The 55,030-nt window shown below is 65.2% G+C and carries 55 protein-coding genes (2 of these 55 cut by a window edge); 28 read left to right on the forward strand and 27 right to left on the reverse strand.

The window, feature by feature from the left end:
- The 3 genes in view from MnOB_RS15640 to MnOB_RS15650 are tightly spaced (at most 2 nt apart) and all read right to left on the reverse strand, a layout consistent with a single transcriptional unit that may run on beyond the window.
- On the reverse strand, positions 1-337 hold the 5' portion of the coding sequence (locus MnOB_RS15640) for a cytochrome c (protein ID WP_077525136.1). Its footprint begins 884 nt before the window's first position; the window shows 337 of its 1,221 coding nt (coding positions 1-337); the start codon lies at positions 335-337; its stop codon lies off the left edge, out of view.
- A 2-nt stretch (positions 338-339) separates the two neighbouring features.
- Positions 340-879, reverse strand: coding sequence for a (2Fe-2S)-binding protein (locus MnOB_RS15645; protein WP_077525137.1), 540 nt, complete (start codon positions 877-879; stop codon positions 340-342).
- Positions 872-3,700: a xanthine dehydrogenase family protein molybdopterin-binding subunit gene (locus tag MnOB_RS15650; protein WP_077525138.1), complete on the reverse strand. Its 2,829-nt coding sequence runs from the start codon at positions 3,698-3,700 to the stop codon at positions 872-874. Before MnOB_RS15650 ends, MnOB_RS15645 begins: the two co-directional genes overlap by 8 nt.
- A gap of 433 nt (positions 3,701-4,133) precedes the next feature.
- On the opposite strand from MnOB_RS15650, the gene MnOB_RS15655 reads away from it, so the two are divergent.
- Positions 4,134-5,342 carry an MFS transporter gene (locus MnOB_RS15655; RefSeq protein ID WP_077525139.1) on the forward strand — a complete coding sequence of 403 codons (1,209 nt, stop codon included), beginning with the start codon at positions 4,134-4,136 and terminating at the stop codon, positions 5,340-5,342.
- 260 nt (positions 5,343-5,602) lie between these two features.
- Here MnOB_RS15655 and MnOB_RS15660 read toward each other — a convergent pair whose 3' ends face one another.
- Positions 5,603-6,169 (reverse strand): DJ-1 family glyoxalase III, encoded by a 567-nt coding sequence (locus MnOB_RS15660; protein WP_077525140.1) that lies wholly within the window; start codon positions 6,167-6,169, stop codon positions 5,603-5,605.
- Positions 6,170-6,364: 195 nt separating this feature from the next.
- Between MnOB_RS15660 and MnOB_RS15665 the strand changes: the two genes are divergently transcribed.
- Both MnOB_RS15665 and trmA read left to right on the forward strand, forming a co-directional pair.
- Positions 6,365-7,657, forward strand: a complete 1,293-nt coding sequence (locus tag MnOB_RS15665; protein ID WP_077525141.1) for an NCS2 family permease — start codon at positions 6,365-6,367, stop codon at positions 7,655-7,657.
- Positions 7,657-8,754, forward strand: a complete 1,098-nt coding sequence (trmA, locus tag MnOB_RS15670; protein ID WP_077525142.1) for a tRNA (uridine(54)-C5)-methyltransferase TrmA — start codon at positions 7,657-7,659, stop codon at positions 8,752-8,754. The genes MnOB_RS15665 and trmA overlap by 1 nt, the downstream gene beginning before the upstream one ends.
- Positions 8,755-8,971: 217 nt before the next feature.
- On the opposite strand, the gene MnOB_RS15675 is transcribed toward trmA, so the two are convergent.
- From MnOB_RS15675 to MnOB_RS15685, 3 genes are all read right to left on the reverse strand, one after another.
- A complete protein-coding gene (locus MnOB_RS15675; protein WP_077525143.1) occupies positions 8,972-10,690 on the reverse strand; it encodes an aryl-sulfate sulfotransferase in 1,719 nt (572 codons plus the stop codon).
- 72 nt (positions 10,691-10,762) lie between these two features.
- Positions 10,763-12,097, reverse strand: a complete 1,335-nt coding sequence (locus MnOB_RS15680; protein ID WP_199824540.1) for an aryl-sulfate sulfotransferase — start codon at positions 12,095-12,097, stop codon at positions 10,763-10,765.
- A gap of 16 nt (positions 12,098-12,113) precedes the next feature.
- Positions 12,114-14,471, reverse strand: coding sequence for a TonB-dependent receptor (locus MnOB_RS15685; RefSeq protein ID WP_077525145.1), 2,358 nt, complete (start codon positions 14,469-14,471; stop codon positions 12,114-12,116).
- Between the two features lie 195 nt (positions 14,472-14,666).
- On the opposite strand from MnOB_RS15685, the gene MnOB_RS15690 reads away from it, so the two are divergent.
- Positions 14,667-15,599, forward strand: coding sequence for a LysR family transcriptional regulator (locus MnOB_RS15690; protein ID WP_077525146.1), 933 nt, complete (start codon positions 14,667-14,669; stop codon positions 15,597-15,599).
- A gap of 16 nt (positions 15,600-15,615) precedes the next feature.
- Here MnOB_RS15690 and MnOB_RS15695 read toward each other — a convergent pair whose 3' ends face one another.
- The gene (locus MnOB_RS15695) at positions 15,616-16,002 is read right to left on the reverse strand and encodes a DUF4345 domain-containing protein (protein ID WP_077525147.1); all 387 of its coding nucleotides are present in this window, start codon (positions 16,000-16,002) and stop codon (positions 15,616-15,618) included.
- Between the two features lie 140 nt (positions 16,003-16,142).
- Here MnOB_RS15695 and MnOB_RS15700 point away from each other — a divergent pair, with 140 nt between their 5' ends.
- The 3 genes from MnOB_RS15700 to ypfJ all read left to right on the forward strand — a co-directional run bounded on the left by MnOB_RS15700 (position 16,143) and on the right by ypfJ (position 18,432).
- Complete coding sequence (locus MnOB_RS15700) at positions 16,143-16,577, forward strand: DUF411 domain-containing protein (protein WP_077525148.1); 435 nt, start codon at positions 16,143-16,145, stop codon at positions 16,575-16,577.
- 59 nt (positions 16,578-16,636) lie between these two features.
- Complete coding sequence (locus MnOB_RS15705; protein ID WP_077525149.1) at positions 16,637-17,491, forward strand: PhzF family phenazine biosynthesis protein; 855 nt, start codon at positions 16,637-16,639, stop codon at positions 17,489-17,491.
- A 68-nt stretch (positions 17,492-17,559) separates the two neighbouring features.
- Positions 17,560-18,432, forward strand: a complete 873-nt coding sequence (gene ypfJ, locus MnOB_RS15710; RefSeq protein WP_077525150.1) for a KPN_02809 family neutral zinc metallopeptidase — start codon at positions 17,560-17,562, stop codon at positions 18,430-18,432.
- 137 nt (positions 18,433-18,569) lie between these two features.
- Here the strand turns inward: ypfJ and MnOB_RS15715 are convergent, their stop codons facing one another.
- From MnOB_RS15715 to MnOB_RS15735, 5 genes are read right to left on the reverse strand one after another with little or no spacing between them, the layout of a single operon-like run.
- The gene (locus tag MnOB_RS15715) at positions 18,570-18,926 is read right to left on the reverse strand and encodes an endonuclease domain-containing protein (RefSeq protein ID WP_077525151.1); all 357 of its coding nucleotides are present in this window, start codon (positions 18,924-18,926) and stop codon (positions 18,570-18,572) included.
- Positions 18,927-18,959: 33 nt separating this feature from the next.
- Positions 18,960-19,568: an HAD family hydrolase gene (locus tag MnOB_RS15720; RefSeq protein ID WP_265093689.1), complete on the reverse strand. Its 609-nt coding sequence runs from the start codon at positions 19,566-19,568 to the stop codon at positions 18,960-18,962.
- Entirely contained in the window at positions 19,565-20,434 is an 870-nt protein-coding gene (gene tesB / locus MnOB_RS15725) for an acyl-CoA thioesterase II (protein ID WP_077525152.1), read from the reverse strand. Before tesB ends, MnOB_RS15720 begins: the two co-directional genes overlap by 4 nt.
- A 31-nt stretch (positions 20,435-20,465) precedes the next feature.
- Entirely contained in the window at positions 20,466-22,070 is a 1,605-nt protein-coding gene (locus tag MnOB_RS15730) for a nitroreductase family protein (RefSeq protein ID WP_077525153.1), read from the reverse strand.
- Positions 22,067-22,627: a GNAT family N-acetyltransferase gene (locus tag MnOB_RS15735; RefSeq protein WP_077525154.1), complete on the reverse strand. Its 561-nt coding sequence runs from the start codon at positions 22,625-22,627 to the stop codon at positions 22,067-22,069. The genes MnOB_RS15730 and MnOB_RS15735 overlap by 4 nt, the downstream gene beginning before the upstream one ends.
- A 70-nt stretch (positions 22,628-22,697) precedes the next feature.
- Here MnOB_RS15735 and MnOB_RS15740 point away from each other — a divergent pair, with 70 nt between their 5' ends.
- From MnOB_RS15740 to MnOB_RS15760, 5 genes are all read left to right on the forward strand, one after another.
- On the forward strand, positions 22,698-23,621 hold the full coding sequence (locus tag MnOB_RS15740; protein WP_077525155.1) for a histone deacetylase family protein: 924 nt from the start codon (positions 22,698-22,700) through the stop codon (positions 23,619-23,621).
- Between the two features lie 299 nt (positions 23,622-23,920).
- Entirely contained in the window at positions 23,921-25,159 is a 1,239-nt protein-coding gene (locus MnOB_RS15745) for a TIGR03862 family flavoprotein (protein WP_077525156.1), read from the forward strand.
- A 78-nt stretch (positions 25,160-25,237) separates the two neighbouring features.
- A complete protein-coding gene (locus MnOB_RS15750) occupies positions 25,238-25,603 on the forward strand; it encodes a VOC family protein (RefSeq protein ID WP_077525157.1) in 366 nt (121 codons plus the stop codon).
- 88 nt (positions 25,604-25,691) lie between these two features.
- Entirely contained in the window at positions 25,692-26,699 is a 1,008-nt protein-coding gene (locus MnOB_RS15755) for a response regulator (protein WP_077525158.1), read from the forward strand.
- Between the two features lie 3 nt (positions 26,700-26,702).
- Positions 26,703-27,164: a PAS domain-containing protein gene (locus MnOB_RS15760; RefSeq protein WP_077525159.1), complete on the forward strand. Its 462-nt coding sequence runs from the start codon at positions 26,703-26,705 to the stop codon at positions 27,162-27,164.
- 123 nt (positions 27,165-27,287) lie between these two features.
- On the opposite strand, the gene MnOB_RS15765 is transcribed toward MnOB_RS15760, so the two are convergent.
- The 8 genes from MnOB_RS15765 to yedA all read right to left on the reverse strand — a co-directional run bounded on the left by MnOB_RS15765 (position 27,288) and on the right by yedA (position 36,728).
- Positions 27,288-28,757 (reverse strand): aldehyde dehydrogenase family protein, encoded by a 1,470-nt coding sequence (locus MnOB_RS15765; RefSeq protein WP_077525160.1) that lies wholly within the window; start codon positions 28,755-28,757, stop codon positions 27,288-27,290.
- A 19-nt stretch (positions 28,758-28,776) separates the two neighbouring features.
- On the reverse strand, positions 28,777-29,589 hold the full coding sequence (locus tag MnOB_RS15770) for an ABC transporter permease (protein ID WP_077525161.1): 813 nt from the start codon (positions 29,587-29,589) through the stop codon (positions 28,777-28,779).
- Entirely contained in the window at positions 29,589-30,500 is a 912-nt protein-coding gene (locus tag MnOB_RS15775; RefSeq protein WP_077525162.1) for an ABC transporter permease, read from the reverse strand. The genes MnOB_RS15770 and MnOB_RS15775 overlap by 1 nt, the downstream gene beginning before the upstream one ends.
- Before the next feature lie 96 nt (positions 30,501-30,596).
- Positions 30,597-31,742 (reverse strand): ABC transporter substrate-binding protein, encoded by a 1,146-nt coding sequence (locus MnOB_RS15780; RefSeq protein ID WP_077525163.1) that lies wholly within the window; start codon positions 31,740-31,742, stop codon positions 30,597-30,599.
- Positions 31,743-31,797: 55 nt separating this feature from the next.
- Positions 31,798-32,916 carry an ABC transporter ATP-binding protein gene (locus MnOB_RS15785; protein ID WP_077525251.1) on the reverse strand — a complete coding sequence of 373 codons (1,119 nt, stop codon included), beginning with the start codon at positions 32,914-32,916 and terminating at the stop codon, positions 31,798-31,800.
- Positions 32,917-33,378: 462 nt separating this feature from the next.
- Entirely contained in the window at positions 33,379-34,203 is an 825-nt protein-coding gene (locus MnOB_RS15790; RefSeq protein ID WP_077525164.1) for a response regulator transcription factor, read from the reverse strand.
- Positions 34,204-34,411: 208 nt separating this feature from the next.
- Positions 34,412-35,740, reverse strand: coding sequence for an RNA helicase RhlE1 (locus MnOB_RS15795; RefSeq protein ID WP_077525165.1), 1,329 nt, complete (start codon positions 35,738-35,740; stop codon positions 34,412-34,414).
- Positions 35,741-35,801: 61 nt separating this feature from the next.
- Complete coding sequence (yedA, locus tag MnOB_RS15800; RefSeq protein WP_077525166.1) at positions 35,802-36,728, reverse strand: drug/metabolite exporter YedA; 927 nt, start codon at positions 36,726-36,728, stop codon at positions 35,802-35,804.
- Positions 36,729-36,890: 162 nt separating this feature from the next.
- On the opposite strand from yedA, the gene MnOB_RS15805 reads away from it, so the two are divergent.
- Positions 36,891-37,367 (forward strand): Lrp/AsnC family transcriptional regulator, encoded by a 477-nt coding sequence (locus MnOB_RS15805; RefSeq protein ID WP_077525167.1) that lies wholly within the window; start codon positions 36,891-36,893, stop codon positions 37,365-37,367.
- Positions 37,368-37,468: 101 nt separating this feature from the next.
- Here the strand turns inward: MnOB_RS15805 and MnOB_RS15810 are convergent, their stop codons facing one another.
- Entirely contained in the window at positions 37,469-38,080 is a 612-nt protein-coding gene (locus MnOB_RS15810; RefSeq protein WP_077525168.1) for a 3'-5' exonuclease, read from the reverse strand.
- Positions 38,081-38,104: 24 nt separating this feature from the next.
- On the reverse strand, positions 38,105-38,584 hold the full coding sequence (locus MnOB_RS15815) for an NYN domain-containing protein (protein ID WP_077525169.1): 480 nt from the start codon (positions 38,582-38,584) through the stop codon (positions 38,105-38,107).
- Between the two features lie 78 nt (positions 38,585-38,662).
- On the opposite strand from MnOB_RS15815, the gene MnOB_RS15820 reads away from it, so the two are divergent.
- The 5 genes from MnOB_RS15820 to MnOB_RS15840 all read left to right on the forward strand — a co-directional run bounded on the left by MnOB_RS15820 (position 38,663) and on the right by MnOB_RS15840 (position 41,926).
- A complete protein-coding gene (locus MnOB_RS15820; RefSeq protein WP_234358271.1) occupies positions 38,663-39,235 on the forward strand; it encodes a cysteine hydrolase family protein in 573 nt (190 codons plus the stop codon).
- A 101-nt stretch (positions 39,236-39,336) separates the two neighbouring features.
- Positions 39,337-40,125, forward strand: coding sequence for a substrate-binding periplasmic protein (locus MnOB_RS15825; protein ID WP_234358272.1), 789 nt, complete (start codon positions 39,337-39,339; stop codon positions 40,123-40,125).
- A 43-nt stretch (positions 40,126-40,168) separates the two neighbouring features.
- Entirely contained in the window at positions 40,169-40,648 is a 480-nt protein-coding gene (locus MnOB_RS15830; RefSeq protein ID WP_077525171.1) for a YbaK/EbsC family protein, read from the forward strand.
- Between the two features lie 75 nt (positions 40,649-40,723).
- Complete coding sequence (locus tag MnOB_RS15835; protein WP_077525172.1) at positions 40,724-41,386, forward strand: YciC family protein; 663 nt, start codon at positions 40,724-40,726, stop codon at positions 41,384-41,386.
- A gap of 102 nt (positions 41,387-41,488) precedes the next feature.
- Positions 41,489-41,926: a VOC family protein gene (locus tag MnOB_RS15840; RefSeq protein WP_077525173.1), complete on the forward strand. Its 438-nt coding sequence runs from the start codon at positions 41,489-41,491 to the stop codon at positions 41,924-41,926.
- On the opposite strand, the gene MnOB_RS15845 is transcribed toward MnOB_RS15840, so the two are convergent.
- Positions 41,920-42,720, reverse strand: coding sequence for a substrate-binding periplasmic protein (locus MnOB_RS15845; protein WP_077525174.1), 801 nt, complete (start codon positions 42,718-42,720; stop codon positions 41,920-41,922). The two genes, MnOB_RS15840 and MnOB_RS15845, sit on opposite strands and share 7 nt — an antisense overlap.
- A gap of 13 nt (positions 42,721-42,733) precedes the next feature.
- Positions 42,734-42,982: a CDGSH iron-sulfur domain-containing protein gene (locus MnOB_RS15850; protein ID WP_077525175.1), complete on the reverse strand. Its 249-nt coding sequence runs from the start codon at positions 42,980-42,982 to the stop codon at positions 42,734-42,736.
- An 89-nt stretch (positions 42,983-43,071) separates the two neighbouring features.
- Between MnOB_RS15850 and MnOB_RS15855 the strand changes: the two genes are divergently transcribed.
- Positions 43,072-44,157: an endonuclease/exonuclease/phosphatase family protein gene (locus tag MnOB_RS15855; RefSeq protein WP_371579711.1), complete on the forward strand. Its 1,086-nt coding sequence runs from the start codon at positions 43,072-43,074 to the stop codon at positions 44,155-44,157.
- Here MnOB_RS15855 and MnOB_RS15860 read toward each other — a convergent pair.
- On the reverse strand, positions 44,123-45,040 hold the full coding sequence (locus MnOB_RS15860) for a LysR substrate-binding domain-containing protein (RefSeq protein WP_077525253.1): 918 nt from the start codon (positions 45,038-45,040) through the stop codon (positions 44,123-44,125). The genes MnOB_RS15855 and MnOB_RS15860 overlap by 35 nt on opposite strands.
- A gap of 134 nt (positions 45,041-45,174) precedes the next feature.
- Here MnOB_RS15860 and MnOB_RS15865 point away from each other — a divergent pair, with 134 nt between their 5' ends.
- The 4 genes from MnOB_RS15865 to MnOB_RS15880 are packed head-to-tail and all read left to right on the forward strand — an operon-like array spanning position 45,175 to position 49,423.
- Positions 45,175-46,224, forward strand: coding sequence for an agmatine deiminase family protein (locus tag MnOB_RS15865; protein WP_077525177.1), 1,050 nt, complete (start codon positions 45,175-45,177; stop codon positions 46,222-46,224).
- A 4-nt stretch (positions 46,225-46,228) separates the two neighbouring features.
- A complete protein-coding gene (aguB, locus tag MnOB_RS15870; RefSeq protein ID WP_077525178.1) occupies positions 46,229-47,137 on the forward strand; it encodes an N-carbamoylputrescine amidase in 909 nt (302 codons plus the stop codon).
- A 2-nt stretch (positions 47,138-47,139) separates the two neighbouring features.
- Positions 47,140-48,243 carry an extracellular solute-binding protein gene (locus MnOB_RS15875; protein WP_077525179.1) on the forward strand — a complete coding sequence of 368 codons (1,104 nt, stop codon included), beginning with the start codon at positions 47,140-47,142 and terminating at the stop codon, positions 48,241-48,243.
- 55 nt (positions 48,244-48,298) lie between these two features.
- Positions 48,299-49,423 carry an agmatine deiminase family protein gene (locus tag MnOB_RS15880; RefSeq protein ID WP_077525180.1) on the forward strand — a complete coding sequence of 375 codons (1,125 nt, stop codon included), beginning with the start codon at positions 48,299-48,301 and terminating at the stop codon, positions 49,421-49,423.
- 51 nt (positions 49,424-49,474) lie between these two features.
- On the opposite strand, the gene hrpB is transcribed toward MnOB_RS15880, so the two are convergent.
- Positions 49,475-52,000, reverse strand: a complete 2,526-nt coding sequence (gene hrpB, locus MnOB_RS15885; protein ID WP_077525181.1) for an ATP-dependent helicase HrpB — start codon at positions 51,998-52,000, stop codon at positions 49,475-49,477.
- Between the two features lie 126 nt (positions 52,001-52,126).
- Here hrpB and MnOB_RS15890 point away from each other — a divergent pair, with 126 nt between their 5' ends.
- The 5 genes from MnOB_RS15890 to MnOB_RS15910 all read left to right on the forward strand — a co-directional run.
- Positions 52,127-52,546 carry a polyribonucleotide nucleotidyltransferase gene (locus tag MnOB_RS15890; RefSeq protein ID WP_077525182.1) on the forward strand — a complete coding sequence of 140 codons (420 nt, stop codon included), beginning with the start codon at positions 52,127-52,129 and terminating at the stop codon, positions 52,544-52,546.
- 128 nt (positions 52,547-52,674) lie between these two features.
- The gene (locus MnOB_RS15895) at positions 52,675-53,562 is read left to right on the forward strand and encodes a cation diffusion facilitator family transporter (RefSeq protein WP_077525183.1); all 888 of its coding nucleotides are present in this window, start codon (positions 52,675-52,677) and stop codon (positions 53,560-53,562) included.
- Between the two features lie 59 nt (positions 53,563-53,621).
- On the forward strand, positions 53,622-54,041 hold the full coding sequence (locus MnOB_RS15900; protein ID WP_077525184.1) for an MAPEG family protein: 420 nt from the start codon (positions 53,622-53,624) through the stop codon (positions 54,039-54,041).
- 333 nt (positions 54,042-54,374) lie between these two features.
- Positions 54,375-54,854 carry an Lrp/AsnC family transcriptional regulator gene (locus MnOB_RS15905; RefSeq protein ID WP_016490763.1) on the forward strand — a complete coding sequence of 160 codons (480 nt, stop codon included), beginning with the start codon at positions 54,375-54,377 and terminating at the stop codon, positions 54,852-54,854.
- Between the two features lie 175 nt (positions 54,855-55,029).
- Position 55,030 carries a 1-nt sliver of a DUF2788 domain-containing protein gene (locus MnOB_RS15910; RefSeq protein ID WP_077525185.1) on the forward strand. 203 nt of this gene lie beyond the right edge of the window, so a 1-nt sliver of its 204-nt coding sequence is all that appears in the window; only part of the start codon is in view: it crosses the right edge, with 1 base visible at position 55,030; its stop codon lies off the right edge, out of view.

Genomic DNA, 55,030 nt, shown 5'->3' on the forward strand with positions numbered 1-55,030 from the left:
TGAGCAGGTGGTAGGAGGTGTACGGCATGGCGGGATAGAGCTTGCCGCCGTCCTTGCGCTCACCCTGGGTCACCGCCAGGAAGAACTCGTCGGCCGTGTAGTTGCCGATACCGTGTTCCTTGTCCGGGGTGATGTTGGTGCCATAGATGGTGCCGAACGGCGATACCAGCGGCAGGCCGCCGGCGTACTCGGCGCCGCCTTCGATGCTGTGGCAGGCCACGCAGTCAGCGGCGCGAGCCAGGTACTTGCCGCGCTCGATCAGGGCCTTGTCCGCCGATTGTTCAGCCGCCTGGGCGGTCAGTGGCAACAGCAGTGCTGCGAGAAGGAAAGAACGCATCCTCAGCCCTCCTTGACCAGGCCGAGGCCTTCTACGACTTCGCGCGCGGCGTTGTAGTAGCGGACATAGCCGGTGCAGCGGCAGATGTGGTTGCCCAGGGCGTGCTCGATCTCCCCTTCCAGTTCGCTGCGCTTGACCGGCTGGCGCTGGAGCTTTTCCACCAGCACGGTGGCGGCGTTGACGTAGCCGGGGGTGCAGTAGCTGCACTGGAAGGCGAACTGGTCGATGAACTTCTGCTGGATCGGGTTCAGCTCGGTGACTTCGCCCTTGGCGTCGCGCTTGGCGTGGCCTTCGATGGTGCGCACCTTCTTGCCGTCGAAGAAGTGCGCGCCGGTGATGCAGGTGCGGATTTCCTCGCTGGTGCCGTCCGGCTTGTCGAGGATCGCCACGCAGGCGTGGCAGATGCCCTGGCCGCAGCCCAGACGCGAGCCGGTGAGGTTCAGGTGTTCGTGGAGGAACTCGATCATCATCAGGTCGTCGTCCACGGTGAAGGGACCGACGGCCTGGCCGTTGAGGGTCATGCTGAGTGCGCGCTTAGCCATGGAGGGCCTCCTTGATGCGGGCCGGGGTCAGGGGAAGGTCGCGCAGACGCTTGCCGGTGGCGTGGGCCACGGCGTTCACGATGGCGCCGACCACGGGGATCATCACCACTTCGGCAATGCCCTTGGCCGGGTCGCTGGGCGACAGCGGCGGGAGGATTTCGGCGGTCTGTTTCCAGACCGCGCAGTCCTTGGCGCGCGGCAGTTGGTAGCGGTTGAAGTTCCAGGTGCCCTCACCGGGCCCGCCCTCGTACAGCGGCATTTCTTCCAGCAGTGCGTGGCCGATGCCCATGGCGATGCCGCCTTCGAGCTGGCCGCGCACCAGTTCCGGCACGATGACGCGACCGCACTCCAGCCAGGAGTGGTGATTGATCACCCGTGCCTCGCCGCTGCCCTTGTTCACCTTCACCTCGACCAGGGTGGCGACCGGGCTGTAGTAGGTGACCATCGCATTGTTCAACTGGGTCGGCGGATAGGTGATGGCGGTGCGATCCAGCAGGTGGAAACCGTGGCTGGTCATCTTCGCCTTCTTCTCCTTCGCGGCGCCGTCGCCGTACTTCACGGCCACGGCGTCCAGCGGGAAGGTGTCGCGCTTGCCATCGATCTCGAACTCGCCCTCGGCCCAGGCCCAGCGGTTGAAACCGTGGACGCTGACGCCGGTGACCAGGCCCAGCTCATGGGCCTTGTGCGCCAGCAGCTCGAAGGGAATCGGCGGCAGGCCGTTGGCCGTCAGCTTGCCTTCCACCCAGTTGGCGTCTTCACGACGCACCACGTAAGGGTTGGCCATGCCGCCGAATTCGCCGCGGCCCCAGATGGCCAGCGCCGCCGGCCACAGGCCGTGGTTGAAGAGGATGCGCGCCGCCTCGCGGGTGCCGTGGCCGGAGTAGTAGGCCGAGTTGGTCGCCGAGGACGGCGATGCAAACTTGCCGACCCAGCGCGGGTTCTTCAGCGCGGCATCCTGCTCGGACTGGCTGATCAGGTAGGGGTTGCCGCTGGTGGTCAGATCCAGCTCGGCCCATTCAGTGACGCCGGTGCGGATTTCATGCGCCGGGCGACCGAGATAGTCAGCAACCAGCAGGGCCTGGGAGGTGGCCATGCCGGTGCCCATGTCGATGGCAATCTGGCGCAATGTCACGCGGCCATCGGCGGTGAACTCGACGCTCGCCATCGGCGCCTCGGAGCCGGTGCCGAAGTCCTTCTGGCAGATAGCGAAGCCGACGCCGTAGTAGTTGTCCGGGTCCTTCGCCTCTTCTTCGCGCTTGCGCGCGTCGCGGTTCTTCCAGACGTCGTGCTGGGCGGCCTTGTCGAGGATTTCCTCCAGGCGCAGGGCGCCGGCGGGAATCGCGCCCTGGGTGTTCTTCATGCCGGACTTGAAGACGTTCTTGCGGCGCAGCTCGATGGGGTCGACGCCCAGGCGCTGGGCCACTTCATCCACCATCATTTCGGTGGCGGCCATGGTCTGCAGGGTACCGTAACCGCGCATGGAGCCGGCTTCGACGCCACGGGAGTGGTAGGCAGTCGCGGCCAAGTCGCTCTGCGGCAGGTAGTAGATGGACTGCGCAGCGGTGGCGCCCACGGCGGCTACCGAGGGGCTGTAGTTGATGCGGCCGCCGCCGTCGACGTCCATGTGAGCGCGGAAGATCTGGAACGACAGGTCGTCCTTCTTCACCGCCAACTGGTAGTGCATGTCGAAGGGGTGGCGCTTGATGCCGCTCTGGAACTGCTCGTAGCGGTCATTGGCCAGGCGCACCGGCACGCCGTCGCCGTAGATGGCGGCCAGGGCGGCGTAGAACACGAAGATGTTGTTGTCCTTGGAGCCGTAGCCCACGGTGTAGCCGGGGTGCATGTTCAGCTTCGTGACCTTGAAGCGGGACGGCGCGAGCATGTGCGCGGTCTGCTCGGCCACTTCGAAGGGGCACTGGGTGGCCACGACGAAATGCAGGGTGCCGGTGGCCGGGTCGTACCAGCCATTGCCGTTGTCCGCTTCCAGGGCCGCGGGCTCGATGGACTGGGTCTTGAAGCGCTCATCGAACACCATCCAGCCTTCCGGCGGATTGGCCAGCTTCGATTGCATCTGCTCGGCGTGGTAGATGCCCTGGGCGGTCAGGTCGCCCGCCGGGTTGCCGGCGCCCCAGGTGGGTTTGCGCTCGCGGATCAGCGGGAACAGCATGCTGTCCTTCAGGCTGGAGAAGGTATCCGGCTCGAACGCCGAGGCACCGCCCACGCGCACGAAGCGGAAACTGCCGTAGGGGTCGCGCTGGTACAGCGGAGCCTGGGCGCCGTAGCGCACCACCTTCTCGTTGAACTTGAGGATGTTCTTCGCCCGGCGGTAGCGGTCGAAATCCTTCCAGATCAACAGCGCGACCGGGTGACCGATGAACATCGGCACCTGGCCTTCCGGCAGGAATGGATCGGGACTGTGGCCTTCGGGGAAAGCGATGCCATCACGCGCCAGGTCGGCGGCGGTCACCACGCGATCCGGTTTCAGCTCATCGCCCAGCATCGACAAGTCGAAGCCCTGGTAGAGGTGGTCGGCACGGGTGGCCTTGAGCAGCAGCGCGTGACCTTGCTGCTGCGGCCAGCCAGGCATGTCCTTGGCGCGGATATCACGGGCGAACACCTTGCCGCCGCAGACCTTGCTGACGCCGTCGATCCGTCCACGGGCCTGGCCGCCGGCGGTGTACCAGGGCTCAGGAGTACGGGTGACCTGCTCTTCGAACAGCGCGGCGAAGGCCTTGCTGCCCAGTGGAGCGAGGGTGATGCCGATACCGGCGACGACGCTGCCTTGCAGGAAGGCGCGGCGGGATAACTCAGGAGTGGACATGCCCGTTCCTCATCGACCGGCGTTGGCCGGCGCTTTTCTTTGTGCAAAACACGGTTGTCGGCCCTTCAAGAGAGAAGGGTCGTCGATATGAGAGTAGTCGGAGGGATGAACCTGACTTGAAAGTCAAATTCTAGCGAAATCACTGACAGAGACAAAGGGGGAATCTGTCTCTTTGGTCAGAATTTTCCAAGGCGACGCGCTGATCGAACGCTTTGGTCGGTAAATGCAACCGCATGTTTCGGGCGCCGTGCTAGGCTGCGACACCGATAGCAACCTAACGGTTGTTGAAAAACGTAGGCGAGGCAGCCGAAACAAGGCAAAAACGGCTGAAGAGGCGGAGTTTACGAGTTGTAAATGAGCACTCTGAGGCCGTTTTTAACGCCGTATCGGCAACGCAGGTAGTTTTTCAACAGCCGGAGAAGCATTTTCCGACATGTCTCAGACCCTCCTCCTACGTCATCACCGCCCCTTCCTGGCCTTCTGGTTCGCGCGCGTCTGTACGGCAAGCGGCTTCCAGATGATCACCGTCGCCATTGGGTGGCACATCTACGAGCTCACCGGCAACGTGCTCGACCTCGGCCTGGTTGGGCTGGTGGAGTTTCTGCCGCGCGTCCTGTTCATGCTGCACACCGGGCATGTGGCCGACCGCTTCGACCGTCGCCGCGTCGCCGCCATCTGCCAGGTTCTCCAGGCCCTGGTGGCCGGCGTGCTGGTCTTCGCCAGCGCCACCGACAGCGCCAGCCGCGAGCTGATCTTCCTGATGGCCTTCGTCCTCGGCGCCGCTCGCGCCTTCGAGATGCCGGCCACCCAGGCGCTGCTGCCCAACGTGGTACCCAAGGAACTGTTCCCCCGCGCGGTGGCCGCCTCGGCTTCGGCCATGCAGGCAGCGACCATCGTCGCGCCGGCGCTCGGTGGCCTGCTCTACGCCTTCGGCAGCCTCTGGGTCTACGGACTGACGACAGCCCTCTATATAGCCGCCTGCTTCCTGATGCTGGGCCTCTCCAGTAGCCAGCAACAGGCCAACAAGGCCCCGGCCAACCTGGAGAACCTGCTGGCGGGCATCCGCTTCATCCGCAGCCGCCCGGACATCCTCGGTGCCATCTCCCTGGACCTCTTCGCCGTGCTGCTGGGTGGCGCCACCGCCCTGCTCCCGGTGTTCGCCAAGGACATCCTGCTCACCGGTCCCTGGGGCCTTGGCCTGCTGCGCTCGGCCCCGGCGGTCGGTGCATTGCTGATGTCCTTCTGGCTGGCGCGCTTCCCCATCGAGCGCAATGTCGGCCGGATCATGTTCACCTCGGTGGGCATATTTGGCGTGGCCACCATCGCCTTCGGTCTGTCTACGTCCTTCTGGTTCTCCCTGGCGGTGCTGGCGGTGCTCGGCGCGGCAGACATGATCAGCATGGTGATCCGCGGCGCCTTCGTGCAGCTGCACACGCCGGACGAGATGCGCGGCCGGGTCAGCGCGGTGAACGGGCTGTTCATCGGCGCTTCCAACCAGTTGGGTGAGTTCGAGTCCGGCGTCACCGCCGCCTGGTTCGGCACGGTTCCGGCAGTGGTCATGGGCGGCGTGGGTACGCTGATCGTGACCGGGCTGTGGATAAAGCTGTTCCCGAGCCTGGCCAAGCGGGACAAGCTGCACTGACGGGCAGGTGATCGTTGGGCTTCGCTGCGCTCTGACGGAACGCCGCCCGCACCAACCTACGGGGCAGCTGCGCTTCCCTTGGTGGATGGAAGAGCGCCATCCACCCTACAAAGCTGACAGGCAGATACCTTGTGGGGGCGAATTCATTCGCTGTAGGGGCGATTTCAATCGCCAAGCAGGCCGAAGGTCTGCCCTGTGAGGTGAAAGGGGCAGCTGCGCTGCCCTTGGCGAATGAATTCGCCCCTACAGATGAGCGCCCCTCAAGACACCAACATCGCCTTGGCGATTTCATTGCGCTTGGCCTTGCCGCACAGCTGCTCAACCAGGGTCAGGGCGAAGGCCAGGGCGGTGCCGGGGCCCTGGCTGGTGATGCAGTTGCCGTCCACCACCACCGGCTGGTCGACGAAGGTGCAGCCGGACAGGCGGTCGCTGAAGCTTGGGTAGCAGGTCATGCGCCGCTGGCGCAGCACGCCGAACGGCTGCAGCGCCATGGCTGGGGAGGCGCAGATCGCGGCGAAGAACCGGCCCGCCTTCGCCTGCTCACGGACCTTTTCGCCCAGCGGCTCATGTTCGCCCAGGCGCTGCGCGCCCGGCATGCCACCGGGGAGCACGATCAGGTCGAAATCCTGGGCCAGCACATCGAGAAGCATGGTGTCGGCGGTCAGGCGGGTGCCACGGGCCAGGGTGATCATGCGGCGGGTTTCGATACTGGCCACCACCGTCTTGATTTCGGCGCGCCGCAGCACGTCGATGAGCGTCACGGTCTCCAGGTCTTCCACGCCTTCGGCAACGGCGATCAGGGCCTGGAGTTGGGGTTGGGTATGCATGGCATTCTCCTGTTCCTGGAAACCGAAGCTGTCCGTCCGGTCATAAATTCACCGCTTCCGGGTGAGCTGGTATGATGCGCGCCTTTTTTCAGACTGGCAGAGAAAAGTCCATGGCGCCCGCGTGTGCCGTGCATTTGTGCTTTGCTGTTCGCCAGCTGAATGACAACGACGCAATGCGTCACGGGGAGCCCACACATGCTGGAAAAGCTATTCCAACTCAAGGCGCACGACACCAATGTGCGCACTGAGATCCTGGCCGGTCTGACGACCTTCCTGACGATGGCCTACATCCTCTTCGTCAACCCGGCCATCCTCGGCGAGACGGGCATGGACAAGGGCGCGGTGTTCGTCGCCACCTGCCTGGCCGCGGCCATCGGCTCGACCGTCATGGGGCTGATCGCCAACTACCCCATCGCCCTGGCTCCCGGCATGGGCCTGAACGCCTTCTTCACCTACACCGTGGTACTGCAGATGGGGCACACCTGGCAGGTGGCCCTGGGCGCGGTTTTCCTCTCCGCCTGCATGTTCTTCCTGTTGTCGATCTTCAAGATCCGCGAATGGATCATCAACAGCATCCCGCTGGAGCTGCGCTCGGCCATCGCCGCCGGCATCGGCCTGTTCCTCGGACTGATCGCCCTGCAAAAAGCCGGCATCGTCTCCGCTCACCCGGTGACCATGGTGACAGTCGGTGACCTGACCAAGCCCGAGCCGATCCTCGCCGTGCTCGGCTTCTTCCTGATCGTCGCCCTCGAAGCCCGCAAGGTCACCGGCGCCGTGCTGATCGGCATCCTCACCGTGACCATCGCCGGCATCGCTCTGGGCGTTTCCCAGTTCGGCGGGATCTTCTCCATGCCGCCGTCGCTGGCGCCCACCTTCCTCCAGCTGGACATCGCGGGCGCGCTGGAAATCGGGCTGATAAGCGTGATCTTCGCTTTCCTCTTCGTCGACCTGTTCGACAACTCCGGCACCCTCATCGCCGTGGCCAAGAAGGCCGGCCTGATGCGCGCCGACGGCTACATGCCGAAGATGGGCCGCGCGCTGATCGCCGACTCCACCGCGGCCATGGGCGGCTCCCTGCTGGGTACCTCCACCACCACCAGCTACATCGAATCCGCGGCGGGCGTGAGCGCCGGTGGTCGTACTGGCCTCACCGCCCTGACGGTAGCGGTACTCTTCCTGCTGGCACTGTTCCTCTCGCCCCTGGCCGGCAGCGTGCCGGCCTTCGCCACCGCGCCGGCGCTGTTCTTCGTCGCCGTGCTGATGGCTTCGGGCCTGGCCGAAATCGACTGGGATGACCTGACCACCGCCGCACCGGTGCTGATCACCACTCTGGCGATGCCGTTCACCTACTCCATCGCCGACGGCATCGCCTTCGGCTTCATTGCCTGGGCCGCGATCAAGACCCTGGCCGGCCGCTACAAGGAACTCAGCCCGGCGCTGGTGATCCTGGCCGTGCTCTTCGTTATCAAGATGGGTTTCTTCCACTGATGAGTCGTCCCCAGTTCGACCCGGCGGCCTACGCCGCCCAGCTCACCGAGAAGACGCAGCGCCTGAAGGCGTTGTTGGCGCCCTTCGACGCCCCGGAACCGGAAGTCTTCGAGTCCCCCCGCGAACACTACCGCCTGCGCGCCGAGTTCCGCCTGTGGCGCGAAACCGGCAACGAGACTCGCCACTACGCGATGTTCGAAGCCGGCGACAAGTTCACTCCAGTGCTGATCGAGGACTTCCCCATTGCCAGCCGCCGCATCAACGAGTTGATGCCGCGCCTCAAGGCGGGTTGGCAGGCGAGCCAGGTGCTGTCCTTCAAGCTGTTCCAGGTGGAGTTCCTCACCACGCTGGCCGGTGATGCACTGATCACCCTCTGCTACCACCGTCCGCTGGACGACGCCTGGAAAGTCGAAGCCGAAAAGCTCGCCGCAGACCTTGGCGTGAGCCTGGTGGGCCGTTCCAAGGGCAAGCGCATCGTCATCGGCCGCGATTATGTCGAGGAAGAACTGACCGTCGCTGACCGCGTGTTCCGCTATCGCCAGCCGGAAGGCGCCTTCACCCAGCCCAACGGCGAGGTGAACCAGAAGATGCTCGGCTGGGCCTTCGACGTGCTGGGCGAGCGCCAGGATGATCTGCTGGAGCTGTATTGCGGCAACGGCAACTTCACCCTGCCGCTGGCCACCCGCGTGCGCAAGGTGCTGGCCACCGAGATCAGCAAGACCTCGGTGAACGCCGCCCTGGCCAACCTGGCCGACAACGCTGTGGATAACGTCACCCTGGTGCGCCTGTCCGCCGAAGAACTGACCGAGGCACTGAACGAGGTCCGCCCGTTCCGCCGCCTGGCCGGCATCGACCTCAAGGGCTACGAGTTCGGCAACGTCTTCGTCGATCCGCCCCGCGCCGGCATGGACCCGGACACCTGCGAACTGACCCGTCGCTTCGATCGCATCCTCTACATCTCCTGCAATCCGGAGACCCTGGCAGCGAATATCCAGCAGCTCAGCGACACCCACAAAGTCGTGCGCTGCGCCCTGTTCGACCAGTTCCCCTATACGCACCATATGGAGTCGGGTGTGCTGTTGGAGCGGCGCTCGTAGGTTGATGTCCGACCAGGACCAACCACCCTCACCCCAACCCTCTCCCAGAGGGAGAGGGGGCGGTCCGCGCTGGGACTGACCGGCGTGAGTCACCCCTCGCCCTTCGGGAGAGGGGCCGGGGCGGGCCGCGTTCGGATGACGGTAGCCAAGCCTAGCTCGGTGTTCCCCGCATCGTTGGGCTTCGCTGCGCTCTGCACCAACCTACAAGAGCTTTTACCTACGAGAAGGCACGCGCCAGATCAATCACCAGCGCCCTATAGCCCACGCTGCCCGGCTGGCGGCTGCTCACTTTGAGCTCCACCTGCACCTCCTGGGTGCCGTACTTCACTTCATTGAGCACGGTGGTCGTGAGTTTCTCGGGAGTGAGGAAGCCCACCGAGGCCGAGTAGATGAACTGGGTGTCCTTGTCCGCGCGGTATTCGACTACCGAAGTCACCGGGCTGTACCACTCGTCCCCGCGCTCCTTGCCGTATTCCCAGACCTGCTCGACGGTGCCCTTCGCCTCGTCGATACGGTACTCCACCGCGCGGCTGTAGTTGCCGGTGAGCTTCGTCGGCGCAAAGTTGCGGCCCCAGCCGTTGTCGAGCACGGTCAGGGTGCCTTTTCCGGTGAGCCAGGCGGTGTGCTGGGTCCAGGACCAGTCGAAGCCTTCGGCGTAGATGCCGCCCTCCTCCGCCAACACGTCGCCCTTTGCGTTCACCGGGGTCAGCACCTTGGCCTTGAGGCGTTCCGGCCAGCCCTGGGGCGAGGCGAGAATCCAATTCACCTCTTTGTTGCGACCGATCTTCACCACGCCCTGGTGGCGGGCGGAAATGATGATGCTGTCATCGCTGGCGTCGTAGTCGATGGCGTTGACGTGGGCCCAGTTGCGGCCGGTGCCGACGCCGGGGGTGTCGCCGAACGGCAGGTCACCTTCGAGCAGTTCGTTGGCGGCAGTGCTCTCCTGTTTCTGCACGCTGTCGGGGAGCTGGATTGCGGCCTTGCCCAGGGTTTCCAGTAGCTCGCCGCGATAGGGATCGAGGATCTGGTTCAGGTCCCAGAAGTCCAGCACGTCGCCGGCTTCGTTGACCTCGATGATGTGGTCGCGGATGGAGCGCACGCGTTTGCCGTCCGGGCGGCGGTAGTCACTGGTGCCTACCCGCAGCAGGTAGGTGCCGTTGGGTGTCTCGCGGATTTCGTGGGAGAAGTCGGCGAACTTGTCCGGCAGGTTGCGCTGCCACACGCGGCGCCCCAGCAGGTCGTACTTGGAATAGGTCTGGCCCTGGCCCCAGATCAGCTTGCCGTCGCGGGTCTGCTGGAAGCCCATGGTGCCGCCCAGGCCGTCCCGGCGACCGGAATCGTGGATCTGCTCGATATCCAGGTACCAACGCACGTCGCCGTTGCTGTCGGCAATCCAGTTGTTGCCCACCTGATCCCACTCCGCGGCACCGCCCAGGGCGTTCCATTTGAAGGCGCGGCCGCCGGGAATCTCGCCGAGCAGGTGGTTGAACAGGTACAGGCGGTGCTCGAAGCCGGGCGCCACCTTGATCGGTTCCACCAGCGGCAACGCGGCCGTCTGATTGGCCACCACCGGCAGGCGCACGGCCGGCGCGTAGACCTGATAGCGCTCACGGATGCGCTCGCCATCCAGCTTGTAGCTCACTTCCACCTGGTTGACGTAGTCCGGGTAGAGGCCGAACACCGGGATGCCGCCATAGGTCCAGAGGGAGCGCTCGGAAACCTCGTAGGCGATGTCCACGCCGCGCTCACCCTTGCCCAGCACGCGGACGTGGGCGGCGCTGATGGCCTGGCCACCGTCGCGGATGATGGCGGTCAGCGGTGCCAGCTTGTAGGGATTCACCACCACATCGCCAAGCAGCGCGGTGCCGCGCTCGGGGACCTTGGCGGTGATGCAGGCGCCTTCGGGGAGATCAGGGGTTTCGGTTTTGGCGTTCATCTTGTGTGTCCTTCATTGAGGTCCTGCGGGGCGATTCGCGAATGAATTCGCTCCCACAGGAAGCAGTGACAATCAGGGGTTGGTGGAAACGCGGAACTGGTCGAGGGCGGGCGGCGTGACGGCCTGCTCGGAGCGCGGCGTGCCTTCGGGCACCCAGTCGTAGGGGACCGGCAGCGCGCGGTAGATCCAGTTGCTGCGGGCGTTACCCACGGGGGCCTCGCCGAAGTACGGGCTGACGTACTCCCAGACGATCTCGCCCGCCGGGGTCACCTGGAACACCCGGCCGAACTTGCCTTCGTCGATCAGGGTGTTGCCGTTGGGCAGCCGCCGGGCGCTGCTGATGAAGGCGCTGAAGAAGGCCCAGCCCGGCTGACCGCTGTCGGCGGCGCTGTACTGCCAGACGATCTCGCCTTTCACCGGATCGATCTCCAGTACCCGCGAGCCGCCCAGCAGGCTCAGCGGCACACGCGGGTAACCGGCCTCGCCCTGGTTGTCGAACACCAGCAGGTTGCCGGCACCCGGCAGGCCTTCGGGGATGATGTGGGCGTCGTGCTGGCCGGAGAACTGGTCAACCGGGCGCGGCACGCTGGCCGGTGCGTAGGCATTGAGCTTGGGCAGGTTCGGGCCGAGGTGCCAGACGACCTTGCCGGAGGCCTTGTCGATGATCGCGATGAAGTTGCCTTCGCGGGAATCGATCAGCAGGTTGTCCGGATGGAAGCGCTTGTCGCCGGCGTCGAACCACTTGTTCGGCCCGACCACGCTGAGGTTGTTGACGTGCAGCACATCGGGGTTCTTGCTGGCGCGCACCAGCTTGAGCTGCTCGGCGGTGAAGCCGAACTCCTCCAGGTGCTGCGAGGCCGTCCAGCTCCAGGCCACTTTGCCTGCGGGCGTGACCTCGTAGATCACGTCATCGATCACCTGGGGCACAGTGAATCCCTTCACGACATGCAGCTGGTTGGCCAGCACCAGGGTGTTGCCGTTGGCCAGCCGGCGCTGGTCGTGGTGCTGCTGGGCCGCCCCACCGGGCGCCTTGTCGCCCCACTGCCAGACCACCTGGCCGCTCCAGTCCAGTTCGCCCACCGTCTTGTTGCGCAGGCCGTTGCCGGCGGAGGCCAGCTTGCTCGGCTCCTTCACCTCTTCAAGCTGCACGAAGAGGTGGCCGCGCTTGCCGCCATTGTTCTTCGGGTCGATCAGCGCGGCAGGAAAGCCGGCGTTGTTCCAGTGCCGCACCTCGTTGCCGTTCATGTCGATGAGGCGCGTCTGCTTGTCCGGCGAGCTGAAGATCACATAGCCGTTCCAGGCCTTGGCCGGGTTATAGAGCGTCACTCCGGTGGGGTAGACGCTGGGGGCGCCGACGGCATGGCCGGCGACCAGGGCGGCCGCGAGGCCGAGGGTTCTCAGTTTCATTGCAGGTTCCTTGTGCTCAGAAGTCATAGCGGGCAGTGGCGCCGACGGTGCGCGGGGTTCCCAAAACTCCCGCATAGCCACCGTTGGCGGAGTTCCACAGGCTGGTGAAGTAGGTCTTGTCGCCGGCGTTCTTCACCCAGAGGGACAGGTCGAGGACGCCATCGCCCTGGTCCAGGCGCACGCCGCCGGAGAGGTTGACCACGGCGTAGCTGGGGAGCTGGCCGAAGTCAGAGTCGTCGATGGTGCCCACGGCCTTGGAGCGGAAGGCGTAGCTGGCGGTGACGTACGGCTCGACGCGGTCAGCCAGTTGCCACTTGTATTCGCCGTTGAGGTTGGCGATGTACTTGGAGGCGCCCACCACTTGGTGGCCGGTGAGGTCGCAGGTGGCGGCCGGGTTGGCGAAGCTCACCTCCGGCGGGCACGGGGCGTCCTTGTATTCGGTGTAGCGGACGTCGTTCCAGGAACCGTTGATGTTCAGGGTCAGGCCACGGATCGGCAATGCGGTGGCCTCGAACTCCAGGCCACGGGAACGCACGGAGCCGGCGTTGGCGAGAAATTGCACGCGGTTGATCTGGTCGTAGACGTTGGCCTGGTAGCCATGCACATCCGCCCAGAACAGGTTGGCGTTGAGCAGCAGCCGTTGGTCCAGCAGGGTGCTCTTGACGCCCAGCTCGGCATTGTTGACCCGCTCGGTGCCTACCAGCAGGGAGTCGGTACCCAGACGCGGTGCGGCGCCCACAGTCAGGTTGATGCCGCCGGACTTCTCGCCATGGGACAGCGAGGCGTAACCCAGCACGTTGGGGTTGAACTGGTAGCTCAGTGACAACAGGCCCGACGGGCTGAAGCTGTACTGGCTGAGGTCACCGGACTCGAAAGCACCGACCCTGCCCTGCCGTGCAGTCGCGGCGGCACCGGTGACGGCGGCCCCGCCAACCGGCGCGTCGCGGTCGACCCAGGCGCTCTTTTCTTCGTAGGTGCCGCGAATGCCGGCGGTGAAATCCAGGCGCTCGGTCAGGTGCCAGGTGCCTTGTGCGAAGAGCGCATAGCTGTCGGTGTCGATATGGCCATCGCCTTCACTGGTGACGTTGGCCAGGGCGCCGGCGGGCGTGGAGTTCCAGATGTCCGCCTGGGGCCCGTAGAAGTTGAAGGAGTGGTTATCCAGGTCCTGCTTGAAGTAGTACGCGCCCAGTACGTAGTCGAAGGCACCGCCGGTGGGCGAGGCCAGGCGGAATTCCTGGGAGTACTGCTTGTCGCGCACCGAGACGCCGGCGTTGATAGAGGCGGAAACGTTGAGGCCGTCGTCGTTGCGCGGGGTGAAGTCCCACCAGCGGTAGGCGGTGATGGAGGTCAGGGTGAAGTCGTTGGGCAGGGTCCAGTTGGCCTCCACCGAGGTGCCGCCCTGGAACACCGTCACCTGCTGGTCGGAGTCGAAGTTGACCTTGCGGTCCTTGCCGGACACCAGCGTGGCACCGGCCTGCGCGGCCAGGCGCTCGTAGCGGTTGACGCCGTTGATGGTCGGGCCAGTGCTGTAGAGGGTGAGGATGCCGTTGTTGGAGTCCTCCTCGTTGTATTCGCCAATCCAGCGCAGGTTGAAGGTTTCGCTCGGCTCGAACAGCAATTGGCTGCGGAAGCCCTGGCGCTTGCCGCCGTTAAGGTCCTCGCCGTTGAAGACGTTCTTCACATAGCCGTCGTCTTCGGTCTGGTAGGCGGTCAGGCGGCCGGCGAGGGTTTCGGTGAGGCCGCCGGAGACGCTGCCCAGGGTCTGCCAGTAACCGTCCTCGCCCACCGAGGCCTGGAGGCTGCGTTCAGTGGTGAAGGTGGGCTTGCGGGTGCTGATGTTGATCACCCCGGCCGTGGTGTTCTTGCCGAACAGGGTGCCTTGGGGGCCACGCAGGACTTCGAGCTGCTCCACATCGAGCAGGTCGAACACCGCCATGCCGGGGCGGCCGAGGTAGACGTTGTCCAGATAGACGCCAACGCTGCCTTCCAGGCCGTCGCTGGCCGGGTTGTTGCCCAGGCCACGGATGGAAATGCTCGACTGGCGGGCATGCACGTAGGAGACGTTGGTGCTGGGGACCAGTTGCTGCAGGTCCTGCACGCGGTACACGCGCTGGTGCTCCAGGGTTTCGCCACCGAGCACGCTGATGGGCGTGGGCACGCTCTGGGCGGTTTCCTCACGGCGACGGGCATTGACGGTGACGGTGCCGAGCTGGGTGTACTGCTCGGCCTTGGCCTTGGCCTTGGCCTGGGCGCTGGTGCTCTCTTCGGCCTGGGCAGTCAGGGCGAGCCCGGCACCCGCCAGCAGCACGGCCAGGGCGAGGGGTTTCAGATGAGGGGCCGACGGTCGCGTCGGGGAGTGGATAAGTCGGGACATGCAGTGCTCCTAAGGTCGATGGCCTTGGCGAGCACTTCCGTTGGCGGAACCGAATCGCGATCGGGCGGCAAATCACATATATCTAAAAAGAATTTAAATAGTTTTATTTCTTAGTTTTAGAAATAAGTAATTGCCTTTATAAGGATCGACACCCCAAGCAGCAATTGCATTTCACCGAATCTTTTCATGTAGAAAATGCATATCGACCTTCGCCAACTCCGCCACTTCATCGCGCTTGCCGAGCACCGCAGCTTCATCGCTGCGGCCGCTGCGGTGAACCTGTCGCAATCGGCCTTCAGCCGCAGCATCCAGACCCTGGAACACAACGTCGGCTGCCGCCTCGTGGACCGCGCCAGCAAGGACCTAGACCCGACCCGGCAGGGCTTGCTAGTGCTGGAGCACGCCCGCCGCCTGGTGCACGGCGCGCACAACCTGGTCAACGAGATCAGCCAGTTCAACGGCCTGGCCGCCGGATTGGTGCGCTTCGGCTGCGGGCCGGCGCCGGCCGCCCAATTGATCCCCCGGGCGGTGGGGCGCTTCGTCAACGACTACCCCGGTGTACGGGTGAAATTCCAGGTGGACAGCTGGCAGGAGCTGAACCGTCGCCTGGTCAGCGAAGAAATCGAATTTTTCGTTGCCGATACCCGCCATTTCGAGGCTGATCCCGATTACCGGGTGCACAAGCTAAAACCCCAGCGCTGGCACTTCTGCTGCCGCGCCGGACACCCGCTGACCGAGCGCGATCAGGTGCGCGTGGCGGACATCTTCCAGTACCCACTGGCCACCACCTTCCGCCCGCCGAACATCCGCAAGGTGCTGGTGGACTACAGCGGCCGCCAGGATTTCGCGCCCAATGTGGAATGCGAACACGGCTATGCCCTGCTTAACGTGGTGCTGAACTCCAACGCCATCGGCATCGCCGGCCAGGGCAACCTGGCCCCCTACCTGGACGCCGCGGCATTGGTGCGGCTGGACGTTGTCGACCTGCCCGAGGACCTGGAGGAATGCCACACGCGCTATGGCATCGTCAGCCGCGTCGGCTACGACCTGTCGGCCCATGCGCGGGCACTGGTGGAGCGGGTGATCGAATGCGATGAGATCCCAGGCACAGTGCAGGATCTTGTGTAAATACGACAGCAGGACCCTAAGCGCCATCCAGCTTGCGCAGCGCGGCAAAGGCGAGTCCCGCCGACACCACCTCGAACAGCAATGCGTAGAGGTTGAAGGTCTGCCCCAGGCTGCCATCCAGCCAGAGGCCGCTGACCCTCCCCAGAGCCAGGGCGACATAGACCAGCACCAGCAGGTCCAGCGCGGCTCGCGTCAGTTGCAGGCGCAGCTGCGACAGCAGGAGGAACGCGGCGATGCCCAGCGGCAGGCAACCGTACCAGGCACGCACATCGGTGACCGCCGAAGGGTCCATCAGCAACATGCCGCTGAGGCTCGCCATTTCTTCCGGTCGAATGAAGTAGGCCAGTCCGAAGACGACAAGGATCAGGGCCTGCAGGCCCAACAGGACGCGGGTGAAGAGCATCGCCAGGTCTCGCAAACGCGGTCAGGATTGAGCATAGGCGCTTGGGAATAGTCTGATACAGACCTGTGCTTGGGCCGGAAAAGGTGCGGCGCTATGCTGCCTTTCTTTGTCTCCGGCCCTCCTGGCCGCAAGGAGTCCACATGCGTTCCCTCCTCCTGCTCACCACCCTCTTCGCCGGCATCGCCCAGGCCGCCGAGCCCATCACCATGGACGTCTACCGCGACCCCAATTGCGGCTGCTGCAAGGCCTGGATCAGCCACCTGCGGGATAACGGCATCCAGGTCCGTGATCACGAGGAAACCGACATGGCCGCCGTGAAGATGCGCGTCGGCGTGCCCTATCAGCTCGGCTCGTGCCATACCGGTGTAGTGGACGGCAAATTCGTCGAAGGCCATGTTCCGGCCAGTGATGTGCTCAAGTTGCGCGAGCGCCCCGACCTGCTCGGCGCTGCCGTACCCGGCATGCCCACGGGTTCGCCCGGCATGGAAATGGGTGACAAGCAGGACGCCTACCAGGTGATCGGCGTCGCCCAAGGTGGCAAGTTGAGCGTACTCAGCGAGTATCCTGCTCGCTGAAGATCAGCACCTCGTCGACGGCCGCCTGATGCGGCCGTTTTCTTTTTCTGGAGCCTGAAATGGAATACTGGCAAGTCGATGTGTTCGCCGAACGGGTCCTGGCTGGCAACGGCCTGGCGGTTTTTCCTGACGCCAGCGGCCTTACCGCCACTGCGATGCAAGCGCTGACCCGCGAACTGCGGCAGTTCGAATCCATCTTCCTCGCCCCCCTGGACGCCCCCAATACCTTCTCCGCCCGGGTGTTCACCGTGGAAGAGGAACTGCCCTTCGCCGGTCACCCGATCCTCGGCGCCGCCGCCCTGTTGCATCACCTGCACGGCGGCAAGTCCGACGCAGACTGGTTGCTGCACCTCCCGGAGAAGCAGGTGCGCATCGCCACCCGCCGCCAGGGCAAGGGCTTCTACGCCGAGATGGACCAGGGCACTGCGGCATTCGGCAAGGTGCTGGACGAAGCCACCGCCGATGCCTTCGCCGCCGCTTTCAGCAGCGAGCGCGACCGCCGCTATCCGGCCCAGGTGGTCAGCACCGGCCTGCCCTATCTGCTGCTGCCGGTGACCGCCGCCGGGCTGGCCGGCGCAAAACAGCGCGAACTCCTGGACGACGCACTGGCCGGCATCGGCGCCGCCTTTATCTTCCTGATGGACGTGGACGCCCGCGAAGGCCGGACCTGGGACCCGCTGGGCGTGGTGGAAGACATTGCCACCGGCAGCGCCGCCGGTCCGGTTGCGGCCTGGCGCGTGGCCCAGGGCCTGGAGCCCGCCGACACGCCGTTCACGCTGGCCCAGGGACGCTTCCTTGGCCGCCCGAGCCGGCTCGACGTCCGCGTCACCGCAGCCGGCAACGCACTGGTGGGTGGCGAGGTCCAGCTACTGGCCCATGCCCGGTTGCTGCCCTCTCCAGTAGAGCTGGGCTGACGACCGGGCTGGCGGTGACCGGCGTCAGCGTCAACACTGATTAACTCGCATACGAACGGAGAGCGATCATGCGCTGGCAACGTGCGCGACGCAGCGACAATGTGCAAGACGGCGGAAGCGCAGGTGGCGGTGGCATGCGCCTGGGCGGAGGCAAGGGACTGGGCCTGGGCGGTATCGCCATAGTCGTGGTCGTGGCGCTGCTGATGGGTGAAGACCCGCTGCAGATCCTGGGGCAGATCACCCAGCAGAACGCCTCGGTCAATCCACAGCAGCAATCGGCCAATCCCACCGGTACACCGGAGGAGCGCGAGTTCGTCCGCGCCATCCTCGGCGATACCGAAGACACCTGGCGCGCCATCTTCCAGTCCGCTGGCCGCCAGTACCAGGACCCGACACTGGTGCTGTTCAACGGCGGCGTGCAATCGGCCTGCGGCTTCGCCTCATCGGCAGTCGGCCCCTTCTACTGTCCGGGAGACCGCAAGGTGTACCTGGACCTGGACTTCTTCGAGGAAATGGCCAGCCGCTTCCAGGCTGCCGGCGATTTCGCCCAGGCCTACGTCATCGCCCATGAAGTGGGTCACCACGTGCAGACCCTGCTGGGCGTGTCCGCCAAGGTCAACGCCGCCCGCCAACGCGGCGAGAAAGTCGAAGGCGACAACGGCCTGCTGGTACGTCAGGAACTCCAGGCCGACTGCCTAGCCGGCGTCTGGGCCTTCCATGCCCAGCAACGCCTGAACTGGCTGGAACCCGGCGACCTGGAAGAAGCCCTCAACGCCGCCAACGCCATCGGCGACGACCGCCTGCAACGCCAGGGCCGTGGCCAGGTGGTTCCCGACTCCTTTACCCACGGGACTTCGGAACAGCGGGTGCGCTGGTTCAAGATGGGGTTCGAGAAGGGCGAAGTGGGCAAGTGCGATACGTTTGCGACGGCGAGGCTTTGAGGCCAAGGCTCCGAGCGGGCTGACGCATCCCTCACCCCCGGCCCCTCTCCCGGAGGGAGAGGGGTGACTTCCAGCCGATCTCCGTGCAGGACTGCCCCCTCTCCCTCTGGGAGAGGGTTGGGGTGAGGGAAGCTGGGCTACCGCTCGGACGCCACCAGCAGAATCTTCTCCAACACCGCCTCTATCTCCACCAATGCTTCCCGCGAACTGAAGCGCAACACCTGAATCCCCTGCCCTGCCAACCAGCTATCTCGCAAGCGATCCCGCTCCGGATCCGCGTAGTGCTGCCCGCCGTCGAGCTCCGCCGCCAGCCGCTTCTCCTGGCAATAGAAATCGAGGACATACGGACCAACCGGGTGCTGACGACGAAACTTCAATCCTGCGAGCTGCCGTCCTCGTAAACGACGCCAGATGCGCTGTTCGGCATCGGTGGATGTACGCCTGAGCGAACGGGTGAATTCAAGGTGCTCTTCATCGAGCTTTGTCTTGTGCATGAGTCATCCCTCCGTGGACAACTGATGACTTCTTCAGGAACGAACCATCCCCAACAACTCCCCACAATCCCGCGCAAACCAGTCGACCAGTTCCGGCCAGGGGTTTTCCGGCAGGTTCACCAGCACGGTGCTCGTCCCCGCCGCGCGGCCGCTGTCGAGGTCGAAGCGGTAGTCGCCCACCATCACCAACTCACGCGGCTCGACCTGCCAACGCTCGGCAAGATGTAGAAGCCCGCCGGGATGTGGCTTGGGCGGGGCCTCGCCGCGGCCGAGGATGTCGTCGGTGGTGAAGCAGTCACCGAGTCCGATCGCCTGCAGGGTGAGGACTGCCAGTTCGTGGGCGTTGCGGGTGAGGATGCCGAGGCGGCAGCCGCGTTGGTGCAGTTCGCGCACCAGCTCGACGGCGCCGGCGGCGGGTCGGGCGTTCAAGGCCAGCTCCCGCTCGTGCTCCAGCAACCAGGCGTGCTTGGCGGCGGCTTCGTCTTCAGGCAAGGCGGCCAGGTGGTGGAGGATGTCGTCCTCCGGCGGGATGTCCAGGGCCACGCGGATGGCGGCGAAGTCATGCACGGCAATGGTCAGGGTGCCGTCCATGTCGAACACCCAGTGGCGGTATCGCCCAAGCTCGGTGCTCGGAACCGTCACTTCCAATCCTCACGCAGTCGAGTCAGGCCCTCTTGGGCCACCGAGGCAACCAACTGGCCGGCCCGGTTGAAGATGCTGCCGCGAGAGAAGCCGCGGGCATTACCGGCCCAGGGGCTGTCCATGGAATAGAGCAGCCAGTCGTCCGCGCGCAGATCGCGGTGGAACCACAGGGCGTGGTCGAGGCTGGCCACCTGCATGAACTTCTGCCACACCGATACGCCATGGGGGAGCATGGACGTGGTCAGCAGGCCGAAGTCCGAGGCGTAGGCGAGGATGTACTTGTGGATCGCCGGGATGTCCGGGAGGCTGCCGTCGGCGCGGAACCAGACGTACTTGACCGGCTCCCCCGGACGCGGGCTGAAGGGGTTTTCCGCACTGACCGGGCGAATCTCGATGGGCTTGGCGCAAAGGAGCTTGTCGCGTATCCGCTCGGACAGCAGGTGCGCATTCTGGCGAGCGAGCTCCTGCTCACTGAGCAGGTTTTCCGGCCCCGGTACATCGGGCATGGTGATCTGATGGTCGAAGCCGCCTTCATCCTGCTGGAAGGAGGCACTGCAGGTGAAGATCTGTTGGCCCTTCTGGATGGCGGTGACCCGACGAGTGCTGAAGCTGCCGCCGTCACGTACCCGCTCGACCGAGTAGACCACCGGCAGGGTGGCGTCACCGGGGCGCAGGAAGTAGCCGTGCAGGGAATGCACATGGCGCTCGGACTCAACCGTCTGGCTGGCGGCGGAAAGCGACTGGCCGAGAACCTGGCCACCGAACAGTTGGCGGAAACCGAGGTCCTGGCTGACGCCACGGAACAGGTTTTCTTCGATGGATTCGAGGCTCAGCAGCGCGACCAGCTCGTCGAGCACCTGGGTCATGGAATTCTCCTCTGCAAGGCTGCCACCCCGGTCATGGCCGGGGCGGTCTTCGTAGTTCGGGATAGGCCGGCAACGTCGTCAGGCGCTCGTCCCACTGCGCGCGGCCAATGGTGAAATGGTAAAGGCTTTGCCAGCGACTGTCGGCCATTTCCAGCAATTCATGTACCGAATCGTCGAAGTAGCAACCGATGCCGGTTCCCGACAACCCGGCGGCCTCGGCTTCCAGGTAGAGCACCTGGCCGATCTGCCCACATTCCCAGTAAAGCCGTGGATAGAGCCAGGCGCCCTGCTCCAGGGCAGCGTCGAATCGGGCGAGCATGGCCAGGGCAACGCAACCGTCGGCGGCGATGTCCTGGCCGCAGGAGAGAAAGCCCGCCAGGCCACGGGCGTCCCCTTCCAGCAGGCGGTACAGCGGCAGCTCGTCGCTGACCCGCTCCCAGACGAAATCCTCGCGCAAGCCAGTCCCCAGTTCCGCGTCTGGTGCAGCGCCGCGCGCCAGCCAATAAAGGCCGGGCGCCATGCCCTGGACGCGATGGACGAAGAGCAGCAGGTCGACCCGCGCCTCGCCGAGGCTGGCGAAGGGGACCGGCGAGTTCGCCGGCATGAGGCGACGCAGCCAGGCCAGCAACAGATCCGCCTGGATGCCACTGCGACCGTCCAGGGATTGGGCGCTGCGCCGGCGGTGCAACAGCGGCCGCAGGGGCAGACCGGGGTTATCCACAAGCGCGGTGGCCTTGGTGGCAGGCCATTCGGCCAGGGGCAAGCGCGGTGCCCGGCACAGGCCATGGACCCGCTCCAGCTCCGGCCACTGGCGCTGTTCGCGGGACAGCCGATTGGCCGTGCCCTGCAACTCAAGCGCAGCCAGACCCTCCAGCAGCGACGGCGGCAAGGTGAACTCACGCGCCTGGACCGGCCCGATCCACAGCAAGGCATCGGCGAACTCGGGCTCGACGAAGCCGGGACGATCCAGCCCCAGCAGGCCGTCCAGCGTCCCTTCGGCAACGCCGGTCATGACCCGCACCTGCCAGCCCAATGCCGATGCGGCAATCGCCAGTGCAGCCAGTGCGTGCCCCAGGTCGTGCTGGCAATAGCGGTAGGCGCGCTCGCCGTACTTCCAGGCTTCGCGCCAGGGAATACTGGCGAGCCCCAGCAAGAAGCCACCCGGCGGCAGCGCTGCCGACAGTTGCGTGCTCAGCGGCCCCGGCAGCTCGGCGCGAACCTCCAGGGCGTGGGCATCCGGCGCGTAGTGCGCCAGCACGCCGCCCTCCTCCACTGCACCCGGAGGCAGCAGCAGGTAAGCCTCGGTGGGGTGCAGGTTGCCCGAGGACGGATTGACCCGCAGCGCCCACTTGCTGGCCCCGGCCTCCTTCCACGCGGAAATGGCCAGGCTGTCGTAGAGCAGTTGGGAAATGCTGTCGCGGCTCAGCGGCGCAGGCTCGCCGACCGGAGCGGCGAACACCGCATCGTAGGGCGGGGTTTCCTCCAGCGGGCGATGCAAGAGCTCCAGCAGGCGCGCGCCGCTGTAGCGACGGAAGGGTGCCGGTTGGGTCGCCCAGTCCAGTTGCCCCGGCCCCGGCGCGAAGCGATCGGGACGGTGCTTGCTGAGTTCGTGATAGCCGCGCACGGCGTCGTTCATCGCAACGCTTCCCACTCGGCGCGCCCCAGGCGGTAGAGCACATGCGGGCGCAGGGGATGCCCTTCAGTCAGGAGCGGATGTTCGAAGTCACCCTCGGGGTCATGCTGCATCCCGATGCGCTCCATCACTGCCCGCGAGCGCAGGTTAGCGGGCACGGTGAAGGCCAGCACTTCCGTCAGTTGAAGCGGTTCGAAGGCGAAGGCCAGGGTCGCCTGCGCCGCCTCGCTGGCCAGGCCCTGGCCCCAGAAGCGCCGCATCATCCGCCAGCCGATTTCCACCGCCGGCGTGAAGTGTGCTTCGAAGTTCACGTTCTGCAGGCCGAGCACCCCGACGAAGGCACCATCGCCGCGATGCTCGACGACCCACTGGCCGAAACCGTGGTCGCGGAAATGGGCACGGATGCGCGCCGCCAGGTCGTCGCTTTGCGCGCGGGTCATGCAGGCGGGGAAGTGGTGCATCACCTCCGGATCGGCATTGAGGGCGGCAAAGGCCGGCAGGTCGTCGTCGCGCCAGCCGCGCAGGCGCAGTCGTGGAGTGATGAGTTCGATCGGATGCACGGGCGCGTCTCTTGAGGTGGGCTCGAAGGCCCAATCATACTGCCGAGCGTACCGCTCCGAGTGCCTATCGATGTTCCTGCCGCTGGTCTATCACGACGACTACAGCCCGCCCTTCCCGGCGGAGCACCGCTTCCCCATGGAGAAGTTCCGCCTGCTATACGAGCACCTGCTGGAGAGCGGCCTGACCACCGACGAGCGCCTGCACCGGCCGGATATCTGCCCGCCCGAGGTGCTGGCCCTGGCCCATTGCCCGGCGTACATCCAGCGCTTCCTCGACGGCGACCTCGGCCGCGAGGAACAGCGCCGTCTCGGCCTGCCCTGGAGCGAACCGCTGGCGCGGCGCACCGTGCGTGCGGTGGGCGGCTCGCTGCTCACCGCCGACCTGGCCCTGAAGCACGGCCTTGCCTGCCACCTGGCCGGCGGCACCCATCACGCCCACTTCGACCATGCGGCGGGATTCTGCATCTTCAACGACCTGGCGGTGATCAGCCGTTACCTGCTGGAAGCCGGCAGCGTGCAGCGGGTGCTGATTTTCGACTGCGACGTGCACCAGGGCGATGGCACCGCCCGGCTGCTGGCCGATACCCCGGAGGCCATCACCGTTTCCCTGCATTGCGAAAAGAACTTCCCCGCACGCAAGGCCGATAGCGATTGGGACATCCCCCTGCCCATGGGCATGGGCGACGCCGATTACCTCCAGGTGGTGGAAGACGCGCTGAACTATCTGCTGCCGCTGTACCAGCCGGACATCGTGCTCTACGACGCGGGCGTCGATGTGCACAAGGACGATGCCCTCGGCTACCTGCAACTGACCGACGCCGGCGTGGCCGAGCGCGACGAGCGGGTGATCCGCCATTGCCTCGGACGGGATATCCCGGTGCTGGGCTTGATCGGTGGTGGCTACAGCAAGGACCGCGCGGCCTTGGCTAGGCGGCATGGAATCCTCCACCACAGCGCGGATCGGGTTTGGCGGGAGATGGGGTTGGGGAGCTGATTCGCAACCTCTTCAGCTCGGTCTGGACCGTAGGGTGCGCTGCGCGCACCGACTCCAGGATCAGCTTCGGCACCACGTCAAACCGCCGGTGCGCACGGCGCACCCCTACCTGATCAGCTTCACCCCACCCTTCCAGCCCCAACCTTCGAATCGTCACTGGCAGAGCCGGTGACTCATGACCACGTCCTCAGGATGGGGTTTCCCAAGTTCAAATGAATTCGCCCCCGCAAACTGCCGTGTCCGCCCGAGTCGCGTGCATTAGAATGCGCCCTCCCCATTTCCCGCTTCGACTCATTCCCATGAACGACTCCTCCCCCTTCGTCGCCGTCATCGGCGGCGGCCCCGCTGGCCTGATGGCCGCCGAAGTCCTGGCCCAGGGCGGCGCGCGGGTGGAGTTGTTCGATGCCATGCCGTCCGTAGGACGCAAGTTCCTGCTGGCCGGTGTGGGCGGGATGAACATCACCCACTCCGAACCCAAGGCGCCCTTCGTCGCACGCTACGGCGCGCGACGCGAAGAAGTGGCCGCGCTGCTGGACGGCTTTGGCGCAGAAGAGCTGCGTAGCTGGATTCACGACCTGGGCATCGAGACCTTCGTCGGCAGTTCGGGTCGGGTCTTCCCCACCGACATGAAGGCCGCCCCGCTGTTGCGCGCCTGGCTCAAGCGCCTGCGCGAGCAAGGCGTGGTTATCCACACCCGCAGCCGCTGGCTGGGCTGGACCGACGACGGCGCCCTGCGCATCGCCACGCCGGATGGCGAGAAAGCCGTCGACGCCGATGCCTGCCTGCTCGCCCTCGGTGGCGGCAGCTGGGCGCGGCTGGGGTCGGATGGGGCGTGGGTTCCCCTGCTGGAGTCGCGCGGCATTGCCGTCGCGCCGTTGCAGCCGTCCAACTGCGGCTTCGAAGTGGACGGCTGGAGCCCGCTGCTCAAGGAAAAGTTCTCCGGGGCGCCGATCAAGCCGGTGGCGATCCGCCTGGACGACGAACCCGCACGCCAGGGCGAATTCGTGCTCACCGCCTACGGCGTCGAAGGCAGCCTGATCTACGCCCTGTCCGCCGCCATCCGTGAACGGATCAACGCCAGCGGCAGTGCCACGGTCCATCTGGACCTGCTGCCCGGCCAGCCTGTGGAAAAGGTCGCCAGGGCCCTGGCCCGTCCACGCGGGTCGCGCTCCATGGCCAAGCACCTGCACAGCCAGCTGGGCATCGATGGCGCCCGCGCCGGCCTTCTCCGCGAGCTGTCGGCCAAGGACGACTTCCTCGACCCCGAGCGGCTTGCGGCGACGCTCAAGGCGCTGCCGCTGACGTTGGTCCGGGCGCGTCCGCTGTACGAGGCCATCAGTACCGCCGGTGGAGTGCCTTTCGCGTCGATGGATGAAGGATTGATGCTCAAGCGCCTGCCGGGTGTGTTCTGCGCAGGGGAGATGCTCGACTGGGAAGCGCCTACCGGCGGCTACCTGCTCACGGCCTGCTTCGCCAGCGGTCGGGTCGCCGCGCAAGGCGTATTGCGCTGGCTATCGCGCCCGGGTGCGCTGGAGTAGCATCGCTCGCCAGGCCCCGCCAGAGGGCCGCCTGCCACCGTGATGGCTCGTTTTCCAGCCACTGTCATGGAACGCCCAATGAGCACACTGGACACCATCGAGATCAAGGCCTTCGTTCCGGCGAAGGATTACGCACAGAGCAAGGATTTCTACCGCGAACTCGGCTTCGAAATGTGCAGCACCTCGGACGAGGTCAGTTACTTCCGATACGGCCACAGTGCCTTCCTCCTGCAGAACTTCTACACCAAGGAGTTTGCGGAGAACCTGATGATGCATTTGCAGGTGAAGGACGTTGAATCCTGGTGGCAGCACGTGCAGACCTCGGGCGTGATCGAGCGCTACGGCCTGCGGGTGGTGCCACCCCAGGATCAGCCCTGGCGGATGCGCGATTTTGTCCTCATCGATCCAAGCGGCGTCCTTTGGCGCATCGGACAGAACATCTGATCGGAAGCTGGCCGCGAGGTGCCGGTCAGCACGCGGCCAGCGTCTATGCTCTCCCTGAGCCCAGCTTTCTTCATGCGGTGCCCCCAAGGTGATCCCCCTCCTCGTCTGCGACGATTCGATGATGGCGCGCAAGCAGTTGATTCGCGCGCTGCCGCTGGATTGGCCGGTGCATATCACCCAGGCCACTAACGGAGAAGAAGCGCTTGAAGCCATCCGTCAGGGTCATGGCCAGGTAGTCCTGCTGGACCTGACCATGCCAGTGCTGGATGGCTACCAGGTTCTCAGCCGGATTCGCGACGAAGGCCTGAAAGCCCGGGTGGTGGTCGTCTCCGGCGACATCCAGGAAGAAGCCCAGCGCCGCGTCCACGATCTTGGCGCCCTGGCTTTCATCCGCAAGCCGGCCGACCCGGACGAGCTGCGGGAAACCCTGATCCGCCTCGGCCTGCTGCGCCCGGCGCCGTCCACCAGCCCGGTCACCGGCGTACCCGGACGCCACGATCCGAACCTGCGGGTGAACTTCCGCGACGCCCTGCGCGAGGTCAGCAACGTCGCCATGGGCCGCGCCGCTGCCTTGCTCGCGCGCGTGCTCGGGGTGTTCGTGCAACTGCCGGTGCCCAACGTCAACTTGTTCGAAGTCAGTGAACTGCACATGGCCCTGGCCGATGCCCAGCGCGGCGAGCGGTTGTCGGCGGTGTGCCAGGGCTTCATCGGCGAATCCATCGCCGGCGAGGCGCTGCTGCTGTTCCATGACGCCGAGAGTGCCGAGGTGGCGCGCCTGCTTGGCTGGCAGCCACAAGGCGAGCACGAGGAGGCGGAGATGCAACTCGATCTCGCGAGCATTCTGATCGGCGCCTGCCTGGCCGGCATCGCCGAGCAGATCGACGTGCGCTTCTCCCAGGGCCATCCGCAACTGCTCGGCCGGCACAGCTCCATCGAGCGATTGTTCCAGCTCAATAACCGGCGCTGGCGCAAGACGTTGGCGGTGGAGATCAGCTACGCCATCGAAGATCACAACCTGCACTTCGACCTGCTATTGCTCTTCACCGAGACTTCCATCGCGCGCCTGACCCAGAAGATCCACTACCTGATGGACTGATCCATGCCGGCACAAATCGATTTCAAGGAACTCCACTGGCTGCTCGACATCGTCCAGTGCCTCGATGTCGGCGTGGTGGTCCTGGACCGCCAGTACCGCGTCGAGGTGTGGAACAGCTTCATGGAGAACCACTCGGGCCTCGGTCCCGACCGGGTGCACGGCAAGAACATTTTCGAGCTGTTCCCGGAGATCGAGCGCAACTGGCTACGGCGCAAGGTGGACAGCGTGCTGCAACTCGGCACGCGTGCCTTCAGCCTGTGGGAACAGCGGCCCTACCTGATCCGCTTCGAGAACTACCGGCCGATCACCGGCGAAGAAGATTTCATGTACCAGAACCTCACCATCCTGCCGCTGGCCGCCGCAGGCGGAAAGGTGGAGCGCGTGTGCCTGCTGATCACCGACATGACCGAGGTGGCGCGGTTGAAGCGGCAGTTGGCGGAGACGAGTCGTCCGCGGTTCCTGTAGGTGGGTGCGCCTTTTGTGGGGGCGATTTCAATCGCTATGCAGGCCGCAGGCTTGCCCTGCAGAAGCAAATGAGGGCAGTTGCACTGCCCTTAGCGAATGAATTCGCCCCCACAGGAAAGCCCTCTATTTGATGTACCACCCCCAAGGCTCCTGGCTGCGGTACTCGGTGACCTGCTTCACCTCCAGATAGTTCTCCAGGCCCCAGCGGCCCAGTTCGCGGCCGATACCGCTCTGCTTCATGCCGCCCCAGGGCGCCTGGGTGAAGGTCGGCTGCGAGCAGTTGACCCAGACGATGCCGGCGCGCAGGCCGTTGGCCACCCGCGCGGCGCGGTCGAGGTCCGTGCTCATCACCGCAGCGGCGAGGCCGAAGCGGCTGTCGTTGGCCATGCGCAGGGCGTCGGCCTCGGTTTTGAAGCGCTTCACGCACAGCACCGGGCCGAAGATTTCCTCGCGCCAGATACGACTGTTGTCCGCCGGCTCCTCGAACACCGCCGGCTCGACGAAGTAGCCATGGGACAAATGCGTCGGGCGCTTGCCGCCGGTGAGCAGGCTGGCTTCCTGCCGGCCCTGTTCGATCATGCCCATGACCTTCTGGTACTGCCCGGCGCTGACCAGCGGCCCGAGCAGCACGCCGCGCTCCAGGCCCGGGCCGATGGTGATGCGTCGAGCCTCCTCCACCAGGCGCTCGATCAGCCGGTTGGCGACACCCTCCTGCACCAGCAGGCGCGAGGTGGCGCTGCACACCTGCCCCTGGTTCCAGAAGATGCCGAACATGATCCATTCCACGGCGGCTTCCACATCGGCGTCATCGAAGACGATGAAGGCCGACTTGCCGCCCAGCTCCAGGCTGATGTTCTTGATGTCAGCCGCCGCTGCCGACATGATCTTCGCCCCCGTCGGCACGCTGCCGGTGAAGGCCAGCTTGTCCACGCCAGGGTGCTGGCTGAGCGGGCCGCCGGCCTCGCTGCCCAATCCCGTCACCACATTGAGCACGCCGGAAGGAAGGCCGATACGCTCGGCGGCGCCGGCCAGCTCCAGCGCGGTCAGCGGTGTCAGTTCCGATGGTTTGAGCACACAAGTGGCGCCCGCCGCGAGGGCCGGGGCGACCTTCCAGGAAGCCATCAGCAGCGGGTAGTTCCAGGGGATGATCTGCCCCGCCACCCCCACCGGCTCGTGGCGGATACGGCAACTGAAGCGATCATCCGGCAGCGCCAGCGGCTCGTCCTGGCGACTGTCCAGTTCCCGCGCCAGCTCGGCGTAGTAACGGAAACAGCCGATGGCATCGGCGATGTCCCATTGCGCTTCCGGCAGCGGCTTGCCGTTGTCGCGCACTTCCAGCACCGCCAGGGCGTCCTGACGACTCTCCAGCTCGTTGGCCAGGGCCTCCAGCCACCCAGCGCGCTCGGCCCCGCTGCTCTGGCCCCAGCCACGGTTGAAGGCCTGGCGGGCGGCATGCACGGCGTGGTCGATGTCTTCCTCGGTGGCCGCCGGCACCCGCTGGATCAGGTCGCCGCTGCTGGGGTCCAGCACTTCGAAATAGCCGCCCAGGTCGGGACGGACCCATTGCCCGTTGATGTACAACTGGTCACGCATGGCTCTGCTCCATGGGCGCTCAGGCGCCGCTGCGGCGGTTCTGCAGGTAGCGGGAGGTGAACAGCAGCGCCAGTGAGACGCAGATGATCACCGTCGAAATGGCATTGATCTCCGGCGTGATGCCCCGTCGGATCGACGAGAAGATGTAGATCGGCAAGGTGGTTTCCGATCCGGCGACGAAGAACGCGACGATGAAGTCGTCGAAGCTGAAGGTGAACGCCAGCAGGAAGCCGGCGAGGATGGCTGGGGCGATCTGCGGCAAGGTCACCCGGCGGAAGGTTTCCAGGGGCGGTGCGTAAAGGTCGGCGGAGGCTTCCAGCAAGGCCCTGTCCAGGGACTCCACACGGGTTCGGACGATCACGATCACCAGCGCCATGGTGAACAGCGAGTGCGCCGCGATCACCGTGAACAGGCCCATGCGCAGACGCGGCAGTCCGGCTCCCAGCAGCATGTCGAGCAGCGGGTTGACCACTTCGAACAGGCTGATGAAGGCGATCAGGGTGGCGATGCCGATGACGATGCCGGGAATGATGATCGCGCAGTAGGTCATGGCGTCGAAGAACAGCCGCACGCGCTTGCCCGCCCGTTCCAGGCCGAACACCGCCAGGGTGCCGAACAGTGTGGCGATCAGCGCCGAGCAGAACGCGATCAGCGCGCTGGTGCCCAGGGCTTCCATGATGAAGGGGTTGCTGAACGCACGGCCGAACCATTGCACCGAGCAGCATTCGAAGGACAGCCCGCTGCGCCCGGCATTGAAAGAGAACAGCACGATCAGCGCGATGGGCGCATAGAGGAACAGGTAGAGCGAGGTGGAATAGCTGCGCAGCCACATCAGAGCATCCCCTCCGTGCCGCGCTTGCCATAGCGCGCCACCAGCTTCAGGTAGAGGGCGATGATCACCAGCATCATCGCCACCAGGGTCATGGCCACCGCGCTGCCGAACGGCCAGTTGCGCGATTGCAGGAAGAGGTCCACCAGGGCGTTGCCGACGAAGAACACCTTGCCGCCGCCGAGGATCGCCGGGATCAGGAACTCGCCCATGAGCAGGATGAACACCAGCATGCTGCCGGTGATGACGCCGGGCGCCGAGAGCGGCAGAGTCACCCGGCGGAAGGTCTCGAAGGCGCCGGCGCCAAGGTCGGACGAGGCTTCCAGCAGGCGCTTGTCGAGCTTCTCCAGGCTGACGTAGATGGGGAACACCATCAGCGGCAGGTAGCCGTAGACGATGCCGATCAGCACCGCGCTCGGGGTGTTGATCAGACGCACATCCTCCAGCCCGACCATCGCCAGCAGCGCCGGGATGCCCTTGCCGCCGAGGATGAAAATCCAGGCGTAGGTGCGGATCAGGAAGCTGGTCCAGAACGGCACGATCACCAGGGTCAGCAACAGCGAACGGCTCCGCTGCACCTTCACCGCCAGGTAGTAGGCCAGCGGGTAGGCCGCCACCAGGCACACCAGGGTGCCCAGGGGCGCCAGCACCAAAGTGTTGTAGAAGGCCTTCGCCCGCGCCCCCAGGTTCAGGTAGTTCTCCAGGGTCAGGGCCGCGCTGTAGCCCCCCACCGGGCTGCGCTCGCCGAGGCTGAAGACCAGGATGATCACCAGCGGCAGCAGGAGCAGTAGCAGGAACCACAGCGTGGACGGCAATAGCAGGAGCAGCGTGACGCGCCGGGCGAGGCTACGGCTTTCCACCGGCACGGCCTGGCCTGCATCGGCCAGCGCGGGGGCGCTGAGAGCGACGTTCATGGAAGATTCCTTGCGGTTCATGGAAGCGGACGCTGTAGGAGCGAGCGTGCTCGCGAACGCCTTCGCTCGCGAAGCTCGCTCCTACAACGCCATGCGTCAGGCCGCCTTGAAGCGCGCCATCAGTTCCGCCCGCGCCGGGCTGGTCAGGGTGGCTGCGGCGCCGAACTCCAGGGCGCTGAGCAGGTCGGCTGCCGGGTACATGATCGGGTCGTCGAGCATGGTCTTGGGCAGCAGGGCATCCACGCGCTTGTCGCCGCTCGGGTAGCCGTGGGCTTCCACCTCGCGCTTGTTCACCTGCGGGTCGAGCAGGAAGTTGATCAGCGCATAGGCCGCGTCACGACGCTCGGCGCTCTTCGGAATGGCGAAGAAGTCACTCCAGATCTCGCCACCCTCACGCCCCAGCACATAGGTCATCTGCGGCATGTCGCGGTGCAGCTGCGAAGCGTCGCCGGTCCAGCACATGGCCATCCAGGCATCGCCGTTGCGCATGGACGGCTGGTAGTCGGAGTTGATCGCAAACAGATGCGGCTTGACCTCCAGCAACAGCTTCTCGGCATCGGCCAGTTCTTTCGGGTCGATGGAGTTGAAGCTGTAGCCGAAGGACTTCAGGGCGTTGCCGATGACGGTGAGCTGGTAGTCGTGCACCATCACCCGGCCGGTGGCCTCGCCCTTGCTCAGCTCCCAGAACTCCTTCCAGGTGGTGGGCCTGGCCTTGATCTTCTTGCCGTCGTAGACGAACCCGGTAGTGCCCCAGTCCTTCGGCACGGCGTAGGTCTTGCCGTTGATGACCCCTTGCTCCATGAAGCGCTTCTCGTAGGAGGCCGGGTCGAAGTTGGGGATCCGCGAGAGGTCCAGCGGCTCGATCAGACCCAGTTCGGCGTAGGTGCTGATGGTGTAGTTAGTGGGCACGAAAACGTCCCAGCCGCTGCCGCCGGCCTGGAGCTTGGCGAGCATTTCCTCGTTGGAGCCGAACACGTTCATCTGGACCTGGGCGCCGGTCTGCTCGGCGAAGGCGGCGAAGTTTTCGGCGTTGTGATAGTTCGGCCAGGTGGCCAGGACCACGCGGTCGCCCAGGGCGCCTTTCTCGGCGGCGAAGGCCCGGTTGCTGGTGAGCAGGCCCGGCATGTTGGCGGCCATCACCGCCATGGCCACGCCGAGTCCGGTACGGCCGAGGAACTCACGACGACTGATGGAGCCGTTCTGCCAACTGCGCAGTTGCTTGATGAAGTCTTTCCGATCCATTGCTGCTACCTGCCTGTGAAGGGTTGGTTGTTCTTGTCCGTACCGTACTGCGCCATCACAACGTCATGGCCAGGCCACTGGCCTGGTCCCAGCCGATCCGCACTGGCGATCCATGTTCGAAGGCCGAGCGCTCGTGCTGGCCATGGCGTTGCACGCGTACGCAGACAATGCCGAAGGGCTCGGTGCGTACGCGGTATTCAGTGAGGTTGCCGAGGTAGATGCGGTCCACCACCTGGCCCGGCAGGCTGATTTCACGGGGCAGCGCATCCTCGCTGGCGCCAATGGCGATCAGCTCCGGGCGTACCGCGATGCAACCGGGCTCCGCTGCCTTGAGGGCAGGGCCGGTGGGCGTCTGCGGGCTCGCCAGTTGCAGGCCGTGGGTGGTGTCCAGGAGCACGCGGCCACCATCGATGCGCCGCACAGTGCCATCGAACAGGTTGGATTCGCCGATGAAGTCCGCCACGTAGCGGCTCGCCGGCGTTTCGTAGAGCTGCTCGGGGCTGGCGCTCTGGAGTATCTGGCCGTCCTGCATGACGCTGATGCTGTCGCTCATGGACAGCGCCTCTTCCTGGTCGTGGGTGACCAGCACAAAGGTGATGCCCACTTCGCGCTGCAGTCGCAGCAGCTCGGATTGCATCTCCTTGCGCAGCTTGCGGTCCAGCGCTGCCAGGGGCTCATCCAGCAACAGCACGGTGGGCTTGTTCACCAGCGCACGGGCCAGGGCCACCCGCTGCTGCTGGCCGCCGGAAAGTTCGTGGGGCTTGCGCTGGCCAAAGCCGGACAGGCGCACCATTTCCAGGGCTTCGTCCGCCATGCGACGCTGCGCGGCGCGATCCGGACGTGGCTGGTGGTAGCGCAGGCCATAGGCGATGTTCTCCGCCACCGACAGGTGCGGGAACAGTGCATAACTCTGGAACACCATGTTCACTGGCCGCTGGTGCGCCGGCACGCCGGCTACCGAATGCCCGGCCAGCAGCACCTCGCCCTCGCTGGGCTGCTCGAAGCCGGCGATCATCCGCAAGGTAGTGGTCTTGCCGCAGCCGGAGCTGCCGAGGAAGGAATGGAAGGCGCCCCGCCGCACCTTGAAGTTCAAGCCGTTGACCGCCGTGACCGCGCCATAGCGCTTGACCACATTGCGGAACTCGATATCGACGAACTCGCTTGCATCGCTCACGGCCGGCCCCTTTTTGCAGGTGTTCTTGGCATGTGGCAACACGCTAGCAATGGCGATTCCGGGCTGTATATATCCCTCCGGGGATAGACGCGCACTCCACAGAAACTGTGGAACCCATTGTGGATAAGTTATGGATGACGGGCTGCAGGCTTTGCGGGGCGTGGGCTTGAGATAATTGGTTGAATTTTGAGCACGAAGCGAAAACCGTTGTAGGGGCGATTTCAATCGCCAAGCAGGACGCAGTCCTGCCCTGAGGAATTCCAGGGGGCAACTACGTTGCCCTTGGCGAATGAATTCGCCCCTACAAAATGCGATGGGTCCGCTCTGCCGCTACTCACAAATTCTGTGCAAATCGTTGTGGATAACTCGTGGGCATCCACGTCGAAGGCCGATGGCAGCTGGGGCAGGAACAGGTTGTATGGTTATTGACCAACAGTGTTTTAATCGCTAATAGCAATAAATCTATACCGCCTTGAGCAGGTCTTCGGGCTCATCCCGCTGGCCGCCCAGCTCCCGAACGAACAGCCCCAGCAACTCCGACTGGCTGCCGATACCGAGCTTGGCGTAGATGTTCTTGCGGTGGATTTTCACCGTACCGGGGCTGATCGCCAGGTGCTCGGCCACGGATGCGCTGGAGTGGCCACGCAGAAGCATCTGCACCACTTCCTGCTCCCGCGCCGTCAGCACGTGGGCGCCGAACTGGTCGAAGGCTTCGCGGATCTTGTAGTCCAGGTCCTGCACCGGGCGCGGCGCATGGGCGCGCGCCTGCTCCCAGGCTTCGTTGACCACCTGTTCCACCACCGGTTGGGCGCAGTCCAGCAACTGCATTTCATCGCGGCTGTAGGCCGGGCTGCAGGCGCTGCGCATCAGTGAGAGCACGGCCTTGGCACCATCGGCCAGGTCGATGAAGAAGGCGATTTCTTCAGTGAGGCCGGTCTGCTGGTAGTAGGTGACGTAGTACTCGCCGAGGTAGAAGTGGTCCGGGGCGAACTGGCGCAAGCGCCAGAGTCCGGAGGCCTGGTTGCGCGTGCAGGCGAGGTAGAAGGGATCGAGCAGGTAGGGGCCGACCTGGTAATCCTCGACGTACACGTGGCGCTTGTCCGGTGGAAAGGTATCGAACAGCGCCAGTGGCCGATGGTTGCCTTCGTAGACGAAGAGCACGAAATGGTCGACATGGCAGACCTGCTGCAGCCACTGACTGAGGCCGAGCAGTCGCGCCCGTCCAGCGGGCTGGGCAAGCAGATGGGCAACACCGGTGGTCCAGTGTTTGAGTTCCTTGTGGCGCATGTGGGAAATGCCTGAGGTTGGGCTGCGCTTCAATCACTATAGGCGTTCAGCATTTCGCACAGAAATGCAGGAAGTGAGCCAATATCCTGAAAGCCCGCCGAGGCCTTCTGGCACGGGGGTGCCGGCTCCCTGCCCTGCCCCATTCCGGTTCCCACTGCCCCATCAGGCGTCACCCATCACCACAATCAGGTGACGCCCGGCGCCACGATCAGCCTTTCTTTGCCTTGCCGAATCCCGGCGCCTTGCGCACCGCTTTGACCTTGGGCTTGTCGCTGTCGACCCAACGGCCCAGCGCCGCGCCCTTGCCCGGTTTGCCAGCGCCGGCCTGGGGCTCCTTCGGCTTCTTGGGTTTCTTCGGCTTCTTGATCACCTGGCCGGTGGCGTCTGTCACGGGCACACGGTGATCGGGGTAGAAATCCGGCTCGTCGCGGCGCTGGATGGTCTGGCGGATGAGCACCTCGATGGCCGCCAGCAGCTGTACCTCGTCGGCGCAGACCAGCGACACCGCTTCACCCGTGGCGCCGGCACGGCCGGTGCGGCCGATACGGTGCACGTAATCCTCGGCGACGATGGGCAGGTCGAAGTTCACCACCAGCGGCAGGTCGTCGATATCCAGCCCCCGGGCCGCCACATCGGTGGCCACCAGTATCTGTACCTCGCCGGACTTGAAGCACTGCAGCGCACGCAGGCGCGACGGCTGCGGCTTGTCGCCATGGATCGACTCGGCGCTGACGCCCCGGGCCTGGAGCTCATCCACCAGTTGATCGACGCCCTTGCGGGTCTTCACGAAGACCAGCACCTGGCCCCAGCCGCGATCTTCCAGCAGGTGCAGGAACAGCTCGCTCTTGCGTTTCTTGTCCACCGGGATCAGCCACTGGCGCACGCTCTTGGCCGCCGCGTTGCGCGGGCTGACTTCGATGGACAGCGGATCGCGCAGCAGTTCGCGGGCCATCTGGCGGATGGCGTCGGAGAAGGTGGCGGAGAACAACAGGGTCTGCCGACGTTTCGGCAGCGCGGTGAACAGATCGTCCAGTTCACGGGCAAAGCCCAGGTCGAGCATGCGGTCGGCCTCGTCCAGCACCAGCACCTGGAGCTGGTTGAACTTCACGGCGTTTTGCCGATAGAGGTCGAGCAGGCGGCCGGGGGTGGCGACCAGGACGTCGATGCCCTTACGCAACTTCATCATCTGCGGGTTGATGCTGACGCCGCCGTAGACCGCATAGTTGCGCAGCGGCAGGTACTGGCCGTAGACGCGGAAACTTTCGTTGACCTGCTCGGCCAGCTCGCGGGTGGGCACCAGCACCAGGGCGCGTACCGAGTTGCTGGCCACCTCCGGGCCTTCCTGGGTCAGCTTCTGCAACAGTGGCAGGGCGAAGCCAGCGGTCTTGCCGGTACCGGTCTGGGCAGCGGCCATCAGGTCACGGCCCTTGAGGACGGCGGGAATCGCTTCGGCCTGCACCGGTGACGGGGTCTGGTAGCCAAGCGCCTCGGTGGCGCGCAGCAGGGGTTCGATCAGGCCGAGGGAAGCGAAGGTCATTGGGGCAGCCATAGTGTGCGGAAAAGGCGCAATTCTATCAGGCTGCCCGTGGTCTCCGGGATCAACTGGTCTGCTGTTCCATCCCGTCGGCCTTCTGCACCTTCGCTTCCTTCCGTTCGCGCCATTGCGGCAGGCCGATCAGCACCACGGCGCTGATGATCACCAGCATGGCCAGTCCCTCTTCCAGACCGATGCTCTCACCCGCGAAGCCGATACCCAGGAGCACCGCCACCACCGGGTTGACGTAGGCATAGCTGGTGGCCGCGGCCGGGCGCACGTTCTTCAGCAGGTAGAGGTAGGAGCTGAAGGCGATGATGGAACCGAACACGATCAGGTAGGCCAATGCGCCCCAACCGGCGAGGGTCGGTGCGGCAACCAGACGCTCGCCGCTCAGCAGGCTGCCAGCCAGCAACGCGACGCCGCCGGCGAGCATTTCCGCCGCGCTGGCCATGGGTCCAGCGGGCAGCTTGAGATTCTTGCTCCACATGGAGCCGAAGGACCAGGCCGCCGCGGCGAAGATGATCAGGACGGCGCCCAGGGGGCTGGCCTGGAGGTTGGAGCCGAGGTTGAGCAGGCCGATTCCGATCAATCCGAGCAGGATGCCGGCCCATTCCAGGCGGGTGGTGCGCTGTCCCCAGATCAACCCGAACAGCAGGGCGAACAGCGGTACCGTGGCCACCGCCAGGGCGGCAACACCGGACGCTACGCCAAGGTCTTCAGCCAGGGTGACGCCACCGTTGCCGCAACTGAGCAGCAGGAAGCCGATGGCTGCGGCGGACTTCCATTCCTGCCAGCTCGGGTTGGGAACGCCGCGCCAGCGCAGGAAGCCGTACATCAATGCGCCCGCGACCACGAACCGGACGCCGGCCATCAACATCGGTGGCCAGGATTCCACGCCGATGCGAATCGCCAGGTAAGTGGAACCCCAGATCAGGTAGAGAGCGATGAAGGCCCCTATGAGCAGGAGCGGAAAGCGGCGCGCAGGCATGATCGGAACTCGACACAGGCAGGGATGAGGTGTCTATTCTAAGTAAGGCAAGGCGGGCGAAATAAGGATGAAAGCCTTATTCACGGAGCCCGTTCCCTTGGAAAGAACTGTTTTCAACGGTATCTACCGTTGATTCGACAGAAGCCGATTTCGGAGGTCCCTGTGGATAAATACGACCGCCTGCTGATCGCGGCGCTTATCGAGAATGGCCGCGCGTCATTCGCCGACCTGGCACGCCGGGTCAACCTGTCGCCACCAGCGGTGGCCGACCGGGTGGCCAAGCTGGAAGCCAGCGGCCTGATCACCGGCTACCACGCCAGCGTGGACCTGGCGAAACTGGGTCTGCCCATCGAGTGCGTGATCGAACTGCGCATCACTGATCGCGACTACAAGCGCACCCAGGAAGCCCTGGAGAATATCCCGCAGTTGAACCTCTGCCACCGTGTCACCGGCGATGCCTGCCTGCTGATCAAAGCGGCCGTGGCGTCGATGCCGGAGTTGCAGGACCTGATCGACCAGATCGGCAAGTTCGGCGCGACCAAGACGTCGCTCATCCTCTCGACGCCCTTCGAGCAACGGATTCCCGGCGTGCTCCAGGAACGCGGCAAGGTGGAAACCCTGCGTACGGTAAAAGGCTGATTTCACGTGTAGGTTGGTGCAGAGCGAAGCGAAGCCCAACGGGCGGACCCGACCCGGAATCGTTGGGCCTCGCTGAGCTCGGACCAATCTACAAGAGCAGTTCAGCCCTCCCGATGGCGCCTGAGCGCTTCGGGAATCTTCGCTGCCGGCACCTTCTGCAGGCTGCAGAACAGCTGGTGCGACACCGAGCTGATCCCGTGCTTTTCCCGCAGACGTCCCGCCAGGTGCAGGGTGAGGTTGGCGGCCATTTCGGCGTCGGCCAATGCCCGGTGGGCCTTGCCGGTGTCGGGCAGGCGCGCCCAGCTGTTGAGGGTGCCGAGCTTGTGGTTGGGCGCCTCGGGCAACAGGCGCCGGGCGAGCAGCAACGAGCAGGCGAACGCCTGACGCCGGGAGCGACCGATGCGCGCCAGTTCGAAATCCCAGAACTTCTGGTCGAAGGACGCGTTGTGCGCCAGCAGCGGCAGGTCGCCGATGAAGTCAGCCGCCTCGCCCATCACCTGCTCCACCGGGGGAGCTTCACGCACCATGGCGTTGGTGATGCCGGTGAGTCCCTGGATGAAGGCGGGTATCGAGACGCCGGCGTTCATCAGGCTCTGGTAGCGGTCGACGATGCGCCCGCCCTCGAGGATGACGACGCCGATTTCGGTGGCGCGGCAATCATTGCCCGGCGTGATGCCGGTGGTTTCGAAGTCGATGACAGCTATGGGGTCCACGGGATGTTCCAGGTTGGAAGCGGTTCAGTTGCGCTTGAGCAACAGGTTCTCGATGGGCTGGTAACGGCTGGCGGCGCGGATCAGCGATTGCGCAGTCAGGCCGGGCACGCCATACACCAGGGTCTCCACGCCATGGGCCTGGGCCACCCGTTCCAGTAGCAGGTCGAAGTCGCCGTCACCCGAGGCCAGCACGATCAGGTCGACCCTGGGCGCGGCGTCAAGCACGTCGATGGTGATGCCGACGTCCCAGTCGCCCTTGGCCGAACCGTCGGCGCGCTGGATGAACGGCTTGAGCTTCACGTTGAAGCCCAGGTTGCGAAGGATCTGCTGGAACTGCTGCTGCTTGGGGTCGCCACGGTCGATGGCGTAGGCGCTGGCTTCGACGATATCGCCTTCGGCGCTGACGCTCTGCCAGAAGGCGCCGTAGTGAAAGTGGCAGCCATAGGCATGGCGCACCGTGTAATACAGATTCTGCACGTCGGCGAATACGGCGATTTTCTTCAACGCGGCTCCTCGCCGCTGGCTGGCGGCGACTCGATGAGGGTAGATTGCGGCCAGTATGCCAGCCTCAGGGAACGGAAAGTGGATACGACCGTGCAGAACACTCCCGGTGCCCTGCTGATCATCGATCAGCAGCAGGGTATCCGCAGCCTGGACAAGCCGCGCAACAACCCCGATGCCGAAGTCCGCATCGCCGCCCTGCTGGCACGCTGGCGCGAATCCGGCTGGCCGCTGGTGCATATCCGCCACATTTCGCGGGAGGCGGATTCGGTATTCGCTCCCGGGCAACCCGGGGCGCTGTTCCAGCCGGCGTTCATGCCCCGGGAACGCGAGCAGGTCCTGGAGAAGAACGTTCCGGACGCCTTCATCACCAGCGGCCTGGAGCACTGGCTGCGGGTGCGCGGCATCGATGCGCTGGTGATCGTCGGCGTGGCCAGCGAGAACTCGGTGGAAGCCACGGCCCGCAGCGCCGGCAACCTGGGTTTCGCAACCACCGTCGTCGCGGACGCCTGCTACACCTTCGCCAAGGCCGACTTCGCCGGGCGCCCGCGCAGCGCCGACGAGGTCCACGACATGGCCATGGCCAACCTGCAAGGCGAATACGCCCAGGTGTTGTGCACGGACGAACTGCTCGCGAACTGGCCAACACCCTGAAGACGGGCGTCTATAGTTTCAGCTAACCCCGCACGTATCGAGAACGGGGAAGACGCCGTGACCCACCGCATGGGTCTGTTGCAGGGAGCAAGGCGCCCGCCATGGCAGGCGGCGCCGTCTGGCAGTCACTCCAGCCGCAGGCCGTGCCCCAGGGCTTTAGTGCAATGCGTGTTCATGGATGCTGCCTGCTTGCCCTGCTGCTCCTGTCTGCCCCCGGCCATGCCGAGGCGCGTCTGGTTTTCAGTGCATTTCCCGATCAGGGCTTGCCGCTGTTCCAGATCTGCAAGCGCATCCTCGTGGAAGCCTACGGCGAACTCGGCATCAGAATCGAAACTCGCGCCGCCCCGGCTGCACGCGCCCTGCAGTATGCCGAGCGCGGCCTGAACGACGGCGAGCTGTGCCGTACCAGCCTGGTGGCCGAACAGCGCAGCGACCTGCTGCTGATTCGCACTCCGCTGTTCGAATCCTATGCGGTGGCCTTCGCCAATCGCCCGTTGCAACTGCGCGGCTGGTCCAGCCTCAAGCCCTACCTCGTCGGTTTCGAGCGCGGCAAGGCGGCGCTGGAACTGCGACTCAAGGGGGTGCGGATGTCGCCTTCCAACGGGGCGGAGAACGGCATGCGCAAGCTCGCCGGTGGCCGCGTGGACGTGCATGTGGAGGATTACTACTCGGGCATGTGCATCCTGCGCCAGAGCGGCATGCGCGGTATCCAGCCGCTGCATCCGGTGTTGGAGCGCTTTTCCATGCATCACTACCTGAACCCGCGCCATCGCGACCTGGCGCCGCGCCTGGAGGAGGTGCTGCGGCACATGGCGCAGAAGGGTCGCCTGCAGGAAATCGAGCGCCAGGTCCTGCATGAGGCAGGACTGGATGATCTCAGCCCTCCGTGAGCGACTATCATGGCGCTCCCGTTTCCCGTCCTCCGGATATCCGATGTCGCTTCACACCCGCAACCTGGCCCTGCTCGACGAACACGCCATCCGCTACCGGGAGGTCAGCCACGAACCCGTGCTCGATTACCCCACCGCGCATGCGGTGCGCGAGCGCTTCGGCCTGCGCGGAGTAGAAAGCAAGAGCCTGTTCCTGCGCCTGAAGAACGGCGGCTACGCGATGCTGGTGACCCTGGAAGGCGCGCGCGCCGACTGGGCCCAGCTCAAGGCCCTGCTGGGCGCTCGGCCCAGCGTGGCCAGCGACGACGAGCTGGTAGCGCTGACCGGCTGCGTCCCCCAGTGCGCCTGCCCCCTGGGTCATGCAGAGGAAATCGCGCTGGTGTTCGACGAGGCGATCTTCCAGCACGACTTCCTGATCTATTCCCCCGGCCCGCCGGAGTACACCCTGGAAGTGGCGACCGCCGACCTCGCCCGTCTGTTGCCGCAATTACCCAACCGCGTCCTGCACTACCGTTCCGAGTGAAGCGCCCTTTGGAGGCAGCCGTGGCTTGGGCTAAAGTGCCCAAGACCCACTGCCGCAAGAAGTGAATGCCCGCTGATGAATCCGTTCGAGCTGCTGCGCGCCTCCTGGTATTTCTTCTCCCGCAACGCTGGAGAAATCGCCCTGCTCTGCCTGCCGGCGATCCTCACCGAAGCCATTGCCCAGCAGGGCCTGGTCGCCTGGCTCGGCCCCGACAAATCCCAGGGTGCCTCGATCATCGTCAGCATGCTGTTCTACCCGCTCTACGTCGGCGCGCTGATCATCTTTGTCGACAGCCGCAGCCACCGCATCCGCCTCAAGCCCCGGCAAGTGCTGGAGATGGCCCTGTTCCGCTGGCCGTCCTTTGCCGTGCTGGCGGCCATCAGCACCCTGCTGATCATGGTCGGGGCCTGGATGCTGATCATTCCCGGGCTCTACGTGATGATCAAACTGGCCTTCGCCGAGTACCTGCTGGTACTGGAGGGCAAGTCCCCGCTGGATGCCATCAAGGAAAGCTTCACCCTGACCGGTGGACACTTCTGGACCATCCTCGCCTGCGTGCTGCTGGTGATGGGGCCGATCTGGGTGGTGGACTGGTTCGCCTATCGTGAGCTCGGGGAGAACCCCGATCCGGTCGGTACGGTGATCCTGGAAAGCTTCAACAGCTTCTTCCAGCTGTTCGTCAGCATTGCCCTGTACCGGATGTTCACCCTCGTGACGGAACGCCCGGTCGAACAGTGAGCGGCCGGCGGCGAAATCTCCTGACACCACCCCATTCGCGTCGCACCGAGTAGTTTTTCAACAGGCTGCTAGGCTTTTCAGTCCACTCAAGGAGGATTTCCCGTGGCTGAGAACCCCAGCATCCTGTCCCACATCTCGGTGGGCACCAACGACTTCGCCCGCGCCGTCGCGTTCTACGACAAGGTCCTGCCCACCCTGGGCTGCAAGCGCATCATGGAACACCCCGGCGCCGTGGCGTACGGCCGCGAATACCCGGAGTTCTGGGTGCAATCTCCCATCGACGGACAACCGGCCAGCGTCGGTAACGGCACCCACATCGGCTTCTTCGCCCCCAGCAAGGAAGCGGTACGGGCCTTCTTCGAAGCGGCACTGGACGCCGGCGCCCGGGGTGACGGCGAGCCCGGACCGCGTCCCGAGTATGGCGAGCCCTACTACGGCTGCTTTGTCCGCGACCTGGACGGACACAAGATCGAAGCGGCGTTCTGGGACATGGAACTGGATTCGGGCTACGAACTGTACGTCGAGCCCCACGCTCACTGAGCGCCAGGACGGTAGCGCCGCGCGGCGTCCAGCACCCAGCCCTCATCGATCATCTGCCCAAGCGCCTGGGCGATGGCCGCGCGTTGGGCCTGCAGCGGACGCTGGCGCGAGAAGCCGAGGAAGAGCTCGGTGCGGGCCGGCGGCCGGTAGGCGAGCTTGACGATACGCCCGGCCAGCGCCGGATCGCCCAGCAACTCGTAATCCACCTGGCAATCGGTACCGATCACCAGCTGCAACCGCTTGTGGCGCAGCATGTCGAGCAATTGCCCTTCGTTGCCGACCCCGACCTTGCGCAGCGCCTGGTCGGAGTCGAAGGGTTCGAAATAGGCCGACCCCCTTACGAAACCGATGTCGTACTGCCCCAGCTGTGGATAACCGGAAACACGCTGGGCCAGCTCGGGGAGGCTGTAGAAGCGCGGCGCGCAGGTGAAGTAGGGCCGTTCCAGATAGTCGATGTAGCGCTCGCGCTCGGCGGTACGGGCGAGCCCGGTCATCAGGTCCGCCGAGCCCTTCTCCAGCGCAGCCAGCCCCCGCGACCAGGGCGCGCGCTGCACCTCGAAGCGCAGCCCGGTGCGACGCTCGAGTTCGGCCAGCAGGTCCATGTCCAGGCCGCGCAACTGCCCCGCTTCGCTGGCGATGCGAAAGGGTGGCCAGACGTCGGTCATCACGCGCAGCGGAAGCTGGTTGTCGGCAACGGCCAGGCCAGGCAACAACAGGCTTGCCAGCCAGAGACGGCGATGCCCCGCTTTGCAAATCAAGGCCAGGAATGACCAGAGGACTAGGCCCAGCGGCATGCCGGCTCCCGGATCAGTCTTGTATTTCGTTATGGGTGCCATCACAGCAAGGTGGCGAGTGGCTATGTTTGCAGCCACAGAAATACAGGGTTTCGCTGACATCTGCATGGAATTTGAGTGGCGCCAGTCCCGTGCCTTTGTGAGAGCCGTCACAGAATGGCTGTTGCTGGCTCCGGCCACAGCGACACCAGAAGTAGTCCTTGCCTGCCACCACCTCGACTTCATAGGGGCCCTTCTGCGCGATCCACACTTCGCTGTTCATGGCGTTCCTCCCGGGCGCGCGTCGGCTTGGGCCGCAGCGGCGGCTCGGTTATGCTCGCCCTCCTCCAGCATAGATGCCAGCCCCAGACGATGCCCCGAGTCCTGCGTTTCGCCCTGCTCAGCCTGTCGATACTCGCCATCGGCGTGATCGCCCTGATCTATGCGCTGACCTGGCATCCCGCAGCCCGCGAGCCGGCCATCCTGGCCTGCCAGGCCGAAGCCCCGCAATTGCAACCCGGCCAGGCGCTCAAGGTGATGACCTGGAACCTGCAATACCTGGCCGGCAAGCGCTACGTCTTCTACTACGACCTGCCCGAAGGCAATGGCCCGGACGAGCGCCCAACCGCGGAAGACCTGGCCTACAGCCTCGACGAGGTCGTCCGGGTGATTCGCGAAGAGCAGCCGGATATCGTCAATCTCCAGGAGCTGCACGAAGGTGCTCGCGCCACCGACTACCAAGACCAACTGGCCCTGCTCCAGGAACGTCTGGCCGATCTCTACCCGTGCGCCAGCCAGGCCTTCTACTGGAAGGCCGCGTTCGTGCCGCATCCGCATATCCTCGGCAGCGTCGGCATGAAGCTGGCTACTCTCAGCCGCTTCCGCATCGAAAGTGCCGAACGCCTGCAACTGCCGCTGGAAGAGAACGACCCGATCAGTCGCCAGTTCGACAAGAAACGCGCGCTGCTGGTGAGCTACCTGCCGATTCGCGGCGGTGGACGTCTGGCCGCAATCAACACCCACCTGGATGCGCTGGCCGCCGACCAGGAAACCCTCAAGCGCCAGGTGGCCATGACTCGCGGCCTGCTCGACCAGTTGCAGAGCGAAGGCTTGCCCTGGGTGCTGGCCGGCGACTTCAACCAGCTGCCTCCCGGACAGTACGAGCAATTATCCGAAGCCCAGCGCAGCCGTTACGTCCGTGACAGCGAGCTGAAAGCGCTGTGGAGCCGCTACCCGATGATCCCCAGCATCGGTGAAGCCAGTGGCGCGCAGCAGACGCAGTGGTTCACGCACTTCCCCAACGATCCACGGGTGAAAGGCCCGGATCGCACACTGGACTACGTATTCCACAGCCCCAGCCTGACCCGCATCGAAGCCCGCGTGCGCCAGCAGGACACCCTGCGCATCTCCGACCATCTGCCGCTCACGGCGAGGTTCTTCCTGCCATCGGGGCATTGAGGTGCGTAGGAGAACCGTGCTTCGTATCTGCTTCGAGCGCACCTAGAAGCCACTCACAGAAACTACGGGTAAGCGGGTCGCCTTCGCTGTCGCGGTGCACCAGCCAGCTCCAGTTCGGCCCACGTACTGTCTGCTCCGCCAGTGGCACCAGCAACGCCTGATCGCGCGCGCGTCCGGCCAGCAGCTGGCTGACCAGGGCAATCCCCAGCCCCTGGCTGGCGGCATCCAGCAGCAGGCCGGGATCGGAGAAGTTCAGGCCCTGGCTGTGCTGGCCGACATCGGCGCCGCCCTGCACTTCCCAGTGGCTCCAGTCCATTTCGCGCTCACCATGCAAGGTGGTGCGCGCCGCCTCTTCCACTTCCAGCAACCTGGGATGGCAGGCGGGATAGAGACGATCTTCCAACAGCACGCGATAACTGCATTCGGCCTGGGCGGTGAGATCGTCACGCACAGCGATGTCGATGGTCTGGGTGGCCATGTCCGGCGTTTCATCGGTGGTCAGCAGCCAGAGGTCGACCTGTGGATGCAGCTTGTGGAAGTCCGCCAAATTCGGCACCAGCCAATGGCGGGCAAAGGCCGGAGTGGTGTTGACCACCAATTGGTTGGGCTTGCGGTACTGGTCCAGGCGACGGATGCCCACGGCCAATTGCTGCAGCAGCGACTGGGTGGTGCTGAGCAGGTCGAAACCGGCATCGGTCAGCGCCACACTGCGGCCGCTGCGGAAGAACAGTGGCTGTTCGAGAAAGCTTTCCAGGCTGCGGATCTGCTGGCTGATGGCGGACTGGGTGAGGTGCAGCTCTTCGGCGGCCTTATGAAAGCTGCCCAGGCGGGCGGCCGCCTCAAAGCCACGCAGGGCATTCAGGGGTGGCCAGTGCTTCAGCATCATCGATAAGCCCTACTAATCAGTAATCTGCAAAATCTATCGTTTGTTCGACTGTTTTTACAGGCCTAGCATGCAAGCCATCACCGCATCCGCGGTTCATCAGTGATAACAAAATCTTAACTGAAGGCTCTTGTATGCAATTCTCCGATTCGCAGAACGGCTGGGTCATGCCCGCCGAATGGGTTCCGCACGCCGCCACCTGGATGGCCTTTCCCCACAACCAGGCACTGTGGGAGAACGGCTGGGGCGTGACCCTGGCTGATGTTCAGGTCGACTTCGCCCGAGTGGCCAACGCGATCGCCCGCTTCGAACCGGTGAAGATGGTGGTGGACCCTTCCGCTGTGGCGCGGGCGAAAGAGCTGTGCGGGCCGAACGTCGAGCTGATCGAGCTGGCGATCAACGACAGCTGGTGCCGCGACTCCGGCCCGAGCTTCGTCTGCCATCCGCGCCTGGGCACGGCCGGCGTCAACTGGCGCTTCAACGCCTGGGGCGGCAAGTCAGCCTTCGACCTGGACGAAAGCCTGGCCCGGCGCATCCTCGGCCACCTGGGCCTGGAATGCTTCGATACCGTCCTGACCAACGAGGGCGGCGCCATTCATGTCGACGGCCAGGGCACCCTGATCACCACTGAGTCCGTGCTGCTCAACGGCAACCGCAACCCGGGCATGAGCAAGGTGGAGATGGAGGAAATCTTCGCTCGCCTGCTGGGCGTGAAGAAGACCATCTGGCTGCCGGGCGATCCCGAGTACATCACCGGCGACATGACCGACGGACACGTCGATGGCGTGTGCGCCTTCGCCCGTCCGGGTGCGCTGTTGATCGATGCAACCCGCGACCAGTCCTCGGACTACGCCCGGGTGGCCCGCGAGAACCGCCGTGCCCTGGAGCTCTCCACCGATGCCCAGGGGCGCCGCTTCGAAATGCTCGAGCTCTATGAAGCCAGCGAGGCGGTGGACCAGGACGCCGAGGTGTTCTGCGCTTCCTACACCAACTTCTACATCGCCAATGGTGCGATCATCATGCCGGCCTATGGCATTGCCGCCGACGAAGAAGCAGCCGCGACCCTGCGCCTGGCCTTCCCCGGCCGCGAAGTGGTGCCGGTGCAGATCAACCAGCTGGCCCACGGCGGCGGCGGCGTGCATTGCATCACCCAGCAACAGCCGGCCTGGCCGCTGAAGGGGTGATGCGATGACCATGCTCACCGTCGCAACCACCCAGTTCGCTTGCAGCTGGGACCTGGAAAGCAACCTCGACCAAGCCGAAAAACTGGTGCGGGAGGCCGCCGCCAAAGGCGCGCAGCTGATCCTCCTGCAGGAGCTGTTCGCCACCCCGTACTTCTGCATCGAACAGGACCACAAGCACCTCGCACTGGCACAGGAATATGGCCGCAGCCCCGTGCTCAAGCGCTTTGCCGACCTCGCTCGGGAACTGGGCGTGGTGCTGCCGCTGAGCTGGTTCGAGCGCTCCGGCAACGCCTATTTCAATTCCCTGGCGGTGGCCGATGCCGACGGCCATCTGCTCGGTGTGTACCGCAAGACCCACATCCCCAATGCCATCGGCTACCAGGAGAAGGAGTACTTCAGCCCCGGCGATACCGGTTTCCGCATCTGGGATACCGCCTTCGGCCGCATCGGCGTGGGTATCTGCTGGGACCAGTGGTTCCCTGAAACCGCCCGCTGCCTGGCATTGATGGGCGCCGAAGTGCTGCTCTATCCCACCGCCATCGGTTCGGAGCCCGGCGCTGCCGGGCTGGATTCCCGCGACCATTGGCAAGTGGCCCAGCGCGGCCATGCCGCCGCCAACATCCTTCCGGTGATCGCCGCCAACCGCGTCGGCGAGGAAGTGGCGACCACTGATCCGGAACTGCGGATGCGGTTCTACGGCTCGTCCTTCATTACAGATCACAAGGGCAAGTTGCTGGCCGAGGCCGACCGCGACAGCACCGCTGTGCTGGTGCAGCGCCTGGACCTCGCGGCCATGCGCGAAGAGCGCCTGAACTGGGGCATCTACCGTGATCGCCGCCCGGAAATGTACGGCCCGCTGCTGGGGCTGGATGGCCGCCAGATCCACCAACACTGGCAGCGCCAGGGAGCCTGAAGATGAAACTCTCCAAGAAGCTGTTGATCGTCTCGTTGACCGTCGGCCTGGGCAGCGCACATCTTGCTGCCCAGGCCGAGGACAAGGTCCTGCGCCTGTACAACTGGGCGGACTACTTCGCTCCGGAAACCCTCAGCGCCTTCACCCGGGAGACCGGCATCCAGGTCATCTACGACGTCATGGACAGCAGCGAGACGCTGGAAGCCAAGATGATGTCCGGCAACAGCGGCTACGACCTGATCTTCCCCGGCGACACCGTGGCCGAGCGACTGATGCGCGCCGGCGCCCTGCAAAAGCTGGACAAGGCCAAGCTCGAACACCTGAATGACATCGAGCCCGGTCTGCGCACGCTGCAGACACGCTACCCGTACTCGCGCCATGCGACCGTGCCCTACACCTGGGGCACCATCGGCATCACCTACAACCAGGAAATGATCGACAAGCGCCTGGCCGGCGCTCCGGTCAACAGCCTCGACCTGATCTTCAAGCCCGAGCTCGCGGCGAAGTTCGCCGACTGCGGCATCTCGATGATCGACTCGCCCGATGAGGTGCTGGCCGTGGTGCTCAACTACCTCGGCCACGATCCTCGCAGCGCGAAGCCCACCGAGCTGGCCGAGGCGGTCGCACTGCTCAAGGGCATCAAGCCTTACATCCGCAAGTTCCAGTCGCAGCCGGTCACGCAGCTGGTCAACGGCGACATCTGTCTGTCGCTCGGCTACAGCGGCGACATGACCCAGGCCCAGCGCACCGCGGATGAAGCCGGTAAAGCGACGCACTTCCAGTACCGCATCCCGCAGGAAGGCACCACGGTTTGGATGGACACCATGGCCATCCCGGCCGATGCCCGCCACCCGGAATACGCCTATGCGCTAATCAACTTCATCATGCGTCCCGAGAACATGGCGGCGATCAGCAATGCCACCGGCTACCCGACCTCCAGCGCCAAGGCCAGGCCGATGGTGGCTGACGACATGCGCAACAACCCGGACATCTATGTCGACGAAGCCACCTACGCCCGACTGATCCCCGGCAAGGACATCCCGCAGCGCGACATGCGGGCACGGATGCGCGCATGGACCACGTTCAAGACGTCCATTCACGACTGATCCGGCACGCATCACCCGAGTACTCCGGCCCGCCCCACTCAACAGAGGAATATCCATGTCTACACGTCGCGACTTCATCAAGCAGCTGATGGCTGCCAGCGGAATCGGCGCAGTCGCCTCCCTTGGCCTCGGACTCGGGGCGGTCCGCGTACCCGCAGCGCTGGCCGCCAGCTGGTACATGCCCGACGAACACGGTCCACAGGAACGGGTGATCCTGGCGTTTGCCGCCTCCTCCCGCGTCTGGGAGGGCTGGGAGTCCGCGGTCAACAACACCATCGCCCAACTGGCCAAGACCATCGCCAAGTACCAGCCGGTGACGGTGCTGTGCCGGGCCAGTCAGTTGTCGCAGGCCAAGAGCAAATGCGGCACCACCAACATCGAGTTCCTGACCATCGCGCTGGATGATGTCTGGGTGCGCGACTACGGCGGCTGCTTCGTGGTCGATGGAGCCGGTGGCCTGGGCCTGGTGGACTTCAACTTCAACGGCTGGGGCAGCAAGCAGACCGCGTCCAACGATACCCGCGTCGCGGACACCCTCAGCTACGAGATGGAAGCCAGCTACATTCGCAGTGCGCTGGTTGGCGAAGGCGGCGGCATCGAAGTGGACGGCCATGGCACGGCCATCATGACCGAGAGCTGCTGGGTCAATAGCAACCGCAACCCGGGGATGACTCGCGGGCAGGTCGAAGCCGAACTGAAGGCCAACCTTGGCCTGCGCAAGATCATCTGGCTGCCGGGTATCAAGGACAAGGACATCACCGACGCCCACGTCGACTTCTATGCGCGCTTCGTCAAACCGGGTGTGGTGATCGCCAACCTCGACAACGATCCGAAGTCCTACGACTACGCGGTGACCCGCAAGCACCTGGAAATCCTCAACGCGGCCACCGACGCCGACGGCCGCAAGCTGGTGGTCCACACCCTGCCGCCGCCCCTGAAGGTGCGCAGCAACCAGTACACCAGCAACAACCCGGACTTCGCGCCGGGGTACATCAACTTCCTGCCGATCAACGGCGCGGTGATCGCCCCGCAGTTCGGCGACGCGGCGGCGGACAAGTACTGCAAGGACCTGCTGACCAAGCTCTATCCGGGCCGCGTGGTGGAGCAGATCAACATCGACCCGATCGCCGCTGGCGGTGGCGGCATCCATTGCGTCACCAAGAACCTTCCGCTGGTTTGAGGCCCGGATGCTGAAGGGCGGCGTCCTGCCGCTCTTCCCCTGGGCATAGCGCTACGACTTCCTCGGCTTGGCCCGCGCGGTCGGCTCCGCCACCAGCGGGTCATCGGGCCAGTAGTGTTTCGGGTACCTGCCCTTAAGGTCCTTCTTCACGTCCGCATAGGTATTGCGCCAGAAGCTGCCCAGGTCCTGGGTCACCTGTACCGGGCGCTGTGCAGGCGAGAGCAGATGCAGCTTCACCGCCAGGCGGCCGCCGGCGATGCGCGGGGTGTCGGCCAGGCCGAACAGCTCCTGCAAGCGCACCGCCAGCACGGGCGGGAATTCGTGGTAGTCCAGGCGGATGTTCGACTGCGAAGGCACTTGCAGGGTACGCGGCGCCAACTCATCCAGACGCTGCGGCAGCGGCCACGGCAGCAGCCCCTGGAGGATGCCGGAGAGTTCCAGGTTGGCGAAGTGCGACAGTCGCGAAACCTTGCCCAGATAAGGCAGCAGCCAGTTTTCCAGCGACGCCAGCAGCGCCGCATCGCTGACATCCGGCCACTCGCTCTCACCCTTCCCTTCCAGGTCGAGCCGGCGCAGCAGGTTCACCCGTGCCTGCCACTGGCGCAGCTCAGGCGTCCACGGCAGGAGCTCCAGACCCTTGCGCCGCACCAGTCCGAGCAGGGCCCGCGAACGCGCCGCGTCGTCCAGTTCGCTGAGCGCTTCGCGGGCCAGCACCAGCTCGCCGATCCTGACCTGGCGTTCGGCACGCAGCACACCTTCGCGCTCGTCCCAATCCAGCAGGTCCTGGCGGCTTACCTGCTCACTCAGGGCGCTGTCGAACAGCGCCGGATCGAGGTCGGCCGCCAGGTAAATACGTTCCTCGCGCTGGCCCTGGCGACTGCCGAGGTCGGCGATCACCAGCCAAGGCTCCTTCATCAACGCATCCGGCTCGCCGAAGGTGGCAGCACGTCCATTGGCGAGGCGATAGTCGGCACCGCCGGCGCGGCGTTGCTGGGCGACCCGATCCGGGTAGGCGAAGGCCAGCAGGCAGCCGAGCCAGCGCGGGTGCTCCGGGTCGGCCACCGGCTCGCTGGCCGGGCCACGCAGGTAGGAGCGGAATTGCCGCGCCAGCTGACGGGCGCGTTGTACGCCGCCACGGGCACCACGTGCCGCGCGATCATCGCCCGCCAGCAGCGCGAGCCGACTATGCAGGTCGGCGCCGCCGCCGCGCAGGATGTCGCGCTCGCCCAGCAGGGCCGCGAGGTCGCAGGCCAGGGAGCCGAGCCCCAACGCCTGGCCACGCAATAGCAAATGGGCGATGCGCGGATGCGCAGGCAGCTCGGCCATGGCCTGACCGTGTCGGGTCAGGCCGCCATCTTCGCCAAGGGCACCCAGGCGTTGCAGCAGATCGCGCCCCTGGGCGTAGGCAGCGGCGGGAGGCGGGTCGAGCCAGACCAGTTCGTTGGGATCGGCAATGCCCCAGCGCGCCAATTGCAGGGCCAGACCAGCGAGATCGGCCTGGAGGATTTCCGCGCTACCGTGGGCGGCGAGTTGCTCATGTTGGGCCTCGGACCAGAGCCGGTAGCAGGCGCCCGCTTGCAGGCGGCCGGCCCGGCCGGCGCGCTGGGTCGCCGAGGCACGGGAAATGCGCTGGGTATCGAGTCGGGTCATGCCGCTGGCCGGGTCGAAGCGCGGCACCCTCTCCAACCCGGCATCCACCACCACGCGCACGCCGTCGATGGTCAGGCTGGTCTCGGCGATGTTGGTGGCCAGTACGACCTTGCGCTTGCCCGCCGGAGCCGGCTCGATGGCCGCGCGCTGGGCGGCCAGGTCCAGCTCGCCATGGAGTGGGCAAAGCAGGATGTCGACGCGGCCGTCGAGCCGCTCGCCCAACTGGTCGGCCACGCGGCGTATCTCTGCCTGCCCGGGGAGGAACACCAGCAGGCTGCCGGGTTCGTCGGCCAGCGCCTGGAGTACGGTCTGCACAATCCTGGGTTCGAGCGCCTCGCCCGGCTGGCTGGCGCGTCCCCAGCGCTGCTCCACCGGGAACATACGGCCTTCGCTGCGCACCACCGGCGCCGCTTCCAGCAGGCGCGACAGACGTTCGCCCTCCAGCGTGGCGGACATCAGCAGCACCTTCAGCGGTGGCTCGTCGCGCAGCAAGGCGCGGCCGTTCAGGCAGAGGGCCAGGGCGAGGTCGGCATCCAGGCTTCGCTCCGAGAACTCGTCGAAGATCACCAGACCCACGCCCTCGAGCGCCGGGTCCTCCTGCAGGCGGCGAGCGAGGATGCCCTCGGTCACCACTTCAATACGCGTGCGCGGGCCGACCTTCGATTCCAGGCGGATGCGGTAGCCGACCGTCTCCCCCACCGACTCGCCCAGTTCGCTGGCCAGGCGCTCGGCAGCGGCACGCGCGGCCAGGCGACGCGGTTCCAGCATCAGGATGCGCTGTCCGGCGAGCCAGGATTCGTCCAGCAGCGCCAGGGGTACGCGGGTGGTCTTGCCGGCGCCGGGCGGCGCCTCCAGCACGGCTTCGTGGCGAGATTGCAGGGCGGCCCGCAAGTCGGGCAGGACGGCATCGATGGGTAGGGGATTCATGGGTACTCCAGGCAGGCGCAAAGTATACCGGCGAACCGCCAGTTCCTTGCCGGGGTCTTAAATGAACCAGGCAGTTTTGCAACGAACGCCTTGCTATAGTTGCGACCTTTCGACCAGGAGATGCATATGCGCATTGCTTCCCGTTGGATCGGCGGCGCCGTCGCCGCTGCTCTGCTCACCCAGCTCACCGCCTGCGGCACGCTCTTCTATCCGGATCGTCGCGGCCAGATCGAAGGCAAGATCGACCCCGTGGTCGCGGCGCTGGATGCTATCGGCATTCTTTTCTATGTGATTCCCGGTCTGATCGCCTTCGCCGTGGACTTCGCCACCGGCGCGATCTACCTGCCCGATGGCCAGACTGCACAGGTCGCCCCCGAAACCCTCCGCGAAGCCATCGGCGCCGACGGCAAGGTCGACCCGGTCCGCCTGAAGTCGATCATCGCCCGTGAAACCGGCCACGACCTGCCGCTGGACAATCCGCAGCTGCTCCAGCGCAGCGGCAACCTCCAGCAACTGGCGGCGTACGGCCTGCACCCGGCGGCCTGAATGGGGCGCCCCGTGCAGGCTGTTCTTCGGCAGCCTGCACGGCACCTTGAATCATCGGGGCCCGCAATCTCCGCATCGAGCCTGGAGACGCCGGCCAGGGACTTCATCCATTTCAAGCCGGAGCCGGCATGACCTCATCCCGCCAGCACGCGCAATTGCTGCGCCTGGCCACCCTCGCCTCGCTCACTGTTGCCATCACCCTGGTCATCGCCAAGGCTATTGCCTGGGCCATGAGTGGCTCGGTCAGCCTGCTGGCCGGCCTCACCGACTCGCTGATGGACAGCGCGGCGTCATTGCTCAACCTGCTGGCGGTGCGTTACGCACTGAAGCCGGCCGACGACGACCACCGTTACGGACATGGCAAAGCCGAGGCCCTGGCAGGCCTGGCCCAGGCGCTGTTCATCGGAGTCAGCGCCGTGCTGGTGGCCGCGCAGGCCTACGAGCGACTGAAAGACCCGGAACCGCTCGGCGCGCAAGCGCTCGGCATCGGCGTGATGATCTTGTCGCTGGCGCTCACCGCTGGCTTGCTGATGCTGCAACGGCGGGTGATTCGCGCCACCGGCTCCACGGCGATCCGCGCCGATGCGCTGCACTATCGCTCCGACCTGCTGCTCAATGGCGGCATCCTCCTCGCCCTCGTGCTGGCGAGCTTCGGCTGGCAGCAGGCCGACGGGTTGTTCGGCATAGGCATTGCCGGATACATCCTCTGGAGCGCGATAGGCATCGCCCGGGAATCGATCTCGGTCCTGATGGACGAGGAGCTGACGCCCGCCATCAGCGCCGACATGCACCGGCTCGCCTGTGGGGTTCCCGGCGTGCTTGGCGCGCATGACCTGCGCACGCGCATTTCCGGCAATCACTGGTACGTGCAACTGCATCTGGAATTACCGGGTGAACTGACGCTATCCCGCGCCCACGCACTGTGCGAGGAGGCGGCCCAGGCCATCACCGCCCAGTACCCACGCGCCGAAGTGCTGGTGCACGCCGACCCCAGCGAAGTGGTGAAACACGACTAGAGCAATTGCTCTAAAACTTCTAGACTCGCTCGCTTCATAACAAGAACGAGGAGTCCGCAATGCCCCTGTCGCTTTCTGCCGTCACCCTGCTCGGCCTGGTCGCCTGGAGTCTGCTGCTGGTTTTCCTGATGGTGAACCAGCGCGGCCTGCTGGTGCTGGCCGGGCGGATGAAGGTCAACGCCTTCGCCGCTGATGGCAGCAATACCCCAAGCGCCTTTGGCCAACGCCTGGTGCGCGCCCACGCCAACACTGCGGAAAACCTGCCAATGCAGGCCGCGCTGCTGCTCTATGCCATCGCCACCGAGCAGAGCGCCATCACCGATCCGCTCGCTGGTCTGATGCTGGGCGCTCGCCTGTTCCAGACCGTCGCACACCTCATCAGCACCAGCGCGCTGTTTGTCTGGCTGAGATTCGCCGGCTTCTTCGTGCAACTGGCGATCATGGCCTGGTGGCTGCTGAAGCTGGCCGGGGTTGCCTGACGCCCCGAGCAGCCAATAAAAAAGGGGGCCCCATACAGCGGGCCCCCTTCGGGAAATTCGTCCGGTGCTGGCGATTTTGTCGCCGCTTTCATCGCCTGCCTGATTGGGCAGTGCGGACCCGGGGGCCTGCTCGAACCGGTTGGATCGGCGGCGCCGACGCACCTGATTGGGTGGGTCGGGTGGACTTGCTGTCCGGGCCTTGAAACTGAGAGAAATATTACGGCGACGAAGGCGACGAATGATTGCGAAGATTGCTCACACGAACATCGCTTGCGCAATTAATCACTAAAGTAGCAATATTTGTAGCAATCAAAACAAAGCGATGCCCATTCAATGGAAAAGCTCGATCGCTACGACCTCAAGATCCTCGCCGAATTGCAGCGCGACGCGCGCATCTCCAATCAAGAGCTGGCCGAACGGATCGGACTTTCACCTTCGCCGTGCTCGCGGCGGGTCAAGCAACTGGAGGACGACGGTTATATCGTCCGCCAGGTCGCCTTGCTGGACCGCAAGAAACTTGGCCTCAGCCTCACTGCCTACGTGCTTATTGGCATGGACCGGCACACACCGGAACGTTTCGAGCACTTCCAGGAAGTGATCCGCCAGTGCCCCGAGGTGCTGGAGTGCAGCCTGGTGACCGGCATGGAGGCGGATTACCAACTGAAAGTGGTGGTACCGGACATGGACCACTACCAACAGTTCCTGTTGGGCCAGCTGACCCGGATCGAAGGGGTAACCAGCGTGCGGTCGAGCTTCGTGCTCAATCAGGTGCTGAGCAGCACCGAGCTGCCCCTGGGCCATCTACGCGGCTGAACGGGCCTCGCGCGGCGGGCGGCTTGGCGTATAATCGCCGCGCTTTGCTGCACCCCTCGCGTGGCCCCGCCTCACAAGAGCCTTCCGGCTCACGGAATCACAAGCGCACCGCCCCGCTTTCCGCCCGGCCCTCGGCCCGGCGGGTGCAGCCTGTATTCAGTCCAAGAGGTGCGAGA

It is taken from the genome of Metapseudomonas resinovorans, from assembly GCF_002003485.1.
Classification (GTDB): domain Bacteria; phylum Pseudomonadota; class Gammaproteobacteria; order Pseudomonadales; family Pseudomonadaceae; genus Metapseudomonas; species Metapseudomonas resinovorans_D.

Excerpts from the sequence above, each read along its gene's own strand:
- MnOB_RS15645 (WP_077525137.1), bottom strand. The coding sequence starts at position 879 with ATGGCTAAGCGCGCACTCAGCATGACCCTCAACGGCCAGGCCGTCGGT.
- MnOB_RS15650 (WP_077525138.1), bottom strand. The coding sequence starts at position 3,700 with ATGTCCACTCCTGAGTTATCCCGCCGCGCCTTCCTGCAAGGCAGCGTC.
- MnOB_RS15655 (WP_077525139.1), top strand. The coding sequence starts at position 4,134 with ATGTCTCAGACCCTCCTCCTACGTCATCACCGCCCCTTCCTGGCCTTC.
- MnOB_RS15660 (WP_077525140.1), bottom strand. The coding sequence starts at position 6,169 with ATGCATACCCAACCCCAACTCCAGGCCCTGATCGCCGTTGCCGAAGGC.
- MnOB_RS15665 (WP_077525141.1), top strand. The coding sequence starts at position 6,365 with ATGCTGGAAAAGCTATTCCAACTCAAGGCGCACGACACCAATGTGCGC.
- trmA (WP_077525142.1), top strand. The coding sequence starts at position 7,657 with ATGAGTCGTCCCCAGTTCGACCCGGCGGCCTACGCCGCCCAGCTCACC.
- MnOB_RS15675 (WP_077525143.1), bottom strand. The coding sequence starts at position 10,690 with ATGAACGCCAAAACCGAAACCCCTGATCTCCCCGAAGGCGCCTGCATC.
- MnOB_RS15680 (WP_199824540.1), bottom strand. The coding sequence starts at position 12,097 with ATGAAACTGAGAACCCTCGGCCTCGCGGCCGCCCTGGTCGCCGGCCAT.
- MnOB_RS15685 (WP_077525145.1), bottom strand. The coding sequence starts at position 14,471 with ATGTCCCGACTTATCCACTCCCCGACGCGACCGTCGGCCCCTCATCTG.
- MnOB_RS15690 (WP_077525146.1), top strand. The coding sequence starts at position 14,667 with ATGCATATCGACCTTCGCCAACTCCGCCACTTCATCGCGCTTGCCGAG.
- MnOB_RS15695 (WP_077525147.1), bottom strand. The coding sequence starts at position 16,002 with ATGCTCTTCACCCGCGTCCTGTTGGGCCTGCAGGCCCTGATCCTTGTC.
- MnOB_RS15700 (WP_077525148.1), top strand. The coding sequence starts at position 16,143 with ATGCGTTCCCTCCTCCTGCTCACCACCCTCTTCGCCGGCATCGCCCAG.
- MnOB_RS15705 (WP_077525149.1), top strand. The coding sequence starts at position 16,637 with ATGGAATACTGGCAAGTCGATGTGTTCGCCGAACGGGTCCTGGCTGGC.
- ypfJ (WP_077525150.1), top strand. The coding sequence starts at position 17,560 with ATGCGCTGGCAACGTGCGCGACGCAGCGACAATGTGCAAGACGGCGGA.
- MnOB_RS15715 (WP_077525151.1), bottom strand. The coding sequence starts at position 18,926 with ATGCACAAGACAAAGCTCGATGAAGAGCACCTTGAATTCACCCGTTCG.
- tesB (WP_077525152.1), bottom strand. The coding sequence starts at position 20,434 with ATGACCCAGGTGCTCGACGAGCTGGTCGCGCTGCTGAGCCTCGAATCC.
- MnOB_RS15730 (WP_077525153.1), bottom strand. The coding sequence starts at position 22,070 with ATGAACGACGCCGTGCGCGGCTATCACGAACTCAGCAAGCACCGTCCC.
- MnOB_RS15740 (WP_077525155.1), top strand. The coding sequence starts at position 22,698 with ATGTTCCTGCCGCTGGTCTATCACGACGACTACAGCCCGCCCTTCCCG.
- MnOB_RS15745 (WP_077525156.1), top strand. The coding sequence starts at position 23,921 with ATGAACGACTCCTCCCCCTTCGTCGCCGTCATCGGCGGCGGCCCCGCT.
- MnOB_RS15750 (WP_077525157.1), top strand. The coding sequence starts at position 25,238 with ATGAGCACACTGGACACCATCGAGATCAAGGCCTTCGTTCCGGCGAAG.
- MnOB_RS15760 (WP_077525159.1), top strand. The coding sequence starts at position 26,703 with ATGCCGGCACAAATCGATTTCAAGGAACTCCACTGGCTGCTCGACATC.
- MnOB_RS15765 (WP_077525160.1), bottom strand. The coding sequence starts at position 28,757 with ATGCGTGACCAGTTGTACATCAACGGGCAATGGGTCCGTCCCGACCTG.
- MnOB_RS15770 (WP_077525161.1), bottom strand. The coding sequence starts at position 29,589 with ATGTGGCTGCGCAGCTATTCCACCTCGCTCTACCTGTTCCTCTATGCG.
- MnOB_RS15775 (WP_077525162.1), bottom strand. The coding sequence starts at position 30,500 with ATGAACGTCGCTCTCAGCGCCCCCGCGCTGGCCGATGCAGGCCAGGCC.
- MnOB_RS15780 (WP_077525163.1), bottom strand. The coding sequence starts at position 31,742 with ATGGATCGGAAAGACTTCATCAAGCAACTGCGCAGTTGGCAGAACGGC.
- MnOB_RS15790 (WP_077525164.1), bottom strand. The coding sequence starts at position 34,203 with ATGCGCCACAAGGAACTCAAACACTGGACCACCGGTGTTGCCCATCTG.
- MnOB_RS15795 (WP_077525165.1), bottom strand. The coding sequence starts at position 35,740 with ATGACCTTCGCTTCCCTCGGCCTGATCGAACCCCTGCTGCGCGCCACC.
- yedA (WP_077525166.1), bottom strand. The coding sequence starts at position 36,728 with ATGCCTGCGCGCCGCTTTCCGCTCCTGCTCATAGGGGCCTTCATCGCT.
- MnOB_RS15825 (WP_234358272.1), top strand. The coding sequence starts at position 39,337 with ATGGCAGGCGGCGCCGTCTGGCAGTCACTCCAGCCGCAGGCCGTGCCC.
- MnOB_RS15830 (WP_077525171.1), top strand. The coding sequence starts at position 40,169 with ATGTCGCTTCACACCCGCAACCTGGCCCTGCTCGACGAACACGCCATC.
- MnOB_RS15835 (WP_077525172.1), top strand. The coding sequence starts at position 40,724 with ATGAATCCGTTCGAGCTGCTGCGCGCCTCCTGGTATTTCTTCTCCCGC.
- MnOB_RS15845 (WP_077525174.1), bottom strand. The coding sequence starts at position 42,720 with ATGCCGCTGGGCCTAGTCCTCTGGTCATTCCTGGCCTTGATTTGCAAA.
- MnOB_RS15850 (WP_077525175.1), bottom strand. The coding sequence starts at position 42,982 with ATGAACAGCGAAGTGTGGATCGCGCAGAAGGGCCCCTATGAAGTCGAG.
- MnOB_RS15855 (WP_371579711.1), top strand. The coding sequence starts at position 43,072 with ATGCCCCGAGTCCTGCGTTTCGCCCTGCTCAGCCTGTCGATACTCGCC.
- MnOB_RS15860 (WP_077525253.1), bottom strand. The coding sequence starts at position 45,040 with ATGCTGAAGCACTGGCCACCCCTGAATGCCCTGCGTGGCTTTGAGGCG.
- MnOB_RS15865 (WP_077525177.1), top strand. The coding sequence starts at position 45,175 with ATGCAATTCTCCGATTCGCAGAACGGCTGGGTCATGCCCGCCGAATGG.
- aguB (WP_077525178.1), top strand. The coding sequence starts at position 46,229 with ATGACCATGCTCACCGTCGCAACCACCCAGTTCGCTTGCAGCTGGGAC.
- MnOB_RS15875 (WP_077525179.1), top strand. The coding sequence starts at position 47,140 with ATGAAACTCTCCAAGAAGCTGTTGATCGTCTCGTTGACCGTCGGCCTG.
- MnOB_RS15880 (WP_077525180.1), top strand. The coding sequence starts at position 48,299 with ATGTCTACACGTCGCGACTTCATCAAGCAGCTGATGGCTGCCAGCGGA.
- hrpB (WP_077525181.1), bottom strand. The coding sequence starts at position 52,000 with ATGAATCCCCTACCCATCGATGCCGTCCTGCCCGACTTGCGGGCCGCC.
- MnOB_RS15890 (WP_077525182.1), top strand. The coding sequence starts at position 52,127 with ATGCGCATTGCTTCCCGTTGGATCGGCGGCGCCGTCGCCGCTGCTCTG.
- MnOB_RS15895 (WP_077525183.1), top strand. The coding sequence starts at position 52,675 with ATGACCTCATCCCGCCAGCACGCGCAATTGCTGCGCCTGGCCACCCTC.
- MnOB_RS15900 (WP_077525184.1), top strand. The coding sequence starts at position 53,622 with ATGCCCCTGTCGCTTTCTGCCGTCACCCTGCTCGGCCTGGTCGCCTGG.
- MnOB_RS15905 (WP_016490763.1), top strand. The coding sequence starts at position 54,375 with ATGGAAAAGCTCGATCGCTACGACCTCAAGATCCTCGCCGAATTGCAG.